The sequence below is a fragment of the Pseudomonas sp. NPDC089406 genome, from assembly GCF_044900265.1.
Classification (GTDB): Bacteria; Pseudomonadota; Gammaproteobacteria; order Pseudomonadales; family Pseudomonadaceae; genus Aquipseudomonas; species Aquipseudomonas fakonensis.
In genome coordinates this window covers 1-54,716 of the sequence record NZ_JBJDNC010000015.1, presented here as the reverse complement: position 1 = coordinate 54,716, position 54,716 = coordinate 1, and the positions used below count along the sequence as shown (strand labels likewise).

The following is a 54,716-nucleotide window of genomic DNA, read 5'->3' as shown; positions in this document are numbered from 1 at the left end:
GGAAACCCCCACCACCGGGCACATGCGCTACCGCGGCCAGCCCTACGGCCCCGCCAGCCGCACTGAGGCCGAAAGCCTCGGCGTGCGCATGGTGATGCAGGAACTCAACCTGCTACCCACCCTGACCGTGGCGGAAAACCTGTTCCTCGACAACCTGCCCGGGCGCCTGGGCTGGATCAACCAGAAGCGCCTGCGCCAGTTGGCCACCGCCGCCATGGCTCAGGTCGGCCTGGACGCCATCGACCCCGACACCCCGGTGGGCGAGCTGGGCATCGGCCATCAACAAATGGTCGAGATCGCCCGCAACCTGATCGGCGACTGCCACGTGCTGATCTTCGACGAACCCACCGCCATGCTCACCGCCCGCGAGGTGGAGCTGCTGTTCACCCAGATCGAGCGCCTGCGCCAGCGCGGCGTGGCCATCGTCTATATCTCTCACCGCCTCGAAGAGCTGCAGCGCGTAGCCCAGCGCATTGCCGTGCTGCGCGACGGCAAGCTGGTGTGCGCCGAGCCCATCCAGCGCTACAGCAGCAACGAGCTGGTCAACCTGATGGTCGGCCGCGAGCTGGGCGAGCACATCGACCTCGGCCGCCGGCAGATCGGCGCGCCGTTGCTCAAGGTCGACAAGCTCAACCGCGCAGGCAAAGTGCGCGACGTGTCGTTTGAAGTCCGGGCAGGGGAGATCTTCGGCATCTCCGGCCTGATCGGCGCCGGGCGTACCGAGCTGCTGCGCCTGATCTACGGCGCCGACCGCGCCGACAGCGGCACGGTCGCCCTCGGCCAGCCGCCGCAGGTGCGCAACATCGATTCGCCCAAGGCCGCGGTGAACGCCGGCATCGCCCTGATTACCGAAGACCGCAAGGGCGAAGGCCTGCTGCTGTCGCAGTCGATCAGCGCCAACATCGCCCTGGGCAACCTCGGCGCCGTGTCCCGCGCCGGCGTGCTCGACAGCACCAAGGAGCGCAGCCTGGCCGAACGCCAGATCAGCGCCATGCGCATCCGCAGCGCAAGCCCGGCCCAGGCCGTGGGCGAGTTGTCTGGTGGCAACCAGCAAAAAGTGGTGATCGGCCGCTGGCTGGAGCGCGACTGCCAGGTGCTGCTGTTCGACGAGCCCACCCGCGGCATCGACGTCGGCGCCAAGTTCGACATCTACGGCCTGCTGGCCGAACTCGCCCGCCAGGGCAAGGCCCTGGTGGTGGTGTCCAGCGACCTGCGCGAGCTGATGTTGATCTGCGACCGCATCGCCGTGCTCTCGGCCGGCCGCCTGATCGACACCTTCGAGCGCGACCATTGGAGCCAGGACCAGCTGCTCGCCGCCGCCTTTGCCGGTTACCAGAAACGTGATGCCCTGCTGCACGACGCAGCCCCCAGGATGGATGCATGAAAACCACACCCCTCGACACCCCGGGCAGCGCGCCCGCACGCCGCAGCGGCACTTACCTGGGCCTGGGCACCTACCTGGGCCTGGCCGGCGCCTTGCTGGCGATGATCGTGCTGTTCTCCATGCTCAGCAGTCATTTCCTCTCGTACGCCACCTTCAGCACCCTGGCCAACCAGATCCCCGACCTGATGGTGCTGGCGGTGGGCATGACCTTCATCCTGATCATCGGCGGCATCGACCTGTCGGTGGGCTCGGTGCTGGCCCTGGCCGCCTCCACCGTCAGCGTGGCGATTCTCGGCTGGGGCTGGAGCGTGCTGCCGGCGGCGCTGCTGGGCATGGCCATCGCTGCCCTGGCCGGGAGTATCACCGGCAGCATCACCGTGGCCTGGCGCATCCCTTCGTTCATCGTCTCGCTGGGCGTGCTGGAAATGGCCCGGGGCCTGGCCTACCAGTTCACCGACTCGCGCACCGCCTACATCGGCGATGCCTTCGCCTGGTTCTCCAACCCGGTCGCCTTTGGTATTTCGCCGGCCTTCATCATCGCCCTGGCAGTGATCGTGCTGGCCCAACTGGTGCTGACCCGCACCGTGTTCGGCCGCTACCTGATCGGCATCGGCACCAACGAAGAGGCCGTGCGCCTGGCCGGCATCGACCCGCGCCCTTACAAGATTCTGGTGTTCGCCCTGATGGGCCTGCTTGCCGGCCTGGCTGCGCTGTTCCAGATTTCCCGCCTCGAGGCCGCCGACCCCAACGCAGGCTCCGGCCTTGAGCTGCAGGTGATCGCCGCCGTGGTGATCGGCGGCACCAGCCTGATGGGCGGGCGCGGCTCGGTCATCAGCACTTTCTTTGGTGTGCTGATCATCTCGGTGCTGGCCGCAGGCCTTGCGCAGATCGGCGCCTCGGAGCCTACCAAACGCATCATCACCGGGGCGGTGATCGTCATCGCCGTGGTGCTCGACACTTACCGCAGCCGGCGCGCGAACCGGCGGAACTGAAACCATGGCAACCATCAAAGACGTCGCGGCACTGGCGGGTATTTCCTACACCACCGTGTCCCATGTACTGAACAAGACCCGCCCGGTCAGCGAGCACGTGCGCCTTAAAGTCGAGGCCGCCATCGCCGAGCTGGACTACGTGCCCAGCGCCGTGGCCCGCTCGCTGAAGGCGCGCAGCACCGCCACCATCGGCCTGCTGGTGCCCAACAGCGTCAACCCGTACTTCGCCGAGCTGGCCCGTGGCATCGAGGATGCCTGCGAGCGCAACGGTTACTGCGTGATCCTGTGCAACTCCGACGATGACCCGCAAAAGCAGCGCAGCTACCTGCGCGTGCTGCTGGAAAAACGCATCGACGGCCTGGTGGTGGCCTCGGTGGGCGAGGACCGTGACCTGCTCGACAGCCTGAGCTGCGTGCGCACCCCCATGGTCATCGTCGACCGCGCCCTGGAGGGCGTAGAGGCCGACCTGGTGCGCATCGACCACGAGCACGGCGCGTATCTCGCCACCCGCCACCTGCTGGAGCTGGGCCACCGCGACATCGCCACCATTGCCGGCCCGGTCGACACCGGCGTCAGCCAGTTGCGCCTGGCCGGGTTCCGCCGGGCCATGGCCGAGGCCGGGGTGAGCATCGCCGCCGGCCACGTGCTGCACAGCGACTTCACCAGCCCCGGCGGGCATGCCGCAGCGGCGCGCCTGCTGGACGGCCAGCGGCCCACGGCGATCTTCGCCGGCAACGACATGATCGGCTTTGGCGTGCTGCGCGCCGCTGCCGAACGCAACATCAACGTGCCCGGCGAGCTGTCGGTGATCGGCTTCGACGACATCGAGCTCAGCCGTTACGTGTACCCGGCGCTGACCACGGTCGGCCAGTCGATCCGCGAGCTCGGCGAAAACGCCGCCGCCTTGCTGTTGTCGCGCATCACTGCGCCGCGCAAGGGCGAGGCCGAGCAGCGCATCGTCGCCCCGCGCCTGGTGCTGCGCGAATCCACCGGGCCGCGCCCGGACCTGTTCAACGATTACCGTTAAGGAAATACCCCAATGGATGCCAAGGTGGTCGTGGTCGGCAGCCTCAACATGGACCTGGTGGCACGCGCCCAGCGCCTGCCCCGCGGCGGCGAAACCCTCGCCGGCGACAGCTTCTTCACCGTGCCTGGCGGCAAGGGTGCCAACCAGGCTGTGGCCGTGGCCCGCCTGGGTGCCAGCGTGGCGATGGTCGGCAACGTCGGCGACGACGCCTACGGCCAGCAGTTGCGCCAGGCGCTGGAAGTGGAGGGCGTCGATTGCCAGGGTGTGGGCGAGTGCCCGGGGGTTTCCAGCGGCGTGGCGCTGATCGTGGTGGACGCCGCCAGCCAGAACGCCATCGTCATCATCCCCGGTGGCAACGGCCTGCTGACTCCCGAGTCGGTGCAGCGCTTTGACGCGTTGCTAAAGGATTGCGATGTAATCATCTGCCAGCTCGAAGTGCCCATCGAGACCGTGGCCTGGACGCTGGCTCGCGGCCGCGCGCTGGGCAAGACGGTAATCCTCAACCCGGCGCCCGCTACCGGCCCGCTGCCGGCCGAGTGGTACCCGCATATCGACTACCTGATCCCCAACGAAAGCGAGGCCGAGGCCCTGACCGGCCTGCCGGTGACCGACCAGGCCAGCGCGCAGGCCGCTGCCGAGCGCCTGCGCGCGCTGGGGGCGGGCAAGGTGATCGTCACCCTCGGCGCCCAAGGCGCCTTGTACGTAGACGGGCAGGGCGCCCGGCACTTTCCGGCCACACCCGTGCAGCCGCTGGACACCACCGCAGCCGGTGACACCTTTGTCGGCGGTTTTGCCGCGCACCTGGCCAATGGCTTTTCGATTACCGACGCAATCGTTTTCGGGCAGCGTGCGGCGGCGATTTCCGTCACCCGCGCCGGCGCCCAGCCGTCGATCCCTTACCTGGCGGAGCTGGCCCCATGAAGAAGACCCCGTTGTTGAACGTAGCCCTGTCGCGAACCATCGCCGGGCTTGGCCATGGCGACATCCTGGTGATCGGCGACGCTGGCCTGCCGGTGCCGCCCGGGGTAGAGCTGATCGACCTGGCGCTGACCCCCGGCATTCCGGACTTTGCCAGCGTGCTGCGGGTGGTGCTGAGCGAGATGCAGGTCGAGCGCCATGTGCTGGGCGAGGAGATGTTCCAGGCTGCGCCGCCTGGCCTTGCAGAAGTGGAGCGCCTGCACGGCGCCGGTGAGCTGGGTGTGCGCGAGCAGCTGAACCATGAAGCGTTCAAGGCCCTTAGCCGCAAGGCCCGCGCCGTGGTGCGCACCGGCGAATGCCAGCCCTACAGCAATATCGCGCTGGTGGCGGGGGTTACCTTTTAGTTTAAGCAGGTGCCGCGCCCCCCCTGTAGGAGCGGCCTTGTGTCGCGAAAGGGCTGCGCAGCGGCCCCAGGATCTTCGCATCACGCAAAATCGCCGGGGCTGCTACGCAGCCCTTTCGCGACGCGAGGCCGCTCCTACAGAGACGGCAGCTGAATCAATCAACAGGCAAAGGAGAGCCCGATGTTCAAACACCTGCTACAAGGAGCCGTACTCATGTCCGCACTGGCCACCACCACCCTCATGGCCGCCCCGCGCGACCTGATCATCGACACCGACCCCGGCGCCGACGACGTGGTCGCGCTGCTGCTGGCCATGGCCTCGCCTGAAGAACTCAAGATCCGCGCCATCACCACCGTCGCCGGCAACGTGCGCCTGGACAAGACCTCGCGCAACGCCCGCCTGGCCCGCGAGTGGGGCCGCCGCGAAGACATCCCCGTGTACGCCGGGGCCGGCCGCCCACTGGTGCGCACCCCCATCTATGCCGCCGACGTGCACGGCGAAGAAGGCCTCACCGGTGTACTCGTGCACGAACCCAAGGCGCCATTGGCCAAGGGCAATGCCGTGCAGTACCTGGTCGACACCCTGGGCGCAGCCGAACCCCACAGCATCACCATCGCCATGCTCGGCCCGCAGACCAACCTGGCCCTGGCGCTGGCCCAGCAGCCGGACATCGTCAAGGGCATCAAGGAAGTGGTGGTAATGGGCGGCGCCCACTTCAACGGCGGCAACATCACCCCGGCTGCCGAGTTCAACCTGTACGCCGACCCCCATGCCGCCGAAGTGGTGCTGGCCAGCGGCGTCAAGCTCACCTACCTGCCGCTGGACGTCACCCACAAGCTGCTCACCAGCGACGCGCGCCTCAAGCAACTGGCCGCGGTCAACAACCACGCCAGCCAACTGGTGGTGGACATTCTCAAGGCCTACATCCAGTACGACATGAAGCTGTACGGCACACCCGGCGGCCCGGTGCACGATGCCAGCGTGATCGCCTACCTGCTCAAGCCCGAGATGTTCAGTGGCCGTGATATCCACCTGGCCGTCGACAGCCGCGAAGGCCCGACCTTCGGCCAGACCATCGCCGACTGGTACGGCGTGCTCAAGCAGCCGGCCAACGTGCACTGGGTGGAGGAGGGCGACGCCCAGGGCCTGTTCGACCTGCTCAGCGCCCGCCTGGCTCGATTGCCATAGCTTCGTGCGGTGCAAAGCGCTCGAACACCTGGTCGATAAAGCTGCGTGCCGCTTCGCTGCCGCGGTCGCGCACCAGCAGGTCGATGGCAATCAGCAATAGCTCCTCGGGCGTGCCCGGGCTGTAGGCGCTCTGGCCTTCGGCCCATTTGACCTTGATATCGGCATCGATGCTGTGACTGCTCATGAAGGGCTCTCGCGGGGGCCTTGAGTGAAGGGTCGAATACCGGGTCCTGGCATCCGAAGGGGGCATTGCGCGCCCCATTGAATGCAGTAAACCACGGCTTTGTGTCAACGGCCCTGCGACTTAAGCATAAGCGATGCCCTGGGTGTAACCTTCGGTTTGGTGCAAAATCCGGTCACGATTGCGTTTCGCGTCTGGCGCTTGGTTCAGGCAGAATCCGGCGTTTTGCAACAAACAGTTAGGGCAATTGTCGCATGTGCAATGCCCACATCGATTTTCAGGAGGATTCATGTTCCGTACCCGCGCTTCCCTGGCGACCCTGCTGCTGGCCACCGTCCTGGCGGGCTGCAGCACCGATGGCACGTCCACCGGCAACGCCGCCCCGGCGGCCCCTGCCAACAACGACGGCCGCTGCGAAGCCAGTGGTGCCGACTTCACCATCGGCAAGCAGGCCACCCCTGAGCTGCTGGAGCAGGCGCGCAAGGCCAGTGGCTCGCAGTTGGGCCGCATCCTCAAGCCGACCGACGTGATCACCCTGGAATACCGCTCCGAGCGGTTGAACCTGAACGTGGACGACCACGGCGTGGTCAGCCGCGTGAATTGCGGTTAACGGCGTGTAGGAGCGGCCTTGTGTCGCGAAAGGGTTGCGTAGCAGCCCCGGGATTTCAGCGTTGACGCAAAGATCGCTGGGGCTGCTACGCAGCCCTTTCGCGACACAAGGCCGCTCCTACAGGTGATCGAGGCGGTGCCAATCGCCCAATAAAAAACCCGCCACAAGTGGCGGGTTTTTTTACTGCGGTATCCGAATTACTCCGGACGAACCTGTGCAGCCTGCATGCCCTTCTGGCCGCGCTCGGCAACGAAGGTAACAGCTTGGCCTTCTTTCAGGCTCTTGAAGCCGTCGGATTCGATGGCCTTGAAGTGTACGAACAGGTCGTCGCCGCCGCCTGCTGGGGTGATGAAGCCGTAGCCTTTTTCATCATTGAACCATTTGACGGTGCCGTTTTGGCGATTGGACATGAGGTGAATCTCCAGAAACATGATTTTTTTTCGAGGTGCAATGTTGCCGAGGCTACAGGAGCACGGGCGACATCATAGTCCATTTCTGCGCATGTAGCGCCTTTTACCTTCGCAGGATGTTGATCCAGCGCAAATGATGCGTGGTTTGGCCGGAAAACCCTGCTTACTTCGGCTTGCAGGCGGCCTGTACGACCGTCTGGGCCCTTTGCATCAGCTTGGCGTCAACGCCATCCTTGCTGTCGAGGTCCATGATCTCCTTATCGGTGAAGTTCTTCTTGATGGCCTGGGCGCCGCAATCGCAGTGCTTTTTCGCCGTCGCCGCGTCCACGCCCTGGCCACCGGCCACCTGCGTGCACTGGGTCATGTAGGCCGCTTCCTTGCCGGGCGGGAAATTGCCTGCGTTGGCGGCCAGGGGCAGCAGCAGGGCGCTTACGGCACACGCGGCCAGAAGGGACTGAAGTCGCATAACCAGACACTCCTTGGGTTAAGGTCTCGTCAAGAGTAGGTTGCTTCAGAAGGTCTGATAGGAAATTTTCCGCACAAGTTCACCGCCAAAGCGTAATTTCCAAATATTTCTGCCTGGCACGGAACCCGCGTGCTAGCATGCTCCGCTTGCAGCTGGCCACTTTCAGCCTGCAACTTTTACCTTCCAGTCACTCTGGTTCGTCCCTGACAGGCCGAAAGGTCTCTGCCACTGTGAGGCAGGCTTTCTTCAACGAAAGGCAGGCCGGATCTTGTACTGGCTCATCCCAACCCACGTGACCTTTGGTAGGGGTCACCACTAGGAGAGGAGGCGCCATGCCCATTATTACTCTTCCCGATGGCAGTCAACGTACGTTCGACCAGCCGGTATCCGTAGCCGAAGTCGCCGCCTCGATTGGCGCGGGCCTCGCCAAGGCCACCCTGGCCGGCAAGGTCGACGGCAAGCTCGTCGACGCCTGCGACAAGATCGACCACGACGCCACCCTGCAGATCATCACCCCCAAAGATGCAGAGGGACTGGAGATCATCCGTCACTCGTGCGCCCACCTGATCGGCCACGCAGTGAAGCAGCTGTACCCGACCGCCCGCATGGTCATCGGCCCGGTGATCGACGAAGGCTTTTATTACGACATCGCCTACGAGCGTCCCTTCACCCCGGACGACCTCGCGGCCATCGAAAAGCGCATGCAGCAGCTGATCGATACCGACTACGACGTCGTCAAGAAGATGACCCCGCGTGCCGAAGTCATCGACGTGTTCACCCAGCGTGGCGAAGACTACAAGCTGCGCCTGGTCGAGGACATGCCCGATGAGCAGGCCATGGGCCTGTACTATCACGAAGAATACGTCGACATGTGCCGTGGCCCGCACGTGCCGAACACCCGCTTCCTCAAGGCGTTCAAGCTGACCAAGCTGTCCGGCGCCTACTGGCGCGGCGACGCCAAGAACGAGCAGCTGCAACGCGTGTACGGCACCGCCTGGGCCGACAAGAAGCAGCTGGCGGCGTACATCCAGCGCATCGAAGAAGCCGAAAAACGCGACCACCGCAAGATCGGCAAGCAGCTCGACCTCTTCCACCTGCAGGAAGAAGCCCCTGGCATGGTGTTCTGGCACGCCAACGGCTGGACCGTGTACCAGGTGCTCGAGCAGTACATGCGTAAAGTGCAGCGCGAGAACGGCTACCAGGAAATCAAGACCCCGCAAGTGGTCGACCGTATTCTGTGGGAGCGTTCCGGCCACTGGACCAACTACGCCGAGAACATGTTCACCACCGCCTCGGAAAGCCGCGACTACGCGGTAAAACCGATGAACTGCCCGTGCCACGTGCAGGTGTTCAACCAGGGCCTGAAGTCGTACCGCGACCTGCCGCTGCGCCTGGCCGAGTTCGGTGCCTGCCACCGTAACGAGCCGTCCGGCGCCCTGCACGGCATCATGCGCGTGCGTGGCTTCGTGCAGGACGACGCGCACATCTTCTGCACCGAAGATCAGGTGAAGAAAGAAGCCGCCGACTTCATCAAGCTCACTCTCGACGTGTACAAGGACTTCGGTTTCACCGACGTCGCCATGAAGCTTTCGACCCGCCCGGCCAAGCGCGTGGGCTCCGAAGAGCTGTGGGACCGCGCCGAAGGCGCCCTGGCCGACGCCTTGAACGACTCGGGCCTGGAGTGGGAATACCAGCCAGGCGAGGGTGCTTTCTATGGCCCGAAAATCGAGTTCACCCTGCGCGACTGCCTCGGCCGTAACTGGCAGTGCGGTACCCTGCAGTACGACCCGAACCTGCCAGAACGCCTGGATGCCAGCTATATCGCCGAAGATAACAGCCGAGTTCGCCCGGTCATGCTGCACCGCGCCATCCTCGGTTCGTTCGAACGCTTCATCGGCATGCTCATCGAGCACTACGCTGGCGTGTTCCCGGCCTGGCTGGCACCGACCCAAGCCGTGGTCATGAACATCACCGACAAACAGGCCGATTTCGCCCTCGAGGTGGAAAAAGCACTGAACGGTAGCGGATTCCGTGCCAAGTCGGACTTGAGAAATGAGAAGATCGGCTTTAAAATCCGCGAGCATACTTTGCTCAAGGTCCCATACCTGCTGGTTATAGGGGACCGCGAAGTCGAAACGCAAACCGTCGCTGTGCGTACTCGCGAAGGCGCAGACCTGGGCTCCATGCCCGTCGCCCAGTTCGCTGAGCTCCTGACACAAGCGGTTTCCCGGCGTGGTCGCCAAGAATCGGAGTAATGACTATTAAGCGTGAAATGAGAAACGATAAGCGTGCTGTACCGAAGGCCCCGATCAACGAGAATATCTCGGCCCGCGAGGTTCGGTTAATTGGCGCAGACGGCGAGCAGGTTGGCATCGTCTCGATTGATGAAGCGCTGCGTATCGCTGATGAAGCGAAGCTGGACCTGGTGGAAATCTCTGCAGACGCGGTACCGCCGGTCTGCAAGGTCATGGACTACGGCAAGCACCTCTTCGAAAAGAAGAAGCAGGCCAACGAAGCCAAGAAAAACCAGAAGCAGATCCAGATCAAAGAAATCAAGTTTCGTCCAGGGACGGAAGATGGAGATTACCAGGTAAAACTACGCAACCTGGTACGTTTCCTTAGTGATGGGGACAAGGCCAAGATCTCTCTGAGATTCCGCGGCCGTGAGATGGCCCACCAGGAGCTGGGCATGGAGCTGTTGAAGCGGGTCGAAGCTGACCTCGCCGAATACGGCACCGTTGAGCAGCATCCGAAGATGGAAGGACGCCAGCTTATGATGGTCATCGCCCCCAAAAAGAAGAAGTAATCTCCCGGGCACGGCAGGCCTGATGATTATTGTGTAATTTATATCGAATGCGGAGTTCCAACATGCCAAAAATGAAAACCAAGAGCGGTGCTGCGAAGCGCTTCCTGAAGACCGCTTCCGGCTTCAAGCACAAGCACGCTTTCAAGAGCCACATCCTGACCAAAATGTCGACCAAGCGTAAGCGTCAACTGCGCGGTGCCAGCCTGCTGCACCCGTCTGACGTGGCAAAAGTCGAGCGCATGCTGCGCGTACGTTAATTCTGGTTTAGATAGAGGAAGTTACTCATGGCTCGTGTTAAGCGTGGCGTCATCGCTCGTAAGCGTCACAAGAAAATTCTGAAACTGGCTAAAGGCTACTACGGTGCACGCTCGCGCGTATTCCGCGTTGCCAAGCAGGCTGTCATCAAGGCAGGTCAATATGCCTACCGTGACCGTCGTCAGAAAAAACGTCAGTTCCGCGCACTGTGGATCGCTCGTATCAACGCCGGTGCCCGCACCAACGGCCTGTCCTACAGCCGTCTGATTGCTGGCCTGAAAAAAGCGTCGATCGAAATCGACCGCAAGGTTCTGGCTGACCTGGCAGTGAACGAAAAAGCGGCGTTTGCTGCGATTGTCGAGAAAGCTAAAGCCGTTCTGGCTTAAGTACCCACGACAATCACTCGGCGGTTTCGGCCGCCGGGTGTAAAACGTCATCGATAGGGGAAGAGCCTTCAAAAGCTCTTCCCCTATTTCGTATCTGGAGTCTGTACATGGAAAACCTGGACGCGCTGGTTGCCCAAGCCCTCGAGGCCGTGGAACGCGCTGAAGACATCACTACCCTGGAACAGATCCGGGTCCAATTTCTCGGCAAGAAAGGCGAGCTGACCCAGGTGATGAAGACCCTGGGCAACCTGCCAGCCGACGAGCGCCCCAAGGTCGGTGCGCTGATCAACGACGCCAAAGAGCGTGTCACCGACGTGCTCAACGCACGCAAGGCTGCCTTCGAAGAGGCCGAGCTCAACGCTCGCCTGGCCGCCGAATGCATCGACGTGACCCTGCCAGGCCGTGGCCAGACCACCGGCGGGCTGCACCCGATCACCCGTACCCTCGAGCGCATCGAGCAGTTCTTCACCCACATCGGCTACGGCATCGCCGAAGGCCCTGAGGTCGAAGACGACTACCACAACTTCGAAGCGCTCAACATCCCCGGCCACCACCCGGCCCGGGCGATGCACGACACCTTCTACTTCAATGCCAACATGCTGCTGCGCACCCATACCTCGCCGGTACAGGTACGCACCATGGAATCGACCCAGCCGCCGATTCGCATTGTCTGCCCGGGCCGCGTGTACCGCTGCGACTCGGATATCACCCACTCGCCGATGTTCCACCAGGTCGAAGGCCTGCTGATCGACCGCGGCATCAACTTCGCCGACCTCAAGGGCACCATCGAAGAGTTCCTGCGGGTGTTCTTCGAAAAAGAACTGGCTGTGCGCTTCCGCCCGTCGTTCTTCCCCTTCACCGAGCCAAGCGCCGAAGTCGACATCCAGTGCGTGATGTGTTCCGGCAAGGGCTGCCGCGTGTGCAAGCAAACCGGCTGGCTGGAAGTGATGGGCTGCGGCATGGTCCACCCGAACGTGCTGCGCATGTCCGGCATCGACCCCGAAGAGTACCAGGGCTTCGCCTTCGGCATGGGCGCCGAGCGCCTGGCCATGCTGCGCTATGGCGTCAACGATTTGCGTCTGTTCTTCGATAACGACCTGCGGTTCCTGGCGCAATTCCGCTAGGCCCAATCGACGCACTTTCTAGGAGAACAGCATGAAATTCAGTGAACAGTGGCTGCGCGGTTGGGTAAACCCGCAAGTCTCGCGTGACGAACTGGTCGCCCGCCTGTCCATGGCCGGCCTTGAAGTCGACAGCGTTACCCCCGCTGCCGGCCAGTTCAGCGGCATCGTGGTGGGCGAAATCCTCTCCACCGAACAGCACCCGGACGCCGACAAGCTGCGCGTGTGCCAGGTCAGCAACGGCGCAGAAACCTTCCAGGTAGTCTGCGGCGCGCCCAACGCACGCCCCGGCATCAAGATCCCGTTCGCCATGATCGGCGCCGAGCTGCCGGGCGACTTCAAAATCAAGAAGGCCAAGCTGCGCGGCGTCGAGTCGTTCGGCATGCTGTGCTCGGCCGCCGAGCTGCAAATCAGCGAAGAGAACGACGGCCTGCTGGAACTGGCCGCCGACGCCCCGGTGGGCGAAGACATTCGCCAGTACCTGAACCTCGACGACGCCAGCATCGAGATCGGCCTGACCCCCAACCGTGGCGACTGCCTGTCCCTGGCCGGCCTGGCCCGTGATGTCAGCGCGCTGTACGACGTGCCGGTCACCCGCCCGGTGGTGCCAGCCGTACCAGCAGCCCACGACGAAGTGCGCCCGGTCGAAGTCAGCGCCCCGGCTGCCTGCCCGCGTTACCTGGGCCGCGTCATCCGCAACGTCGACCTGAGCAAGCCGACCCCGCTGTGGATGGTCGAGCGCCTGCGCCGCAGCGACGTGCGCAGCATCGACGCTGCCGTCGACATCACCAACTACGTGATGCTCGAGCTCGGCCAGCCGATGCACGCCTTTGACCTGGCAGAAATCAACGGCGGCATCCGCGTACGCATGGCCGAGGAGGGCGAGAAGATCGTCCTGCTGGACGGCCAGGAAGTCGCCCTGCGCGCCGACACCCTGGTGATCGCCGACCACACCCGGGCCCTGGCCATTGCCGGCGTGATGGGTGGCGAGCACAGCGGCGTCAACACCGCAAAAACCCGCGACCTGTTCCTCGAAAGCGCCTTCTTCGAGCCGATTTCGGTTGCCGGCAAGGCCCGTTCCTACGGCCTGCACACCGATGCCTCGCACCGCTACGAGCGCGGCGTCGACTCGCAACTGGCCCGTGAAGCCATGGAGCGCGCCACCGCCCTGGTGCTGGAAATCGTCGGCGGCGAAGCCGGCCCGATCGTCGAAAGCGTAAGCCAGCAGCACCTGCCGAACATCGCGCCGATCACCCTGCGTGACGAGCGCATCACCCAGATGCTCGGCATGCAGATGGAATCCGCCCAAGTCGAGCAACTGCTCAACGCCCTGGAGCTGAAAGCCAGCGCCAACGGGGCAGGGCAGTGGACTGTCACAGTGCCAAGCCACCGCTTCGACATCAGCCTGGAAGTCGACCTGATCGAAGAGCTGGCCCGCCTGTACGGCTATAACAACCTGCCGGTTCGCTACCCGCAGGCCCGCCTGGCCCCGCAAGCCCGCCCCGAAACCCGTGGCGAGCTGCCCAACCTGCGCCGCCTGCTGGTGGCCCGCGGTTACCAGGAAGCCATCACCTACAGCTTCATCGACCCGAAACTGTTCGAGCTGTTCAGTCCCGGCGTCGAGCCGCTGCTGCTGGCCAACCCGATCTCCAGCGACATGGCCGCCATGCGCGCCTCGCTGTGGCCGGGCCTGGTCAAAGCCCTGCAGCACAACCTCAACCGCCAGCAAGACCGCGTGCGCCTGTTCGAAAGCGGCCTGCGCTTCGTCGGCCAGCTCGGTGACCTGAAGCAGCAGCCGATGATCGCCGGCGTCGTCACCGGCAGCCGCCAGCCAGAAGGCTGGGCCAACGGCCGCGACGGCATCGATTTCTTCGACGTCAAAGCCGACGTGGAGGCCCTGCTGGGCTACTCTGGTGCCCTCAGCGACTTCAGCTTCGTCGCCGGCAACCACCCAGCCCTGCACCCCGGCCAAACCGCGCGCATCGAGCGCGACGGCAAGGAAGTCGGCTACCTCGGCGCCATCCACCCCGAGCTTGCCAAGACCCTCGGCCTGGAACGCCCGGTGTTCGTCTTCGAGCTGGTGCTCGGCGATGTAGTCGAAGGCCGCCTGCCCAAGTTCAGCGAACTGTCCAAGTTCCCCGAAACCCGTCGTGACCTGGCGTTGATCGCAGGCCGTGATGTAGCGGCAAGTTCGGTGCTTGAAGTAATTCGTGACAATGCAGGCGAATGGCTCACAGACCTCAGGCTGTTTGACGTCTACCAGGGTAAAGGTATTGATCCTGATAGAAAAAGCCTGGCCGTCGGCTTGACCTGGCAACATCCATCGCGCACTCTTAACGACGATGAGGTGAATGAAACCCTGCAAACTATTCTCACCTCGCTCGAACAAAGGTTGAACACCACGTTAAGGAAATAACGGTATGGGTGCTCTGACGAAAGCTGAGATGGCCGAAAGGCTGTACGAGGAGCTGGGGCTCAACAAGCGAGAGGCCAAGGAGCTGGTCGAGCTGTTTTTCGAAGAAATTCGGCACGCGCTTGAAGACAACGAGCAGGTCAAGTTGTCCGGTTTCGGCAACTTTGACCTTCGCGACAAACGCCAGCGGCCGGGCCGCAACCCCAAAACCGGGGAAGAGATCCCGATCACCGCACGCCGCGTCGTCACCTTTCGTCCAGGGCAGAAGCTGAAAGCCCGGGTAGAGGCCTATGCTGGAACCAAGCCATAACGACGAGCTGCCCCCCATCCCGGGCAAACGCTACTTCACCATTGGTGAAGTCAGCGAGCTCTGTGCGGTAAAACCGCACGTGCTGCGCTACTGGGAGCAGGAATTCCCGCAGCTCAACCCAGTGAAGCGCCGCGGCAACCGGCGGTATTACCAGCGCCAAGACGTGCTGATGATCCGCCAGATCCGCGCTTTGCTGTACGACCAGGGCTTCACCATCGGCGGGGCGCGCTTGCGGCTCAGCAGTGATGAGGTCAAGGACGAATCCAGCCAGTACAAGCAGCTGATTCGGCAGATGATTGTCGAGTTGGAGGATGTGCTGGTGGTGTTGAAGAAGTGAGCTGAAGCCGACGAGTGGAAATTTTTGAAAAAAAGCTTCCATTAATCAAAAGGTTAGGGTACATTTCTTCTCGTTCTCGGCAGTATTGAGAACCGCCTTGTCGGGGCGTAGCGCAGCCCGGTAGCGCACTTGCATGGGGTGCAAGGGGTCGAGTGTTCGAATCACTCCGTCCCGACCATTATTGAAACGAAAAAGCCCAGTCGGTAACGACTGGGCTTTTTTGTGCGTGTGTGAAAGCAATGGGGTTGGGGGAGTGTTGAGGTCCTATTTTTGTTTGTCATTTCCGCTCATTAAATGATAGTGATTGTCATTTGCTTTTTTTGTGAGTGGTTTCGATAAGTGACTACGTTGTTGATTCAAAGTGCCATCATCTGTTATTTATAGTGGAGATGGATTTTTTGCTAGCCTGGGCGGTTCCGATGAGGGTCGATTATAAATCGTAGTCGGTACTTACCAGAAAGTTTCGTTGGTTATGCAAAGATCTGAGCTCAAAATTTTAATCAGACCTAGTCACAGTGGAGGTGGAGGATGGGATTTTATGCGCGGCTGCGTGAACAGCGAAGTGATGACGAGCATTTGCAGAAGTGCATTGAGAGTGTAGTGGACCAGCTGGATGAGGCTGATGATCCTGATAAGCCAGGAATGCTGTTGGGAAAGATACAGTCGGGGAAAACACGTGCTTTTTTGGGAGTAGTAGCTCGTGCATTCGACCGAGATTATGATGTAGCAATAATCTTGACTAAGGGTACTAGGACGCTAGCGAGTCAAACCGTAAAGCGGATTGGTAGAGATTTCAAGCGTTTTATCGATGATGATGAAATTGTACTTTTCGATATTATGTCGGCACCTCTTCCATTAACCAAATCTGAGTTAAGAAGAAAAATAATAATTGTAGCAAAAAAGCAAGTGCAAAACCTGTCTCGCGTACAGAAGCTTTTCGATGAATGCCATCCTGAATTAAAGGGGCGGCGTGTTCTTTTAGTCGATGATGAAGCTGATATGGCTAGTGTTAGATTTGCCAAAAAGAAAGGTGAGTCAGACTTCGATCAAGGCGCAATTGCCAACCAGATGGATGAGCTTCGTGGAAGTATTGAGCGGATTTCTTTTTTGCAGGTGACTGCTACTCCCTATGCGCTGTACCTCCAGCCTGAAAATTATGAGCAAACGAGCCAGTCAAAAGAGGTATTTTATCCAAAGAAACCCAGCTTTACCGAGCTCCTTCCAATTCATGATGCGTATGTGGGTGGTGATGCCTACTTTGGTGGTCATGGCGCTGATGATCCGCGTCACTATCTTTATGTAGAGGTTGATGATCGAGAGCACAACGCACTCCGCTCACCTGATGGTCGCGCGATTCGAGAAGACAGGCTCTGGTCCAGCGATAATGTTAAGGTGCTTCGCCGAAGCTTGATTGGCTTTTTGCTGTCTGTTGCGATTCGCCGCCACCAGCAAAGCATTCAAGAGCAGCCCCAGCAAAAGTATGCAATGATAATTCACAATGATACACAGCGCGCAGCACATGCGTGGCAGTGGGGAACAGTGCAGAAGCTGCTGACTGCATTTGAGGTTGCCGTTCAAGAAAATGACTCTCGTCTAAGGCTAGTTTTCAATGAGGCATATGCGGATCTTAGTAGATCGGTGACTGCCGATCGTGGTCATTTACTATCCGAAGAAGAGGCATTTTCTGCAGTATGTGCCTTTATAGATGATGGTGAGCTGCATGTGCAGAGAGTCAACTCCGATGTACAATTGGAGCCGTTGTTGGATCCGGAGACTGCGGAGTTAAAGCTGAGAACTAAAGCCAATTTGTTTATTGGTGGCAGCATTCTTGATCGTGGTATTACAATTCCAAATTTACTTGCTTTCTACTATGGTAGAAATCCTAAGCGAATGCAGGCGGATACTGTGCTTCAGCATTCTAGAATGTATGGAGCTAGGCCTGCAGCAGATCTTTCCGTAACCAGATTCTATACGTCGAGAGATGTTTATTCTCGATTGGTGCAAGTGCATAGTTTAGAAACTGCTCTTCGGGAGGCGTTTGAAAGTGGGGCGCATGATGGCGGTGTAGTTTTTATCCAGAGTGATGCTAGTGGTGGGATAATACCTTGCGCCCCATCCAAAATTTCTCTAAGTGATGTGGTTGCAGTAAAGCCTAACGATGTTCTTTTGCCAACAGGGTTCGATACGATAGCGGGCGGCAAGCTTAAAAAAGTTAATATAGAGATTGAAAAGTTAATTCCGGAAAACTGTGTCGACAAGAAGGTGTTTGTAGAAATTCAACTTGAGCAGGCACTTGTACTTATTGATAGGCTGTCTGAAGGGTTAGTGGCCCATGCGCATCCGGGTTTTGACTGGCACGCGATGAAAGGGCTTTTAAGCTATTATGCTAATAAGTCTGAAGGTAAGGTGCTGGTTTTGGCCGAGCAAGGTCGGCGGCTTTCAAAAGATGCATCCGGAGATAGATCTGGTATTTCAATTTTGGGTACCGCCGAACTGCGGAACATTGTTCGTGGGCCTGCAAGGGATGCGCCTGCGCTAGTTCTTCTTAAACAGGATGGTGGTGAGGATCTAGGTTGGAAAGCAGGACCTTTTTGGTGGCCAATGCTTGCGAGTCCATCTCAGGTAAGTTCTTGTGTGTTTGCTACAAAAGTAGCTGTCTAAGTAAGTGTGGAGGGCCGGTTTAGCCTTGACAAGGTGAGGCCGGCCAGCAAGCTTAACTTTGAGCTGTTCGTATATTGTAAAGGCTTCTGGCTACAGACTTAGCGATGACCTCTGCGAGCAAAACAGGGACTGCGTTTCCAAGCTGGCGCATAGTTTGACTCCAGGCGCCGCAAAACTCGTATTCGTCCGGGAATGTTTGCAGTCTAGCTGCTTCTCTAACGGTGAAATACCGGATGCTACCATCATCTTTTATGAACATATTCTCACCGCCAGGTACTCCGTGATGCCCGGCTTTTAAAGTTTTGGCTGGTTCATCTAACAAACTACCGGTGTGGCCTATGTATGAGCGTGCGCCGGGAGTAAATATATGATTTGGAATTGAGCTTTTTTTCTGTGTCTCGGGGTCAGGTAGGTTTTTTAGGGCATCCCGCGTGGTATTCCATCGCGCTAAATTATTAGTTGAGTATTCTTTTTTTAATAGTTCAATTTTTTTTGCTAGCTGCTGCGGGGGCGTGGGGATTATTTTTTTACTTATCTCGTGCTCGTCCCAATAGGATTTATTGATCCATTTTGAGATTATTAATGAGTTTTCGGAGTGGGTGGGTTTAGGAAATGCCCATTGCGCTCCAAGATCAGAACGAAATCCTACAAAGAATACACGTTGTCTTTTCTGAGGTACGCCGAAGTCTGCTGCATTCAATACGTCAAAGAAAACGTTGTAAGTTGAGGCGCCCTTGTTGGCTGAATGGTACTTCTCTAGTCGCTCTTTATGGCTGGCCCAGTCTTCATTTTTCTGGGGTGCAAATTCTGGGTGTTGTAGCTGTAGGTATATATATGTAAAGTACTCTGAAAAGCTTTGTCGTGTTAAGCCTTTAACATTTTCAAAAATAAAGGCGTCGGGCATAATTTCACGCACTGCCCTAATAGCTTCAGGGAACATGTTACGTTCGTCGTGCTGCGCTTTATGCTTTCCTCCTTGGGAGAAAGGTTGGCAGGGCGGTCCGCCTGATATCACATTGATTGAGTTCCCGAAGGCGCTGAAGTCGAAAACTCGTGCATCTACTTCATGAACGGGCCACCCCTCAACGGCATGTGTGTGATGACGCTGATTTTCTCGAAACGTTTCGCATGCGTCATGGTTCCATTCAACCACTGCTGCATGCTGAAATCCAGCGTTCGCCATGCCGATTGCTAGCCCGCCGGCCCCTGCGAAAAGCTCAATGCTGCGCATTACGAATTTTCCGATAAAAATATTGACTTTAGAACCATTTTGTAGCAGTAGATATGCAGTCGGTTCACTGTCTATTTTAAGTCATTATGGTTACCGATGGCCACTAGGTGTCTCCCCGGCAAGCATGCTCTGTAGCGTGGAAATAATAGTAGGGTATACTTTATATGGGTAGTAAGCTTTTGGCGTATCTTGTTTTGATGGCTTTAGGTCTGTATGTAAATTATTAAGGCTTTGGGTTTTAGTCTGATCGTTGTGTCGTGCTGTAGATGTAGGAGATGTAGGGTGGGGTAGATGTTGAAGTCTTCGTACGGCAGGTGCTCGGCGCCGGGTGTTCACGGTTAATTGTAAGAGCTTATAGTAGTAGGTGCTCAGTGAGTTGGAAAGTCTTGGTCGTTATTGGTTTGCTGGGCTAGAATGGTTTTGGTCTGGCTCTGAACTGATTCTCAGGCTCTCTGGCGGATAGTTAACGCGTTTTTGTAGCGTTATACTTGAACTCTAGTGCGAGGAGGTTTGGGTGGTTGAATTTATGCTTAGGCAGAAATATCTTTCGCCCCTCTATGGGGCTGTATTCGCTGAGTCTCAACTCTTCAGAGATCTCAATGTGTAAATCGTAGGGTCTTATTTTTATCAGTCCTAGGTCAAATAAAGTGTGTATGTCAGCCCTTAACAAGATTCCATTGGGTGTCACATTTGTCTTGTCGCCTAGGTAGGGATGAATATGCGCGGCTTCTAGTATGTGCATTATCGTGCAGCCCGTCACGGCGCAGCGTCCCTGGTAAGCATTTAATAATTGCTTTCTAAATTCAGGCTGGCCGCGTCTTTGAACGATTGATGCCTCTATGCGCGATCGCGCATCGCTGAGATCATTGGGGTTGAACTCTCTTCGGGAATTCAGTTGTTGCTCAAGCTCGGCTAAAGCAATGCCTCGATGAGTGAATGGGTTTCGCGTCAGGGTAAACGACGTAGGGAGACTTCCAAAGTGGCTTTGATAGTCGAAAGTGCCTTCATAGCGGAAGCCAGCGTGGGGGTGTTCATATTTCCTTCTTCGATAAAAAAGGAGTAGCTCCAAACCCAGCTGACGATGATCTAATATTAAGTTGTCTGTTCGCCCTAGTCGCTGGCCTTGCATGTGGAGTGTGTTATCTGACAAGCTATCTGTATATTGTGTTCTATCGGATGTTTTGTGTTCCGTTATAAAGAGCCATACGGAATCAAATCCTTTTGGATGAAATATACCATTTTTAAGGGTTGCATCTTTGATGTCAAAAAGGGTGCTGAGGTCATTTCTCGTGTAAACCATGCCTGGTTTGAGCTGGTTGGATGCTAGGATCCCACGTTGCCCTAGGATTGTGGTCGGTGAGGGAGGAGTTTTCACAGTTGGCTTCCATGCGAATGGCGCAGGCGAAAGGTTGATGTCACCTTTCGCCGCTGTTCAGTATTCCACGCACCTTACTTTGTTCGGAAAAAATCCGAAAGGGTGTAGGACATTTCCTTGCATGCTGTAGCCTTCAGCTAAGCGCAAGGGCTTCGTCGGTGATTAAGGGGCCTATTAAAGAGTGAAGGTGCTTCCAGCTCGCCAAAAGCAAGCTTTTTAGCTAAAAAATGAGTCATCTGAATCCGATTTTCCCTCTTCTCTGTAGTCCATTTCCGAAACATACTCCTACGGCCCTACAGGCATTGCACCTGTCCCATCAGCCATCTAGTCTCGCCAAGTCGCCGCAAAATCGACGACACGGTTTTGACAGACCGTCCCCTGATATCCGGACACGCGCAACGCTCAATGGCGGCTGTGCGTGGGGCACTTCGGTGCGCCGAGTTCCGATATCCTCGGTCTGTCAACCCACGCACCGCTGCCACCCATTTGTTTGACAGCAGAGATGTGGTAGCTCCAATCAGATATCGGAGCTTTATCATGCTAAAGATCGTCCCCGACCCACCCCACCCAAACCCCTACGCCGCCCACACCCTCGAAGACCTCCTGGTCCAGATATCCGAATACCTCGTCTGCGCCCTGACCGTCAGCCAGCAGACCGTCCTGCTCCACACCAAACCCCCGGCCCAGGTCCTGACCCTCGCCGCCATGCACGAAATCGACAACGCCCGCACCTTGGTGGAATTGGCGCTGAGCCGCGTGCAGTCCCGGCATTGACCTGGCGAACCTGAGTTCGCCCTGGATGTTCATCGATCAGGCCCCGCGCCGTTCGCGGGGCCGCAGGAGACGTATCATGGATAAGGAATTGCAAACCCCGCGCAGCCGGCAACTCACCACCTGCGGCATCGGCCATTTTGGCGAGGGTGGCGATATTGGCATGGAAGAGCCGTTGTTCCGCGTGGTCGCCGGGCATTCGCTGGACCACGCAGTAGAGCAGGCGACCGTGGTGATGTGCGCGGTGCACAAGCTCACCGACATGGCGATGATGGAGACTGACCAGCTGCCGACCTTGCTGACGGCGATGCACTACCTCAGCGGCATGGCCAAGGCGTTGGCCCAGGATGTGAACCATGGGCTGACGGTGCGCATGCCGGGGGAATAGCGGTTGAACAAGCCGCCCGGGCGCTGTCGCCTGGGCGGCTTTGTTATTGGGGGAGGGCGCCCATGCAGTGATTGATGCTGGGTCATTGGCCCAAAGCGCTTTTGCGTTTCGCTGGTATGTAGGAGTACTCCCCGGCAACCGCTATCTTCCCCCTGGCAACGCCGCGCGCTGCACCGCCGGCGCCTGTCCCAGCCCTTTTGCACAATAGGCCCGCCATGGATGCGACCATCGAACTGAAGATCAAGAACGCCCTGCACGACCTGTTCGCGGCCGTCGGGCAACTGCAGGCGGCCTACCCGGGCAAGCCGTTCACCCTGGACGGCAGGCTGGTCGGCGATATCGGCGAGGTGGTGGCCAGCCTGGCCTACCGGCTGACCCTCAACGAGGGCCTGACCAAGCACCACGATGCAGTCTGCGAAGCCGGACGCAATGTGCAGATCAAGACCACCTTCGGCACCACCCTGACGTTTCCCGTGCACCACGTGCCGGACTATTACCTCGGCATCCGCATGAACCGGGACGGCACCTTCGAAGAGGTCTACAACGGGCCGGGCTACCTGATCCAGCAGCAACTGGCCGGGCGCAAGCCCACGCGCACGCGGCTGCATGGGGGCTTGATGGCCATGCTCAGGCGGCTCAATGGCACCGTGGCTGAGCAGGGCCGGATACCTCGGCGGTGATTGGGTAGGTTGCTTGAGCGGGCTTGTAACCCGCTGCGTCATAGTGCCGGCGCGGTACTACGGCAGCGGGGATACAGCTGGGTTCGCTGACGTTATTGGGGTTGTGGGCAGCTTACTGCCGCAGCTTTCAGGGCTTTCTCGTGGTCAACGTACTCTGTAGCGACATAAGGAACAGCAGCAGCGCTGAAATAATTATATTGACCAGCGTTCAGTTGGCTGACGTCGACTGCCCAGTCGCGTCCTGAATAATTCTTTATCAAATAATAAGAGTGGAATTGTATTTCGCTGTCTTCACCTTGGGAGGAGAATCGGTATTTCAGTTTTTCGTAGTCATCCGGGCCAAAGTCTTTGACAAGCTGAATTGCCACTGCTTTATCGGCGTCGTTGAGCGAGTATGCCGTGATTAGCTTGAGCGGCCTTTTCGCTTTTTTAAGCGCTGCTATTGGTGGTGGTAAAGGGGCGCGGCTGACCAGTCTGCCATATTCACAGTCGAACACCCATTTCCCCGTTTTTACATATTGCCCGGCATAGATTACACCGCTCATGCCCGTGTCTAGCTTGAAGGGTGTGGTGTAGTAGCTTATCCAATGATTTGCGACTGTTAGAAGTACTGCGAGAGCAGCGCCTGTAAATAATAGTCGTCGATTATTGCGGAGTAATTTCATGGCACCTTCCTGGCGTTGCGCCCGCGCGAGGCTTGCGACGTTGAACCCGTTGGTCAGGTACACGTCGCAGGAGAAGCCCCGTTGCCGCAGGGGAGTGTGGCCTTGGACGGCAAGATTTTCGAAACTTCGACTTCATTGTGGGGAAGGGCAACTCACCAGTGCAGCGCTCAAGGCTTTGGCATGATCAACGTATTCTGCAGGATTGTAAGGGCGAGCATCAGCTCTGAAACTATCGCTATTGCTCCATGAGAATTGAAGGATCTCTATGGCCCAGTCCCGCTCGGCATGATGTTTTATCAAGTAATAACTATGGACCCAAACAACGCTGCTGTCATCTTGCATGGAGAAGCGATATTGTAATTTTTCATAGTCGTCATGGGTGAGGGTGTTGATCAATTGAGCCGCTATGGCCTTTTCGCTGCCGCTTAAGGGATTGATGTTAGACGGTGCAATGGAGTATTGATTTTTTTCGAACGCTGCCATGGGCGGTGCCAAGGGGATTCGGCTGATGAGCCTGCCATTGTTACAGTCAAACACCCATTTTCCAGTTTTGACATACTGCCCAGCATACGTTGTGCCAGTCATACCGTTGTCAATTTTGAATGGTGTGATGTAGTAGCTGAGCCAACGATATCCGAACACGGAAATCACGGTGAGTGCAACGCCCAGGCATGCCAGCAATCGTTTATTTTGGAACAAATTCAAGGTGCCCTCCAGGTGTTGCCTGCGCGCGGCTCAGGCCTTTGAGCTCGTGCGCCAGGTAGGCGGCGCGGGGGATGCCCCGCTGCCGCAGAGGAACGTAGCCGCAGGCCGCAGGCTTTTCGAAGCTGCGCTTTCATTGTGGGGCAGGGCAGCTCACCACTGCCGCGCTCAGGGCTTTGGGGTGGTCAACGTATTGTGCAGCATCGTAGGGGATAGCTTCAGCAAGGAAGGAATCACTCTTGCTCCATGAGAACTGCTTTATTTCTATCACCCAGTCCCGCCCAGCATGATGCTTGATCAAATAATAATTATGTTGCCAAACAACGCTGTCGTCGTTTTGCGCGGAAAACCGATAGCGCAAGTTTTCGTAGTCGTCTGGGTGGAGGGTGTTGATCAGTTGAGTGGCTACTGCTCTATCGACGCTATTTAATGAATGTATCATTAGCGATTCAATCGGAGGCTTGATTTTCCTGAGGGCTGCCAGCGGTGGCGGTAAGGGGGTTCGGCTGATGAGCCTGCCATTGTTGCAGTCGAATACCCATTTGCTTGTTTTTACATATTGCCCGGCATAGATTACACCGCTCATGCCGGTGTCTAGCTTGAAGGGTGTGGTGTAGTAGCTTATCCAATGATTTGCGACTGTTAGAAGTACTGCGAGAGCAGCGCCTGTAAATAACAGTCGTCGATTATTGCGGAGTAATTTCATGGCACCTTCCTGGCGTTGCGCCCGCGTGAGGCTTGCGACGTTGAACCGGTTGGTCAGGTACACGTCGTAGGGGATGCCCCGTTGCCGCAGGGGAGTGTGGTCTCAGACGGCAAAATTTCCGAAGCTTCGACTTCATTGCGGGGAAGGGCAACTCACCAGTGCAGCGTTCAAGGCTTTGGCATGATCAACGTATTCTGCAGGATTATAGGGGCGAGCATCAGCTCTGAAATCATCCCTATTGCGCCATGAGAATTGAAGCATCTCTATGACCCAGTCCCGCTCGGCATGATGTTTTACCAAGTAATAACTGTGGAGCCAAACAACGCTGTTGCCGTTTTGCATAGAGAAGCGGTAGTGCAATTTTTCAAAGTCGTCATGGGTGAGGGTGCTGATCAGTTGAGCCGCTATTGCCTTTTCGCTGTTGTTTAAGGGGGTAATGTTAAACGGTTCAATGGAGTATTGATTTTTTTCGAGAGCGGCTATGGGCGGTGCCAATGGGACTCGGCTTATGAGCCTGCCATTGTTACAGTCAAACACCCATTTGCCAGTTTTGACATACTGCCCGGCATACGTTGTGCCAGTCATACCGTTGTCAATTTTGAATGGTGTGATGTAGTAGCTGAGCCAACGATATCCGAACACGGAAATCACGGTGAGTGCAACGCCCAGGCATGCCAGCAATCGTTTATTTCGCAACAAATTCAAGGTGCCCTCCCGGCGCTCCGAGCACGCTGGGGAAGCCGGTGGTGATCACCGCGCCACAACCGCACACATCCCCCACGCGCGCAGCGCCAAGGGCATTGATCTGGGTATCGGGGGAGGCCGAGGCAATCGGCGAGGCGCCGTGGCCGGGGATGGGACACACATGGGTGTCACCGAGTCGAGCGGTTGCAAGCATACCAATCCTTGGTAGATATCAAACAAAGCGCGGCATGGTAGCCGCTTGTGCTGCAGAGGGGTACCGGGGTTTGCCCGGGGATAGCTAAGGGGCAGCCCCTACGCGCTCACTGTAACCGGCTTGCCGGCGATAGGGCCCGATCAGCTAATTTGCGTCATCGCACCAATCGCCATCGCGGGGCAAGCCCGCTCCCACAGGGATCGCATGAGCCTCAGGCATTTGCTGTCCCTGTAGGAGCCGGCTTGCCGGCGATGAGGCCGGTTCAGGCAGCGCAAGACAGTTGCTCTCACAGGCGTTAAATCGCCAACTGCCAATGCCCTACCGCCAACACCCCACCCATCGCAGCACCATGCAACACAATCGGCACCAGCATCCCGCGGCTGTTCACCCGCGCAATCCCGATAATCACGCCAATCGCCATCAGCAACACCATCGCCCAAGCACTCTCGTACGGCAGCGGCAAGCTCATGTACAGCGCCGCACTGGCACCGATCGCGGCCCACTTCGACCAGCCGCCGTCCTGCCACCCCAGCACGCCCATGAAGTAATGGCGCAGCAGCAGTTCTTCGGTAATGGCGGTGAACAGCACCAGCTGCAGCACCAGGCGTTGCACCTGCCCGGGGGCCAGGCCGTCGAACAGCTGGGCCAGGTACGGCTCTGGGACCATGCCCTGGTCGCGCATCACCGCATAGCCGATACCCAGGGTCAGCGCCAGGCGCAGCAGGCCGTTGGCCAGCGGGCCGAGCACGCGCTCGCCGACGAACGCCTTGAAGATGCCGCCGCGCACATGCTGCCAGGCAAACAGCACCAGCAGCCCGCAGGCGGAGTAGGGCATGCCGGCCTGGATCATCGCCCAGGTCACCTCGCCGGGCCGGGGCAGCGCGCCGCCCTGGTAGCCGGCGGCCATGCCGCCGGCAAAGCACAAAGCCACGGCCAGCAGCAGCAGGGCCAGGCTCGCCAGGAACGACGGGCGGGCCGGGGTATCGCGGAAGGTCGGGAAGGGGGTGGCGCGCACGGTGCTGTCCTGGGCTGTGGGTGTGGCGCGCATCATGCCGTAGTGGCGTTAAGGCATCAATTGGTGGGTGGTGGTTGCGGCAACCATTGTTGCAGTGTGTCGTGCAGGCCGGCGAACAGGGCGCTGATCGTCGACTTCGGCGAGGCCAGCGTCTGCACCACCGCCTCGGGGGCGTCGGTAGCCTGTACCCGCACGCCAAATTCGGTGCTGTGGTCGTCGAGCTGGCGGGCAAAGGCGATGTAGCCGTTCTCCAGCGGGTGCACCCACTCGCCGGGCTGCACGCCGGGGTAGTGCGGGGCCTGGTGGAAATCGCTGCGCAGGGCGATCACCTGGGTCACGGCCTTGAATGCATGGCGTGTGTCGAACTCCTTTTCATCACACGTTGGGTGGGCGGCCCGCGCTCAGCGTTTGCGCAGCGCGGCGGCCACCGCCACGGTAATCACCACCGCCAGCACCACGGCCAGGGTAAAGGTGGCGGCAATGCCCAGGCGCTCCAGCAACCCGGCCACCACCAGGTAAAACGCAATCACCCCCACCGCGCCGATGGCATTGCCGCGCACCATGGCGGCCATGCCGGCGCGCCCGCCCTGCACGTGGGCGAACACCACCAGCGGCCAGGCGATCACCGGGATCGGCGCGAGCATGCCGCTGGCGGCCGGGCCCAGCCAGCTGGCCAGGCTGGTGATGACCATTAGCAGTGCAGTGGCGGATGCCATGCGCAGGGGGATCTCCCACAGACGCTGGCGCGGGCGGGCCAGGGTGTCGGGCTTGGGTTCGCGGCCGGTGGCGCGAATCAGCACGGCAATCAGCAGCAGGGCGACGCCGATCGACAGCGCCAGGGTGCCCCAGTGGGTGAAGGTGTAGGCGGCCGCGGCGTAGAACAGCAGCGCCAGCGGGGCGGCCATGGCGATGCCCAGCCGGCGGGTGCTGAACAGGTAGAAGGCATAGGTGGCCTGCACCGCAGCCAGGCCGCCGAGGGCGCCGGGCACGGCGTGCAGGGCAAAGCTGGTGCCTTGTTCCAGGCACAGGAAGGTCATCACCAGCGCCGAGGTGATCGGCAGGCCGGACAACAATCCGCCGAGCAGGCCGCCCCAGCGGCGCGAGGCCAGGGACACGGCCCACATCAGCAGGGGGGTGATGCACAGCTTGAGGTAGAAGAGGGTCATTGCCGGGGTGTCCGGGTGGTGGCAGGCGGGGGGAGTATCCGGGGTTTTGGGGGTGTTTGGGTATGGGTGGCGTGTATGAAGTGCCGCGTTAGAGCCTATGGCGCCATCGCGGGGCAAGCCCGCTCCCACGGGTGAATGTGAGGGCAGACGGCGAATTTGGCTACAAGGAATTCAGAAATGTCATACGTGTGAATGCCCGGAATCGAGGCGCGAAATCGCCGAAAATCACAACCTTTCAAACGCGAGGGGGTGATCTGATGAGTTTCAGGAAAACAGCCATGGCGATGAGGTTCATGTTGGTATTGACGGTTTTGCTGGCCGGTTGCAGCGGCCTGCCGGATCTCTATCAATACAACCATGAGCAGCGGTTCCAATGTGACATGGACCCGAACCGACAGATGTGCGCCAGCCCGCAGGATATTCGCAGGCATGTCGACCAGTAGAAACAGGGCAGGTGGGGCGATGGCACCGGCGTTGTCGGTGATCGCCGGCAAGCCGGCTCCTACAGGATTGCGCAGAGCTGTAGGAGCGGCCTTGTGTCGCGATGGGGCGCGTAGCGGCCCCAGGATCTTGGCATCCTGCAAAATCGCCGGGGCTGCTTCGCAGCCCTTTCGCGACACAAGGCCGCTCCTACAACGGGTCCATAGGCTGCAACTCCCGCTCAAACGGCAAGTCCGGCCCCACCCGTGAGCAGGTCACTGCCGCGGCGCGAATCGCATAGCTCAGCATCGCATCGATGGTATGCCGATCCAGCCCGGCCACCCCCGCCGGGCTGTCTGCCCCAAGGCGCACCAGGCAAGCCAGCACCGCCGCCTGGAAGGTATCCCCCGCGCCGACCGTATCGCGCACCGGCAACGACGCATCCGCCGGCCGCTGCCACGACCCGTGCGCGCAATGCACGCTGGCCCCATCCGCCCCATGGGTGACGAACACCAACCGGCACCGCTCGTTCAACCAGCCCCGCGCCACATCTCCGGCATCGCGCCCGGGGTACAGCAACGCCAGGTCTTCCTCGCTGGCCTTGATCAGGTGCGCATGCCCGGCAAACGCCTCCACCTGCCGGCGCCACAGCGCCACATCCGGCTGCGGGTTCAGGCGCACGTTCGGGTCCAGGCTGATCAGCCGTCGCTCCCGCTCGCGCTGCACCAACGCCAGCAAGGCCTCGGCCACAGGCGTGACCACCAAGGTGTAGGAGCCGACATGCAGCCCGCGCACGCTGTCATCCAGCACGGGCAAATGTTCCAAGCGCACCTGTCGGTCGGCACAGCCGTCCCCGCGAAACTGGTACTGCGCCGAGCCATTCGCATCCAGCCCGACCATGGCCAGCGTGGTCGGTGCATCGCTGGTCACCACATGGCGGCAGTCCACCTGTTCTTCCTCCAGCACCCGCCGCAAGCGAGCGCCGAGGTAGTCACTGGACAGCCCGCCGAACAACGCCGCCTCCACCCCGAGCCGGCGCAAACCGACCGCCACGTTGAACGGCGACCCGCCGGCTATCGCGGTAAACCCCAGCTCGCCGCTGCGGCTGCTGGTGGCCTGGCTGAACACATCGAACAGGGCCTCGCCACACACCAGGTACATGCTGTTCCCCTCTTTAAAAGTTGCGCCCGGCGCTCAGTGCGCGGGCAAGTGGTCACGATAGCGCTGGTAGGCAAGCGCGTAGGCGGCTTGGCGCGCCGGGTGGGGCAGGGTGCGGGTGCTTTCGTCCAGCGCTACGCAGCGCTGGCATAGCACATCAAGGCTGTCGCCCCGGCCGAACTGGCGGCCCAGGCTCCACGCCGCCTGTATCGCCGCCCCCAGTGCCGCGGCCTCGGTCTGCTGCGGGCACACCAGCGGCACACCGAGCAAATCGGCCAGCACCTGGCGCCACAACGGGCTTTTCGCCGCGCCGCCCACCAGGCGTATTTCGCTGCCTTGCAGCCCGCTCGCGCGCAGCAGGTCGAGGCCGTAGCGCAGGCTGAAGCAGGTGCCTTCCAGCACCGCCCGGCACAGGTTGGCACGGGTCAGGTTGGCGCTGGTCATGCCGTGCAGGCTGGCGCTGGCAGCGGGCAGCGCCGGCACCCGTTCACCGTCGAAGAACGGCAGCATCAGCAAGCCGTCAGCGCCGATCGGCGCCTGGGCGGCGAGGGCGGTGAACTGCTCCAGGTCCAGTTCCAGCAGGTCGCGCACCAGGGCGCAGGCACTGGTGAGGTTCATGGTGCAAATCAGCGGCAGCCAGCCACCGCTGGAGGCACAGAAGGTCGCCACCTCGCCCTGGGCGCTCACCTGGGGTTGCTCGGCATAGGCGGCCAGGGTGCCGGAGGTGCCCAGGCTCAGGGTGATCATGCCGGGGGCGATATTGCCAGTGCCAATGGCGCCGAGCATGTTGTCGCCGCCACCACTGGCCACCCACGCCTGCGGGTTCAAGCCCAGTGCGGCGGCAGCCTCCTGGCGCAAACTGCCGATGCATGCGCCGGGCTCCACCAGCTCGGGCAGCGCCGCGACCAGGCGCTCGCCGGGTTCGATGCGCTGCAGCACATCGGCCGCCCAGGTGCGCCGGCGCACGTCGTAGTAGCCGGTGCCGGAGGCATCGCCGGGCTCGCTGCAGGCGCGGCCGGTGAGCCAGTAATTGAGGTAGTCGTGGGGCAGCAGAATGTGCGCCAGGCGGGCGAACAGGTCGGGGTGCTGGCGCTGGGTCCACAGCAACTTCGACAGGGTGTAGCCCGGCGCGATCACCAGCCCCAGGCGTTCCAGCGAACCCTGCGCACCGCCGAGGGCCGCGAGCAGCTCGTTGTTTTCGGCCACGGTCTCGGTGTCGCACCACAGCTTGGCCGGGCGCAGCACCTGGCCCTGGGCGTCGAGCAGCACCAGCCCGTGCTGCTGGCCGGACACCGCCAACCCGCGGATCGCCTGGCCGCAGACGCCGGCCGAGCGCAGTGCCTCGGCCACCGCTACCTGCAGCGCCGCCAACCAGTCCGCCGGGTCCTGCTCGCGCCGGCCATCGCGCCCTTGCGGCGGCGCGTGGGCGGCGCTGCCCAGGCCCAGCACCTGGCCGCTGCCAGCGTCCAGCACCAGGGCCTTGGTGCCCTGGGTGCCGCAGTCGATACCAACAAACAGTCCGTCCATTGCTGCGGGCTCCGGGTCAGTCGCCGAGCATACGGCGCAGGGTTTCGCTCACGCCGTGTTCGCGCAGGCTGTCGTACTGCTGCTCGAAGGCGCTGACAAAGGCCCGGCTCGCCGGGATCAGTGTGCCGAAAATCGCCTCGTCGCCCAGCACCCGGGCGGCCAGGCCATCGCGCTGCACCACCCGCGCCTGGCAGTCGGCGGCGCGTGGGTCGGGGATGGCGTACTTGCTGCCATTTTCATCCACACCGCGCAGGTACAGGGCCCAGGCCGCCACCACCAGCGCCACCCGTTCCAGCGGCTGGCCGTCGGCGATCAGGCGGTTGGCGGTGGGCACGATGAACTTGGGGAACTTCGACGAGCCGTCCGAGCACACCCGCTCCAGCTGGTCGGCGATGGCGCGGTTGGCAAAGCGCTCGCTCAGGCTGTCCTTGTAGCGGGCCAGGTCGATGCCCGGCACCGGGGCCAGTTGCGGGGTGACGTCCAAATCCATGAACGCGCGCATGTAGCGGTGCAGCAGCGGGTCGGCCAGGGTTTCGTGGACGAAGCGGTAGCCCTGCAAAAAGCCCAGGTAGGTCAGCGCCAGGTGGCTGCCGTTAAGCAGCTTGATTTTCATCGCCTCGTAGGGCGTGACGTCGTCGGTAAACTGCACGCCCACCTTCTCCCAGGCCGGGCGCCCGGCGACGAACTTGTCTTCCACCACCCACTGCAAAAACGGCTCGCACACCACCGGCCAGGCATCGTCGATGCCGTGGCGCTCAAGCAGTTGCTGGCGGTGCGCCGCGCTGGTCATCGGGGTGATGCGGTCGACCATGGCATTGGGGAAGCTGACGTTACTGTCGACCCAGCGGGCAAGCTGCGGGTCCAGCAGTTGGGCGAAGGCCAGCAGCGCCTTGCGCGCCACCGCGCCGTTGTGCGGCAGGTTATCGCAGGACATCACCGTGAACGGCCCGCTGCCGGCCTCACGGCGCCGGCGCAGGGCTTCGCACAAATAGCCGAACACGCTGCGCGGGGTGCGCGGGTTGGCCAGGTCGTGCTGGATCAGCGGCAGGTCGGCGCGAAACTCGCCGCTGCTGTCATCGATGCAGTAACCGCCTTCGGTGATGGTCAGCGAGACGATACGGATGCCGGGCTCGGCCAGTTTCTGCAGCAGCGCCTCGGCGCCGTCCTCGGCCAGCAGCATGCCGTTGAGCGCGCCGACCACCCGCACTTCGGTGCCGGGCCCGTCGCCCAGCTCGTACAGGGTGTACAGGTAGCCTTGCCCGGCCAGGGCATCGCGCATGGCGCGGTCCTCGCTGCGCAGGCCGGCGCCGCAGATGGCCCAGTCCAGGCCCTCGCCGCAGTTCATCAGGGCGTCGGTGTAGGCGGCCTGGTGAGCGCGGTGAAAACCACCAACGCCAATGTGCACGATGCCCTGGCGCAGTTGCGCCGGGTCGTAGGTGGGGCGGGCGATGCCGGCCGGCAGTTGCCCGAGGGTGTGCGGGTTCAGTTTCATCCTGGGGTCCTTAGGCTACGTGCTGCAGTCGTTTGTCGAGGGCCTGGCCGTTGCTGTCGAACAGGTGGCAGTGCAGGGGGTCGAAGCCCAGTTGCAAGCCTTCGCCAAAGCCCGGGGCGAAGTCGCCGCGTACCCGCACGGTGAGCATCTCTCCACTTGCGGCGCGCACGTGGCAGTAAGTGTCGCTGCCCAGCCGCTCGCTCACGTCGGCGGTCACCTGCAGCGGGCCCTGGCCGATCTCCAGGTGTTCGGGGCGGATACCCAGGGTCACCTGGCTGCCGGTGGCCAGTTCGCCTGCGCACAGCGGCAAGGCGATGCGCGCGCCGCACTCCAGGGCCACCTCGCACTGGCTGCCCTGGTTGCGGCTCAGGTGCCCGCGCAGCAGGGCCATTTTCGGCGTACCCAGAAAGCCCGCCACAAACAGGTTGGCCGGGTGGTGGTAAAGCTCCAGCGGCGAGCCCACCTGCTCGATGCGCCCGCCGTTGAGCACCACCACCTTGTCGGCCAGGGTCATCGCTTCGACCTGGTCGTGGGTCACGTAGATCATGGTCGCGGCCAGCTCCTGGTGCAGGCGCGCCAGCTCCAGGCGCATCTGCACGCGCAGGGCGGCGTCGAGGTTGGACAGCGGCTCGTCGAACAGGAAGATTTTCGGGTTGCGCACGATCGCCCGGCCAATCGCCACCCGCTGGCGCTGGCCACCAGACAACTGGCGCGGCTTGCGTTCCAGCAGCGGTTGCAGCTCAAGAATGCGCGCGGCGTTGTCCACCTTGCTGGCTACTTCCTGCCTGGCCACGCCGGCCAGGTCCAGGGCAAACGACAGGTTCTTGCGCACGGTCATGTGCGGGTACAGGGCGTAGGTCTGGAACACCATGGCCAGGTCGCGCTTGGCCGGGGCGGTGTCGGTGATGTCGGCGCCGTCCAGGGTGATCTGGCCGCTGCTCACCTCTTCAAGCCCGGCGATCAGCCGCAAGAGGGTGGACTTGCCGCAGCCCGAGGGGCCGACGAACACCACGAGCTCACGGTCGCGTACGTCCAGGTCGATACCCTTGATGATGGCGTGGCCATCGAAGCCTTTGTGCAGGTTGCGGATTTTCAGGTCAGCCATGTTGGGTGTCCTTTTTTGGGGCAGGAGGTTGCTGCGCGAATGCCGGGACCGCTGTGCGGTCCTTTCGCGACACAAGGCCGCTTCCCACAGGGAATCGCGCACGTCTTCAGTTGTTGAGCAAGGCAGTTGTTTCCGCCCATCTGTGGGAGCGGCCTTGTGTCGCGATTGGGCTGCGCAGCAGCCCCCGCTATCGCACAAATGCCCCCGTTCATTTCACCGCCCCGAACGACAGCCCACGCACCAGCTGCTTCTGGCTGACCCAGCCAAAAATCAGTATCGGCGCGCAGGCCAGGGTCGACACGGCCGAGAGCTTGGCCCAGAACAGCCCTTCGGGGCTCGAGTAAGAGGCCACCAACGCCGTCAACGGCGCCGCAGCCGACGAGGTCAAGTTCAGCGACCAGAACGCCTCGTTCCAGCACAGAATCAACGACAGCAACAAGGTCGAGGCCAGCCCGCCACGGGCAATCGGCAGCAGCACCCGCACGATCTCCTGCCAGGTGCCAGCCCCGTCCAGCCGCGCAGCTTCCAGGATGTCCACCGGGATGTCCTTGAAGTAGGTGTACACCATCCACACCACGATCGGCAGGTTCACCAGGGTGTACACGATGATCAGCGCCAGGCGCGAATCCAGCAGGCCGAACTGCTTGGCCAGCAGGTAGATCGGCATCAACACCCCCACCGGCGGCAGCATCTTGGTCGACAGCATCCACAGCAGCGTGCGCTTGGTGTGGCGGCTTTCGAAAAACGCCATGGAATACGCCGCCGGCACCGCGATCAGCAGGCACAGCAAGGTTGCCGAGAACGAGATGAACACCGAGTTCCAGGCATAGGCGAAGTAGTCGCTGCGCTCGTTGATGTGCAGGTAGTTTTCCAGGGTTGGCACAAAGATGAACTGCGGCGGCGTGGCAAAGGCGTCCAGCTCGGTCTTGAAGCTGGTCAGCAGCATCCACAGGATCGGGAAGAACATCACCAGGGCGATGCCCCAGCACAACAGGCCCAGCAGCGTGTTGTGCAGCCGGCGGGTTTGCTTGAGTGTCGGCATGGCGGGCTCCTCAGCTGCGCTCGGTCAGGTTCTTGCCGATCATGCGCACCAGCACGATGGCGGCGATGTTGGCGATCAGCACGGCAATCAGCCCGCCCGCCGAGGCCATGCCCACGTCGAACTGCAGCAGTGCCTGGTTGTAGATCAGGTAGGCCAGGTTGGTGGACTCGAAACCCGGGCCGCCGCTGGTGGTGGTGAAAATCTCGGCGAACACCGACAGCAAGAAGATGGTCTCGATCATCACCACCACGGCAATCGGCCTGGCCAGGTGTGGCAGGGTCAGGTGCCAGAAGATCGCCAGGGGCCCGGCGCCATCCAGCCGCGCGGCTTCTTTTTGTTCCTGGTCCAGCGACTGCATGGCGGTCATCAGAATCAGGATGGCGAACGGCAGCCATTGCCACGACACGATCAGGATGATCGACAGCAGCGGGTGGTGCGCCAGCCAGTCCACCGGTTGCGCGCCGAACAGCCGCCACAGCGCGGCGAGGATGCCCGACACCGGGTGCAATATCAGGTTCTTCCACAGCAGCGCGCTGACCGTGGGCATGATGAAAAACGGCGAAATCAGCAGCACCCGCACCACGCCCCGGCCCCAGAACTCGCCGGCCTCGAGCAACGCGGCAATCAGCACCCCCAGCACCACGCTGATGGCCAGCACGCTGCCCACCAGCACCAATGTGTTGAGTGCACCGGGCATGAACCCCGGGTCGGTGACGAAGAAGCTGAAGTTCTCCAGCCCGACGAATTCGTTCTCGCCGGGGTACAGCAGGTTGTAGCGGATCAGCGAGAAATACAGGGTCATGCCCAGGGGCACGATCATCCACAACAGCAGCAGCGCCACCGAAGGGCTGACCAGAAACCAGCCAGGGCCGACGCGGCGTTTGCCGGGGCGTGCGCGGGCCTGGCTCGGGGTGTCGAGGGCCGTAGTGTTCATGGCGACTCCGATGTGATCAGTGCGGCGAAATGCGCCACGCCGGGTCAGGGCGTGGCGGGGTTTGGCTGCGGGCTACTTGGGGTAGCCGGCGCGCTTCATCTCGCGGGCGGTGGACTGCTGCGCGGCGGCCAGCGCCTGCTCCACGTCCATCTGCCCGGTGAGGGCGGCGGCGAACAGCTTGCCCACCTGGGTGCCGATGGCCTGGAACTCGGGGATGGTCACCAGCTGGATGCCCACATAGGGCACGGGCTTGAGGGTGGGGTGCTTGGGGTCCACGCGCTTGAGCGACTCAAGCGTCACCTTGGCAAACGGCGCGGCGGCCAGGTAGGCGTCGCTGTAGGTGGAGGCGCGGGTGCCCGGCGGCACGTTGGCCACGCCTTCTTTTTCGGCCACCAACTTGCCGTAGGCCTCGGAGGTGGCCCAGGTGCTGAAGGCTTTGGCGGCGTCCTTGTGCTTGGCGCTGGTGGGGATCGCCAGCGCCCAGGAGTACAGCCACGAAGCGCCCTTGTCGGTGACTTCCTTGGGCGCGAAGGTGAAGCCCACCTGGTCGGCCACCTTGCTCTGGCTCTTGTCGGTGACGAACGAGCCGGCCACGCTGGCATCCACCCACATCGCGCACTTGCCGCTGTTGAACAGCGCCAGGTTTTCGTTGAAGCCGTTGCTCGAGGCGCCGGGCGGGCCGTACTGGGTCATGGTGGCGACATAGAAGTCCAGGGCCTTGCGCCACTCGCTGGTGTCGAACTGCGGCTGCCATTTTTCATCGAACCAGCGCGCGCCGAAGGCGTTGGCCAGGGTGCCGATCAGCGCCATGTTCTCGCCCCAGCCGGCCTTGCCGCGCAGGCATATACCGTACTGGCCCTGGTCGGGGTGGTTGAGCTTGGCGGCGTATTCGGCCAGTTGGGTCCAGGTCGGCTGCTCGGGCATGCTCAGCCCGGCCTTGGCGAACAGGTCCTTGCGGTAATAGGTGATCGAGGCTTCGGCGTAGAAGGGCAGGGCGTACAGGGTGCCATTGGCAGAAAGGCCTTCGCGCACCGAGGGGAATACGTCGTCGAGGTTGTAGTCGACGGGCAGTTCGGTCATCGGCGCCAGCCAGCCCTTGGCGCCCCACAGCGCGGCTTCGTACATGCCGATGGTCAGCACGTCGAACTGCCCGCCCTGGGTGGCGATGTCGGTGGTCAGGCGCTGGCGCAGCACGTTTTCTTCCAGTACCACCCACTTCAGGCTGATGTCCGGGTGCTGCTGTTCGAACACCTTGGCCAGGCGCTGCATGCGGATCATGTCGTTGTTGTTGACCGTGGCGATGGTCAGGGTTTCGGCGGCCTGGGCGCTCAGCGCCAGGCCCAGGCAAGTGGCGGCCACACAGGCCTTGATCGAGTCGTTCATCATGAACTCCCTTACCGGGCCGGGGGTGACGGCACGGAAGACATTATTGTTTTTGTGTCGCTCGCTACCGATTACAACCTTGTAGGACGCAGCCCACAAAGCCTTGCCTGCACATAGGCTGATACTTTTTTGCAGCGACGCGATCTCTGTGGGAGCGGGCTTGCCCGCGATACCGGCGCAGCCGGTGCCATCCATCGCGGGGCAAGCCCGCTCCCACGCCATCACCCCAATTCCGGCGATTCAACAGAAACCCGCTGCCTCAAACCCGGTTCTGCTCGGTCAACCGCTGCGTCACCAGGCTGCGGTAATTCGAAGGCGTCATTCCCTTCAACTGCTGAAACCGCCGGTTGAAGTTGGACAAGTTGCTGAACCCCGATTCAAAGCACACCTCGGTCACCGGCAGCTCACCCTTGGCCAGCAGCTCGCACGACTTGCTCACCCGCAGCCGGTTGACGAACTCGACAAAGCCGCGCCCGGCGGCCTGCTTGAAAAATCGCGAAAAGTACGTGGTGGTCATGCCCAGGTGCTCGGCCACTTCGTGCTGGGTGAGGTCTTGGGCGTAGTGCTGGAAGATGTAGTCCACCGCCCGGTTGATGCGCTCGACGTTGAGCTCGTCGGCCAGTTGCGAGGAGGTGACGGTGGACAGCAGCTGGTAATCCTCGCAGGCGGCCAGCTGTTCCATCAGGATAAAAAAGTATCCCAGCCGAGTCATGCCGCGGCTGTCGGCGATGCGCTGCAGCAGCTGGCGGCTGTCGCGGATCAGCGCCGGGTCGCGAAACTCGATGCCATAGCGCGCCCGGGCCAGCAGCGGGGCCAGTTGGTGCAGTTCGGAGAACACCTGGCTGCCGTCCTCGAGCACCTCGTCGGTGAAGTTGACCAGCATGTCGCGCTTGCCCACCACCTCGTTCGGCGCCAGCTGGCTGATCCAGTTGTGCGGCAGGTTCGGCCCGGTCAGAAACAACGTGTCGGGGGCGAAGTTGCCGATGTAGTCACCGATGAACACCTTGCCGGCACTGGCGACGATCAGGTGCAGCTCGTACTCCTTGTGAAAGTGCCAGCGCACCAGCGGGCTGGGGAAGCCGTGCTGGCGGTAGATCAGCGAATGGCCTTCATGGTCGTCCATCAACTCGTAGGACGGGTCGGTGGCTGTGCGCGTTCTGGGCATGGCGGCGGCGGGCTCCAAATGACCAGCCGTCATCCTAGCCCAAGCGGCAAGGCTGTGCTGATTCAGGTATCAAGGCCATGCGCTCCCTGTAGGAGCGGCCTTGTGTCGCGATGGGGCGCGAAGCGGCCCCAGAATCTCGGATTCATGCAAGATCGTCGGGGCCGCTTTGCGGCCCATCGCGACACTAGGCCGCTCCTACAAGGGACAGCTGCGCTTACCAAGCCCACCCAACCAGCCCAATCTTGAAGGACGTTTCCCACACAAACGTAGTCCATTTCCCAAAGGCCCCATTTCCCCGCCAGCCCCGTTGTAACCACCGTCGCAACAGTTTTAGTCTCGCCCTGCTCGCCGCCCCCGGCGCCCAAACCATCCGGCCAACTGGCAAAAAAGGGGCTGCACAGGGACCGTGCGGTCAGGCCTCGAGGCTTGGGTTGGCAAAGGGCGGCGAGCTCCAACTTCTCTCAACCGGCCAGGCCAGCCTTGGCCGGTAGCGCACACAACTCACAGGGGGTAGGCCATGGGCAATGACGATCAGTCGAAGGGCGAAGGCGGGCAGGGCATCGTGAGCCTGGTGCAATACGCCGGCAAGCGCGGCCCCCGCGATTGGGTACAGGCCATACCCGGCCTGCCCATCAAGGAGGTGCTGGAAGAAACCTCGATCATGCTGGGCTGCATCAGCACACTCACCCGCCAGGCGCTGCAAAAGCCCAGCGAAGCCAAGACTCTGATGCGCGCCACCTACTACCTCAGCGGCATGGCCAAGGCGATGATCCAGGGGCAATTGCCTGTGGTGCAGGGCAAAGACGAGCGCTGAACTGCTGCTGCAACACCCTTTAAACCGCCTTCGGGTTACCGAAGGCGGTTTTTTTATGCCCGAGTTTTAGTGCTGGGCATGTTCGGCGGCCATTGTCTGTCGTACTTGGTTACTTTTGATGTGCGTATTTTCGGAAGTGTCCGACATACAAGCTTTGTTCAAAGCATTAAGTTGCGAACTTTCTGACAGGGAGTTCGTAGCATGGCTTATCACGGATACATGACCCTCAAAGGCAATCGCCAAGGCCTTATTTCTCCAGTGAAGATTCCATCGGCAACAAGTGCCAGCTCAATCATCGGGACGAAATTGTGGTGCTGTCGTTCAACCACAACGTTGCAAACCCCACCAATGGATTACGCGGTGTTCACCAACCCGTGATGATCACCAAGCCCATCGACAAGTCCACCCCCTTGCTGGCCCAGGCCGTGGATGGCCGCGAAGTGATCGACTGCGATATCCACCTGTACCGCACTCACTCGGCCGGCCACCGGGAAAAGTACTTCACGGTCAAGCTTGGCGGCGCCTTGATCGTGTCGCAGGAGCTGGATGTGCCCCATGCTGTACCGCTAACTGACCAGGATGCGGAAGAGCGCCTGTTCATCAGCTATCGCACCATCAGCTGGATCCACCATGCCGCCAGCACCAGCGGCCATGCGTCCTGGGGGGAGCAGCCATGAAGGCATACGGCGACCGGCTGGACGAGGCGTACTGGGAGGTCAATGCAGCGGCCGCCCGGCTTATCAGCTATGGCTGCGGGCTGAGTGCCAGGCATTTGAAGGATCGGCGGTTGCGGATGCAGTTCAATCGTGAACTGGCTTATTACGCGCGGCGGGTTCTGGATGATGTGTCGGAGCGTAAGTTAAGTGCTGGTGATGCATTGATCGAACTACGGAACGAGCGAGATCGCTTATATGCACAGTCGAAACGCATTCTTTATCAGTCTTTTGGGGTGATTGGAGGTGTGGGCCAAATGGTAACCGGTGCGGGGATCTGTTATGGATCATTGGGTTGGGCATGTGGGCTCGCAGGGGCGCCGTTGATGGCGCACGGCGGGAACAATATATATGAGAACGTTCGTGGGTTGTACGAAGGGCGGAGTGATGTGAGTGGCCCGGTCAAAAAAGTTTATCAAGGCGCTGCCAAGGCGGTCGGGTATACCGAACGAGAAGGTACAGCAGCCTACTTGGCGAGCGATATAACCATGTCAGTAGGTGCCTTGTTTCGGAACGTGCCTAAGGTCGGGGCTTGGAAGCTTTTCAAATATAACAAGATGGATAAGGAGATTGCGGTTAGGCAGATGAGCAATTTTTCGCTCTATGTCGAAATGGGCGTGAATTGGATAAGTGCTCAGCAGCTTGTGGAAACGTTGGATGATGAGTCTCGTTGAGTTTGTGTTGTTTGTTGTGGGTGATGTTGCTGTTACGTTGTTTTTGAGAAGGTTTTTTTTCTTCAAAGGCTGCGGTGGGTTCCGAGCCTTTCTCTTGAAAATCTTTACGATTGTGATGGTGGTGGTTTATGTTACCATCATCGGGGGAGGGGGCGTGATTTCTGTGGCGTTAAATAATGGGGGTGGTTATGTCCAGGAGTTGGTCGTTGTGCATGGGGGCTCATTTGTAATGGTCTTGTTTCACGCTTGGATAGCAGCTTATCGATGAATAAAGCGTGATTCAGGAGCTATGGGCATAACCTCAAGTTGCTATGCGGGTCATTGTTTGTAAAGAGGCTGGTAAGTGAGTGCTTTGCTATTTTTGTTGTTTGCCCTTGCTGATCTCTTTGTCATGCTTTTCTTAAGGAAATACTTTTTCATGGATGGTGGAGGCGTAGTGCGGTATATGACTGCCTACGCTTTTGCCCTTGGGATGGGGTTGGTTTACATGGGGGTGATAAGAGGTAATGGGGTGATTTATGTTGATTTTGAGCGCAGTGATTCCGTTTATTTGGATTTGTTTCTTGTTCATGGTGTTGCGGTTGTGATGATTTACTTGCATGCATGGGCAACGCCTTCGCGATGGAAATAGCTTACAGTTTCGTCATTTTGAGGTGGCTTTTCGCGGGCGCTAAATCATGCCGCTGTGGAAACTTTCCTTCCTTAACTAGATGCGTGAGTCTTAAATGCGAATCATGATTTTGACAAGGAAATGGCCTTGCGGCAGATAGGCAAGCTGGGGGTAGCGGTAGAAATCACGACAAACGGCGCGAACGCTTATCAGTTTTATGACGAGTACAAAAAATGAGTTTCAATCAATTTATTTTGCTCGTGATGGTCGATGTGCCAGTAACGGTGCTGCTTCGACGTAAGTTATACACTCTGACGAGCGGCCTCCTGAGTAAGCTTGCGCTACATCTTTTCTCACTTCTGGCGGGCACCTTTTATGTGATTCTCCTGAAAGACGATGAGGTGTTTTATGTTGATGTCGGCCTTGATGGGGACTTTTACCGGAACCTATTGATTGTAAAAGCACTGATTTTTGCAATGGTGGTCTTTCATGCTTGGACCATCTCCGCACCGCACGGTTGCAGCGTCTTTCGCTGGCGCCGTAAGTAAAGTACTCGCTGAAACCCCACCTTCAACCACCACAAATAACCCCCCACGCTTGGCGTCACCCGCTTTCTCGTGCTCTGATGGCAGCATCCACTCCCGAGGAATGCGCGCATGACCGAAGCCCAGCACTTCCCCAAGCAGCCATCCCCCCTTGGCACGGTATTGCTCACCTCCTACGACCACTTCGCCCACGAAAACATCATCGCCCATGCCCAGGCCGCGCAGGCGTTACTGCACGGCGGGCAGATCGCAGCGTCCGTGGATGACGCCCGGCACCACCTGCACACCCTGACCCTGCTGCTCTCCGACGCCCCCGAAGAACCCCTGCTCAGCGCCAGCGCCGCCCAGAAGGGCTCGGTGCTGGGGCTGGTGGCGCTGGGTTACCTGATCACCCACAGCGGCTTTGCAGCAAAGGCCCGGGAGATCGTCGGCAACGGGCAGGGGGTGATGCTGCTGAACATCACCGGCGAGGGTGATGAATTGCTGGCGCACCCGCAGTTGTTCGAAACCTGGGAGTCCTACACCGCATACCTGCAGCCGCTGCTGGCCAGTGGCGAGGTGGCCTACGAGCGCATGTCCAGCTTCTCGTAATCGGCCCCGCAGCAGCTTCAGGCTGGCGCGCTACCTGTAGGAGCCGGCTTGCCGGCGATAGGGCCGGTACAGACCACACAAGGCCTTGAGGTGTGTCGCCGGTATAGGCCTCATCGCCGGCAAGCCAGCCCCTGCAGACGGTGCAAGCTCAACGCTGCGCAGACGGCGTCTGCAGGCGCTGGGTCTCTTCTTCCAGGTACCCGAGCAACGCCTCCACCTCAGTGGGCCCCAGGCGCATGTTCGGCATCGCCAGTTGGTTGTACTGCTCGTACAACAGCACCGCCAACGGGTCCTTTTCGGCCAGCATCTTGTCCGGCTCCTTCAGCCAGCGCACCAGCCATGCCGGGTCGCGCTGGCGGGTCACCCCCAGCAGGTCGGGGCCGATGCCGCGGGTGGCGCCGGGCACCGCATCGCCCAGGGTGTGGCACGACGAGCAGCGGGTGCGGTACAGCTGCTCGCCGGTGCTCGGCGGGCGGATCACCGGGGCTTCGGCCTGGGTGCTGGCGGTGGCCTGCTTCCAGTTGTGCAGGCTGTTGGCCAGGCGGTCGGCGAGGATGTACGGGCTCTCGAACGGCGAGGCTTTCATCCAGCGGCCGGTGGCCTGGTTGCCGATGATCAGGCTCAGGTTATGGTCGCGGCTGCGGCCGTTCTCCAGGCCGTCGATGTACAGGCCCAGGCTGCGGCGCAGGGTTTCGATATCGGCGGCTTCGCCGGTGAGCAGGGTCCAGCCCGGGGCGATACCGAACTTTTCGGCGTAGCGCTTGAGGGTGGCGGGGGTGTCGTTGTACGGGTCGATGCTGATCGAGTAGATGAAGATGTCCTGGCCCACGCGCTCGCCCAGCAGTTTTTGCACCTGGCGCAGGCGCGCGGTTTCCACCGGGCATGAGTCGCCACAGCCGGTGAAGATGAAGTTGATGGCGACCACCTTGTCCTTGATCAGGTCGTCGAAGAAATGCACCTGCTTGCCGTCCTGGGTCAGCAGCGGGATGTTGGGGAAGTAGTTGGCGCCCCAGGGGGTGTCGGGCTCCGGGCTGGCGCTGCTGGGCGGCAGGGCGCAGGGCAGGCTCAAAACCAGCAGCAGGGGCAGCAGCAGGCGCCAGGTGCGCAGCATGGTCGAATCCTCCATTGAACGTCAGGCCATCCCTTGTAGGAGCCGGCTTGCCGGCGATGGGGCCTAAACCGGCGACACACTTTCGAGCCTTGTGTCGCAGGTTTAGGCCCCATCGCCGGCAAGCCGGCTCCTACAAGGGCGTGCTGCAGGCTTTACTTCACCGTCACCGGCACAATCACCGCCTGCCCCAGTGCCGAACGCACGGTGGCCTTGGCCGGCAGCGCCGGGCCTGCGCCCACTGTGGTTACGGTCAGCTTCCAGCGGGCTGCGGTACCGCTCGCGCTCAGGGTCGCCAGGCCCAGGTCTATCGGCCCTGTGGTGGTGGTACTGCTCACCCGGATGCTGTTGCCGGCAGCCACCGTGGTGGTGCCCTCGATTTCCCAGGTCCAGCGGTTGGTGCTGCGCTTGGTCACCTTGGCGCTATTGACCTTGATCACATCCACCACTGGTGCCGGCGCTACCGCCACACTGACCGTGGCCGGGTTGGTCGACTCCAGGTTGCGGGCATCCCGGGCGGCGTAGGTGAAGCGCGCGGTGAACGCGGCGGCTACCGTGGCCGGCGGGGTGTAGGTGACCTGGGTACCGTTGCTGCTCACCGTGCCCTGGCCGGAGTCCGGCTGGGCCAGGCTGCTGACGGTCAGCGGCAGGTCGCCGTCCGGGTCGCTGTCGTTGGCCAGCACGCTGATCACGATCGGCTTGCCGGCGCTGGTGGCGGCGCTGTCGTTCACCGCCACGGGCGGGTTGTTGCCGGCATTGCCGGGGCCGGTGTTGTTGGTACGGAAGGTCGGCAGCGCGGCAGAGTTGACGTACTGCACGCCATCCCAGCCTGGCAGCGGCGTGGGCATCAGCTGGAACTGCCCGGGGTGCTCGATATCCCAGCGCAGCAGCATCGAGGTGTCTTCATGCTGGGTGTTGTGGCAGTGCTCCATGTAGGTGCCGGCGAACTCGCGGAAGCGAATGGCCATTTCCACCTCTTCCGAGGAGTCGGCATCCGGGCCGATGCGGTATACGTCCTTGCGCGCCCATTTTTCCCATTCCGGCGGCGCCTTGCCGTCGCGGCTCAGGACCACCCCTTCCTCGAAGTGCACATGCACCGGGTGGCTCCAGCCGTTGCCGCCGTTCTTGATCTTCCACACCTCCAGCGTGCCGTCGCCGCTGAAGCCGCCGGCGGTGGCCTCCTGGGCCAGCTGCGGGGCGGCGCTGATGCGCCGCGGGTCCATGCTGTAGCCAAAGCCGCCGTCGGTCTTGATGGTCCAGGGTTGCTCGTCGGTGCCGTCCGAGCGGCCGAAGATGAACTCGCGGTGGCGCGCATCCTTGAGTTTGGCCTTGTCGGCGACGCCGTCACGGTTGATGGTCAGCGGGATCATCGCAAGGCCTGCGGCCTTGCCAGGCTTGGCCGGCTCGTACAGCGCCGGGTCCATGCTCACGTCCTGGCCGCTGTAGGGCTGCACCACAAGCTGCAGGAACTTGCCCACCACCGGGTCGCCACCGTCCCATTCCGGGCCCTTGCTGGTCTGCTTGATCACCGGCTTGTAGGCGCCCGAGAGCACGTCGGCCAGCTTGATGGAGCCCGCCGGGCCCTTGCCGGTCTCGTGTTCCTCGATGTTGACGAAGTAGATCTTGTCGCCAACGCTGATGCCGTTTTTCGCGAAGTTGACGATGATGTCGTAGCGCTCGGCAATGCCCTGCAGCGGCAGGATGCCGTTGTTGTCCTGCAGGTCGCCGTTGCCGTTCAAGTCCATGCTGCCGTCGAACGGCACGGCGTGTTCCATGATGTTGCCGTCGTTGGCAATCATGTGGAACGGCACGCGGTTGTACGACACGTTGGAGCCGGCCGGCCCCTTGAACTCGCCGCCGTTGCCGGCCACTTCACGCACGATGGCGATCTTGTAGTAGCGCGACACCGAGCCGTTGAGAATGCGGAAGCGATAGCTGCGTGCACGCACCTTCAGGCGCGGCTGGTACTGCCAGTTCACCAAGGTCTGGTCACCCAGAAAACCGTTGGTGTTGAACGGGTTGAACCACAGCTGGCCATTGGCATCCCAGGCCTTGTCGGCCACCAGCAGGTTCACATCATAGTCGCGGTTGCCCCAGGGCATCGCCGAACCGCTAGGGAAGCGCAGGTTGACGCCGTCCTGCAGCGCCTCGTTGCCGCGGTCCAGGGCCGAGTAGTAGTTCATCATCACCGCGTTGCCCTTGTAGACGTTCTGCGCGGTGAAATCGAGCATGTGGTCGTGGAACCAGTGGGTGCTCATGGTTTCGCGCCAGTCGCCGCGTATCTTGATGCTGCCGTTTTCGCAGGTCTTCAGGCCCGGGCTTGCGTCATTGACGAACAGGGTTTCGCCGGGCGAGCAGGGGAAGGCTGCACGTGGGTCCTGGGCGTTGGTGTTGATGGTGTCGTAGCCGGCCAGCTGGATCGGCCAGCGGTAGTCGTAGTACTGGCCGGGGAAGAAGTACGCGTTGGCAAAGCCGTCGCTTTCGGCCGGCGAGTGGCCGTTGTGCTCGTGGGTGCTGATGGTGTGCAGGCCAAAGCCGTTGTTGGCCGACGGGTCGATGGGCAGCGCGTTGTAGTGGCGCATCAGCACCGGCTGGCCGTAGCGCACCATCAGCAGTTTGACCGGGAAGGTGCCGTCGAAGGTCCACAGCGACTTGTGGTTTTGCAGCGGCATTTTCGGGTGGAAGCGCGTGTCGATGCCCTTGGTGGTGCCCAGCGTGGTGGGGATGTCCGAGGTCTGGTAATACAGCCCGCCCGGGCCGAACTCACCCTTGGCATAGTTGTGCAGTTGCTTGCGGTCGCGCAGGCCTTGGTTGATGCGTGCGCCGGCCTGCGCGGTCTTGAACGCGGCCTGCGGGTAGAACTCGTTCCAGCGCTGGTGCGACCAGCCCTTTCCTGGTGGTCGGCCTTCGGCAGGCGAGCCTACCGAGTTGCGGTTCAGAAACAGCTCGATCTGCGCCTTCCACGGGTTGCGGTCGAGCACATTCGAGTACTGCGACGGGAACGGCGTCAGCCCCGGCTGCTTGAGAAACGCCTCCAGGGCGTTGCCGTCGGGGCTGCTGCGGGCCACGCTGTTGGGGTCCTGGGCCGGCATCGGGCCAAGGATGGGCGGCGGGAAGGTCAGCTCGCCCGGCGGGGTGGCGGGGTCGAGTTTTTCCGGGCCGAATTCTTCGAACAGCAGCAGTTGCTGGGTGAACGGCTCGGCGCCGAACAGCGGGCTGGGCTTGCCGTTGGTGGGGTACTGGCGCGAGGTCTGCTGCAGCGGCGGCAGCACGTTGTCGGTCTCCACCGTGGCGCGGGTGCCGTACACCCCGTTGCTCAGCTCCAGCGAGCCCTGGTTGGCCTCGGGCATGCTGCCCAGCGCATTGAGCGCCGCCGCCTGCCCGGCGGCATCGGCGGGTGGGTCGCTGAACGCCGAGGGGTCGGTGGGCGGCGGCTGGCTGACGTCATCGAGGGACCCGGCAATGGCACCGGCCAGCCCGAAGCTGAACAGCAGCGCGGTGACGGAGGACAACCTGAATACATGCCTGGATGATGCAGCTGGTTTCTTCATTGCCGTATGCCCCGTGTTGAGCAGCCTGGCATCTGTAGCCACCCAAAGGGGTGGCGATGTGCCCTGTTTCAGGTGTGGAGCAACGGTTGTGCCAACCGGCACATGGCGCGAAGGCACATGTTTCAAGGTGTTGCAGGGGTGTGAGCGGCGCCTGTTTCGGGCCCGGCCGCAAAGCTGGGGATAGACACCCACTCCTGGGTGGGGAATGCTGCCCCCACTTCAGCGCGCAAGGAGCCCCCATGGACCCGCTCTACCTCATCGCCCTCGGCGCCATCGTCGCAGGTTTCGTACAGGGGCTTTCCGGCTTTGCCTTCGGCATGGTGGCCATGTCGTTCTGGGCCTGGGGGCTGGAGCCACGGGTGGCAGCGGTGCTGACCGTGTTCGGCAGCCTCACCGGCCAGCTGATTGCCGTGTTCAGCGTGCGCCGGGGGTTCAGCTGGGGGCTGCTGTGGCCGTTCGTGCTGGGCGGGTTGGCGGGCATCCCGTTGGGGGTGTGGGTGCTGCCGTACCTGGACATGCTCTGGTTCAAGGCGGTGTTCGGCACCCTGCTGGTGGTGTGGTGCCCGCTGATGCTGCTGGCGCCGCGCCTGCCGCGGCTGCGCGGCGGGCGCCTGGCCGATGGCGCGGTGGGCATGGTTGGCGGGGTGCTGGGCGGCATCGGCGGCTTCACCGGCACCGTGCCGACGCTCTGGTGCACCTTGCGCGGCTTCGAGCGCGACACCCAACGCGCGGTGATCCAGAACTTCAACCTGTCGATGCTGGCGGTGACCATGCTCACTTACCTCGGCAGCGGGCTGGTGACGGTCTCGCTGTTGCCGATGTTCGCCGTGGTGGCCCTGGCGATGCTGCTGCCGACGCTGCTGGGCACGCGGGTGTACCTGGGCATCAGTGAGGCGGCGTTCCGGCGCATCGTGCTCAGCCTGCTGACCCTGTCAGGTATCGCAATGCTGGTGGTAGCTGTACCCGGCCTGCTGGCCCGGGGCTACAGCCCCCTGTAGGAGCCGGCTTGCCGGCGATAGGGTCCGTGCCAGCGACCAAGGGCCACAACTTGTGATTGCAGGCTCGGCCCCATCGCCGGCAAGCCGGTTCCTACAGGTCGGTGTGCAAGCAGCAGGTACAGGCTTGCCCTGGCCTGCGGTTGTTGGCACCCTTTGCCAGCCATTGCATACACAATTCAAGGAACCCCCAAGGTGAGCTGGGAAAAAGTCGGTAAATCCCTCGTAGGCCTGCTGGTCGTGGCGGCAACCGCTGCCGTGCTCTACGCCGTGCTGCGCGAGGACGACAACCTCGAGGCGCGGCTCACCTACGCCCACCTCACCTACCCGGGCCAGTTCAACGAACGCATCAGCCAGGCCAACGAACTGCTCAAGTACGAACGCCTGCATGCGCGCATCAGCGGCATCAGCGCCGGCGGGCTCGACCACGGCCAGGTCGACCGCCTGGTGGACCTGGCCCAGGCACCTTACCTGCAGCTGTTCGCCCGGCCCTTCGAAGCCGGCCTGGTGGACCACCGCACCGGCCTGCTGATCGAGCTCACCAACCACCGCCAGGTGCCGGTCAAGGCCGTGACCATCCGCCTGCCGGCCAAGGGCCTGGTGCAGGTGCGTGACGATGCCGGCAACGACACCCTGGTGCAGGCCTCCACCAGCAGCGTCGAGATCCCGGCCATCGAGCCTGCGGGCACCAGCAAGGTCTGGGTGTACTTCGACGCCGACTACTCGCAGATCCGCCAGGGCGGCATCGGTATCCGCTACGCCGACGGCGCGGCGCACATCCAGGTGTACCGCGAAGTGGTTGGCCTGCCCGCCTGGGTGGCGCGCTACAGCCGCGAGCTGATAGGCCTGCTGGCGGTGCTGGCGCTGGCCGTGCTCGCCCTGGGCTACCAGGCCACCACCCGCCGCCCCAACACTCGCCCCCTGTAGGAACCGGCTTGCCGGCGATGAGGCCTGGCCTGCAATAACAGGCTCAGGCCCCAACCTCGCAAATTCAGGCTCCGCCACCTACTTGTTATTGATGCACTGCGACTGCACCACATAACGCACTGTGCGCAAGGTGCCCTGGCGGTCTTCGAAGGTCATCAGCCGCGGCACCACCTCGCAACTGCGCGGGTCACCCGACTGGCGCACCAGCCGGGCGACATCCAGGGGCATGCCGTAGCGGTAGTCGACGGTCTGCGGCACGGGTTTGCCGCGCTCGGAGGCATAGGCCGCCACCGCCTGCTGGTGTTCGTCCAGCAACTGCTGCGAGCGTTGTTCGGTAAAACCGGTGGCCTGGGCCGAAAGGGACAGCGCCAGCAGGGCGGCGCTCAGGGTCAGGCGTAGCATGGCGATCTCCAAAGGTAATGGGTTCGCCAATCACGCTAGCGAGCAGTAGCCAACACAGGCATGACGCCGGCATTACGTTTACGCAAGGTCGCGTTCAAGCAGGGTCAACAGGCGCGGCATGCAGAACACTCATAGGGCGATTCTGGGCAGGGAAGGGCAGCGGAAAAAGCCGCTGGCCGTACAAGGGGATTTGTTCGGGAGGCAAGAACTGGATATTGAGAGCGCTTGAAAGGGTGCTTAATAATGACCAAAATATCGATCCAAATTGAGGATCTATCATGCAGAACATTTTCGCCGACGTCGCGGTCAGCGTTTCCGAATTAAAGAAGAATCCTACAGCCGTGATGGCCGGTGCGCAGGGCCAGCCGATCGCGGTGCTCAACCATAATCGCGTCATGGGGTACATGGTGCCCGCCGAACTCTACGAGGCGATGATGGAGCGGCTGGAAGACATCGAACTGGCCGAACTGGTGAAGTCCCGGGGGGGGGAGCAGGGCGTGCCGGTGGATCTGGATGACCTATAAGCTCGAATTTCTGCCCTCTGCCTTGAAAGAGTGGGAGAAGCTCGGCCACACCGTCCGTGAACAAGCGAAGAAAAAACTCAGGCAGCGCCTTGTAACGCCCAGGGTGCCGGCAGATGCCCTGCGCGAGTTGCCCGACCACTACAAGATCAAGCTCAAAGCCTCAGGCTACCGCCTGGTCTATCGCGTCGAAGATGACCGCGTGGTCGTGCTGGTACTGGCGGTGGGCAAGCGCGAGCGCGGCGCGGCCTATCGGTCAGCTAGCAAACGGTGACGGGGCAACGGCTGTGGCCCATCGCAGGGCTGTGTGCAAGCAACTTTAGCCGCGAACACCGGCAAAGCCGGTGCCATCCACCGTGTCGCCTGCTTCGCGGGCAAGCCCGCTCCCACAGGGGCGTGCAAAGCGCTGGCCCGGTGCTGTACATATGGGGGCGTCATTTTTGCCCGGGGCCCGGGCGGCATTGAGCTGGTATGCTCCTGCCCGACGCAGCGCAACGAGACCGCCATGGCCCGGCCGAAAAAACAGCAAGCCCCTGAGCACGACATCAAGGACCTCATCGTCGACGCCGCGCTGCGGGTGATTCAGCAGGAGGGCGCGATGTGCGCCACCTACCGGCGCATTGCCAGCGAGGCCAAGGTATCGCCGGGCACCATGACCTACCACTTCGACAGCATCGATGCGATCGTCGCCGCGGCCTTCGTCAAGATGACCCAGGGCATTGCCGGCCTGTACCTGCGCCAGTTGCAGGAGGCACGCGACATCGAGCATGCGCGGGAGCTGGTGGCCGACCTGATCTGCGGCGACTTGTGGAAGGCGTCGGGGCAGATGCTGCTGATCTTCGAGCTGTACACCTTCGTGTCGCGCAGGCCCGAATACCGCTACGTGATGGAAGACTGGATGGCGCTGTCGCGCCAGGCCTTGCTGATCCACTTCGACGAGCGCGCAGCGCGGGCGGTGGATGCCTTGATCGAAGGCTTCACCATCCACAATGCGCTGGGTGATGTGGTGGTGGGGCGGGAGGAGATTCTGCGGTTGGTCAGGGCCGTGTCCTGACAGGCCGGCGCCATCCCCTGTCGCACTGATTGGTGGGTTACTGATCGGCCAGCCGCCACCCCCTGTAGGAGCCGGCTTGCCGGCGATGAGGCCAGGCCTGCTGCTGAAGCGACTGGCCCTATCGCTGGCAAGCCAGCTCCTACACGGGCCGCGCAGGGCTGCTTTGTTGCGGCGCTTGCTGCAGCGCCGAGGCCACCACGAACGCCAGTGCCACTAGCGTCAATACCGGCAGCATCGCCAGGCGCAGGCCGTAATGCTCGCCAATGAACCCCAGCAACGGCGGCCCCACCAGAAACGCCAGGTACCCCGCAGTCGCCGCCAGGCGCACCCGCTGGTCGCTGTGCGCGCCGCTTTCGCCCGCCGCCGAGATCGCCAGCGGGAAGCCCAGCGACGCCCCGATGCCCCACAGCATCACGGCGGCTGCCGCCACCCACTGCACATCGCAGAACACCACCAAGGCCAGGCTCGCCGCCCCCACCAGCGCACTGGCGCGCAAGGTGAGCGTGCGGCCAAAGCGCTGCACCACCGGCGCCCCGGCAAAGCGCCCCAGGGTCATGCCGACGGTGAACACCAGGTAGATCAGCGTGCCGGTGGTCTCGGCGAAGCCATGGCCATCGATCATCAACAGCGGCAACCAGTCGTTCGCCGCGCCTTCGGCCAGGGCCATGGCCAGCACCACGAAGCCGATCAGCAACAGGCGCCGGTCGCTCAGCAGTGCTGCCCAGCTGAAGTCACCGTCCGCGCTCGCCGGTTGCCCATCTGTCGCGCGCTCGCTGGCACGCGGCGCTTGCGCGGCCAGCAGCACCACCGCCAGCGCAGACAACAGCGCGGCAGCGCCCAGGTGTAGGGCCAGCGGTATCGCCAGGGCCGTCATGGCCATGCCCGCCAGCGCCCCCACCAGGGTGCCGAGGCTGAAGAAACCATGCAGGGTGGTCATGATCGGCTGGTTGATCTCGCGCTCTACCGCCGCGCCCTCGATGTTCACCGCAATATCCGCAACGCCCATGCCCATGCCGTAGACGAACAGCCCGGCAAAGGCCAGCAGGGCGCTGTTCAGTTCACTGCCAGCGGCCAGCACCAGCAACCCGGCCGACAGCCCGAGCAGCCCCCAGCGCATGACCTGGTGGGCGCCAAACCGTCCGACCAGCTTGCCGGCGCCAAGAATGCCGCACATGGCACCGGCCGAAAAACCGAACAGGATCATCCCCATCTGCTCGGTGGAGGCCTGCAAGCCATCGCGCAGGGCCGGGGTGCGGGTGACCCAACTGGCCATGGTCAGCCCGGGCAGCAGGAACAACAGGTAGAGCGCATGGCGCGCCCAGCGGGTGGTGACAGCAGGTGGCATCGGAACGCTCGCAGATGGTTAGTCGTACGTGTGTACGAATAAATCGTACGGGCGTACGACGTGCGGGTCAATGCCAGCCCGCTGTATCAGGTGCGTTCAGTTGGGGAACAGGTCGTCGACCGGGGCCAGCTTGGCCAGCCTGGCCTGCAATTCGTCAATCTGCTGCTGGTGGCTGGCAATGCGTGCGCGGTGATGGTCGATTTGCGCCTGCAACTGGCGTGGGTCATCGCCGTCATCGGTGGGCGAAACAAGCTGGGCCAGTTTTTGCGACAGGGCGATCTTCTTGTCCGCCTCCTGCCGTGCGACCGGGTCCATATGATCGAGCAGGGCGTGCAGGTCATCGGCCGCGCTGATGGTGAGGAAGGCGTCCGCGGGCTGCAGGTACACCACCGACTTCTTGTTGCGGCGCAACAGTTCGATGACGTTGCTCAAGGTGCCGGGGCTCTTGCAGTCCCACACCATCAGGCCGAAATCGCAGTCCTCGGCCATGCGCAGGTCTTTGGCCGTGTACAGCGCGCGCCCTCTGGCGTTGGCCGGCGGCACCACGTTCACCTGTGGCCAGCCACCGATGTTGTGGCGCGGTGACTGGCCGCTGCAGTACAGGCTCACGGCGCTGTAGCCATGGCTGTTGAAGTAGCGCTGCACGGCGCTGTCGACACCGGAGGCGTCGCCAACCAGCACCTGCAGCTGCGAGCTGCGGATGTTGTCCAGCCGCGCCTCGACCTGCGGGCCGAGGCGCTTGAGGGTGATGGAGCCGGAGATGAACACCCGCTGCATTAGTGTCTCCGTGTCAGGGTGACGACCGAAATGCTGCGGATGCTAGCGCATTCGCGCAGGGGGGTACAGGCAGCCTGCAGCGAGGCGCCGGTGTCGAACAGGTCGTCGATCAGCAACACGTCGCAGGGGCCACGCAGGGTGTCGTTGACGCTGAAGCAACCGGCCAGCGCCTTGACCCGCGCCTGGTAGCCGTCGAGGTCCTTCATCATGCCGGTGCTCCAGGTCTTGACCAGTACCTGGTCGTGGTAGGCAATGCCCATCAGTTGCGCCACCCGGCGCGCCACTTCGTGTACGGGCTGGCGGTCCCGATGGCGGCTGGCCGGCATCGGCATCACCACATCGAAACGCCGTCCGGCCAGGGCGGCTACCACGGCCCGGGCGAGCATCTCGACCTGGCTGAAATCATCGCGGTACTTGAGCTGGAACACTGCCTCGCCGATGGCGGTGCGTACCGTGTCGAACTGCATGTAGCCCTGTTCGTTGTGGCCGATGGGGGTGCTGCTGATGGTGTGTTTGTCGAGGCTGATGCCGTAACCCCAGAGCAGGCAGGGCGGGAGTTGCTGGATGGTCATGAAACGCTTCCTTGTCTGTCAGACGATGATGGGCCGCCTGTAAGCGGAAGCCTCATCTTGCGTCGGAGCAGCGGCGTTGCAGAGTTCATGCTTTCCGTTTTCGCTGTAGGACGTTTCCTAGAAAGCGGGCGCAGTCAGTCGGTACCGGGCAGCACCGACCTTGCAATGCAGTCCTTGCAGTTGATCACCAACTCATCGGGCCGGGCCTGCACGTGCACCCGCAGCGAGCCACAGGCGGGGCAAGCGTACGCCACGCAGCCCGGCAGGGCCTGCAGGTAGTCGGCGAGCTGGCGCTCGGTGCCGTGGTCGTCATGCTTGAGCAGCAGCCCGTGGAGTGCATTGCACAGGCCCGAGCGCGGGCGCTTTACGCTGTTTCTGTTCCAGTGCTCATAGCGCAACAGGTTGTTCGGCAGGGTGTTCGAAGCCTGCGTTTTGCTGATGCCGGCCCTGCTGGCGTAGGTTACGGCGTTGTTCACCGCGGTTGTCACCAGGGCCCACAGTTGGCAGACGGGCCTGACCTTGACCTGCTCCCCGATCACTTCGCGGCTTTTCTTCCACGGATGCAGCGGCATGTCGTGCTTGTCGCAACGGGCTTGCAAAAAGCTGTAGACCTCCTCGATTGCCAACGCCTCGATGGCTTCGGCGAGCGCTTCGCGCCAGGCCGGCAGCGGGCCGCATGACAGTTCATCGTGTAGCGCGCGATAAACCTGCGTCGCCAGCTCACCCCACCCGCAACCAGATCGCCGAGGCGTCGTCGCTCATCTTGAACCGCGGGTAGCGCAGGCAGGCGGCGTCGTCCTGCTCGATGCCGCGCAGGGTGCGCGCCAGGTCGTCGAGCCCGTGCTCCAGCAAGCGTTCGATGAAGCTTGCCGGGGTGTAGGCCTGGTAGGTGTCGAACAGTGCGGCAAAGCCGTCGCTCATCAGCAGTACGTCATCGCCCCGGGCCACGGGCGCGCAGCTGTAGAGGGTGCCGGCGCGGGACTGTTGCGGGTCGACCCCCAGCACTGCGCGCGGTCGCTCGCGCGCAGCGCGACGGTCGGCCAGCACGGCCGGTGTGCGCACGCCATGGGCACCGGTGCCGGGGCCCAGGGCTGCGGCTTCGGCGCGTTCGGCCTCGCGGTCCGGTTCCGGGGTGAGGAAGGCGATGCCGCTGGCGCTGCGGTGCAGCACCACGCAGTCAGCCAGGTGCGCGCAGACCAGTTGCCCGCCTTCCAGGGCCACGGCGGCGAAGGCGGCGCGGGGCAGCTCCCACAGTGCCAGCGGTTCGCGCTGGCGGTCCTGCTGATAGTCGCGGGCGAGGTGCTCGAACACCTGTTCGCAGATGCCTTGCAGCGGGCCTGCCGCATTGGCGAAGGCGCGCTGGGCGGCGCTGGCCAGCCACGCGGCGCCGCCGCGTTCGCCGAGCAGGCCGGGTTCGCCCAGGTCGGTGGCACCGTCGATGACCCAGGCGTGGTTATTGGCGCAGCCGATGCGGTCGTCGTTGGGCACGGTGCGTTTGCCGGCCAGGCTCAGGGTCTGGATCAGGTCGAAATGCATGGGGCTCTCCGGGGGCTGGTTTTTTTCGGCATGAGGGGGCGACCTTGAAGGTTTAGGCTTCGGGCGTCAAACGGTTGGTTTTGATAGTTTTATGCGCATTCATTATTTGTAGTGACGCTTATTCACCTTTGCGCCCTTATGGCCATCCCTTTCAAGGTTTTTGCGTCAGGGCCACCAGGTGCCTGCCACAACCTTTGCAGCGCCTATCAGATCGAGCGCCGCCCGCGCGGCGCATCGCGACACAAGGCCGCTCCTACATCTGTTTCGGGCCAGTTATGCCTGTGAAAGT

60 protein-coding genes, 1 tRNA gene and 1 pseudogene (1 of these 62 running past the window's edge) are annotated in these 54,716 nt (G+C 61.7%); 32 read left to right on the top strand and 30 right to left on the bottom strand.

The genetic code is table 11. The annotated features are described in order from the left end of the window. The 6 genes from ACI2KK_RS12835 to ACI2KK_RS12810 form a co-directional block, all read left to right on the top strand. A protein-coding gene (locus ACI2KK_RS12835; protein WP_404669180.1) for a sugar ABC transporter ATP-binding protein crosses the window boundary here: on the top strand, positions 1-1,384 show its 3' portion. 164 nt of this gene lie to the left of the window's left edge; the window shows 1,384 of its 1,548 coding nt (coding positions 165-1,548); the start codon falls outside the window, past its left edge; it ends in the stop codon at positions 1,382-1,384. Continuing rightward, positions 1,381-2,376 (top strand): ABC transporter permease, encoded by a 996-nt coding sequence (locus tag ACI2KK_RS12830; protein ID WP_217885580.1) that lies wholly within the window; start codon positions 1,381-1,383, stop codon positions 2,374-2,376. Before ACI2KK_RS12835 ends, ACI2KK_RS12830 begins: the two co-directional genes overlap by 4 nt. 4 nt (positions 2,377-2,380) lie before the next feature. Further along, entirely contained in the window at positions 2,381-3,403 is a 1,023-nt protein-coding gene (locus ACI2KK_RS12825; RefSeq protein WP_404669179.1) for a LacI family DNA-binding transcriptional regulator, read from the top strand. A 12-nt stretch (positions 3,404-3,415) separates the two neighbouring features. Then, positions 3,416-4,324: a ribokinase gene (rbsK, locus tag ACI2KK_RS12820; RefSeq protein WP_404669178.1), complete on the top strand. Its 909-nt coding sequence runs from the start codon at positions 3,416-3,418 to the stop codon at positions 4,322-4,324. Next, positions 4,321-4,725 carry a D-ribose pyranase gene (rbsD, locus tag ACI2KK_RS12815; RefSeq protein ID WP_404669177.1) on the top strand — a complete coding sequence of 135 codons (405 nt, stop codon included), beginning with the start codon at positions 4,321-4,323 and terminating at the stop codon, positions 4,723-4,725. The genes rbsK and rbsD overlap by 4 nt, the downstream gene beginning before the upstream one ends. A 180-nt stretch (positions 4,726-4,905) precedes the next feature. Then, entirely contained in the window at positions 4,906-5,913 is a 1,008-nt protein-coding gene (locus tag ACI2KK_RS12810; protein WP_404669176.1) for a nucleoside hydrolase, read from the top strand. Here the strand turns inward: ACI2KK_RS12810 and ACI2KK_RS12805 are convergent. Further along, positions 5,885-6,097 carry a hypothetical protein gene (locus ACI2KK_RS12805; RefSeq protein ID WP_217839300.1) on the bottom strand — a complete coding sequence of 71 codons (213 nt, stop codon included), beginning with the start codon at positions 6,095-6,097 and terminating at the stop codon, positions 5,885-5,887. The two genes, ACI2KK_RS12810 and ACI2KK_RS12805, sit on opposite strands and share 29 nt — an antisense overlap. 286 nt (positions 6,098-6,383) lie before the next feature. Between ACI2KK_RS12805 and ACI2KK_RS12800 the strand changes: the two genes are divergently transcribed. Then, complete coding sequence (locus ACI2KK_RS12800) at positions 6,384-6,704, top strand: I78 family peptidase inhibitor (RefSeq protein ID WP_404669175.1); 321 nt, start codon at positions 6,384-6,386, stop codon at positions 6,702-6,704. Positions 6,705-6,901: 197 nt separating this feature from the next. On the opposite strand, the gene ACI2KK_RS12795 is transcribed toward ACI2KK_RS12800, so the two are convergent. Next, positions 6,902-7,114: a cold-shock protein gene (locus ACI2KK_RS12795; RefSeq protein WP_008100414.1), complete on the bottom strand. Its 213-nt coding sequence runs from the start codon at positions 7,112-7,114 to the stop codon at positions 6,902-6,904. A gap of 163 nt (positions 7,115-7,277) precedes the next feature. Further along, positions 7,278-7,580, bottom strand: coding sequence for a hypothetical protein (locus ACI2KK_RS12790; protein ID WP_217839298.1), 303 nt, complete (start codon positions 7,578-7,580; stop codon positions 7,278-7,280). Between the two features lie 332 nt (positions 7,581-7,912). Here ACI2KK_RS12790 and thrS point away from each other — a divergent pair, with 332 nt between their 5' ends. The 10 genes from thrS (at position 7,913) to ACI2KK_RS12740 (ending at position 17,869) form a co-directional block, all read left to right on the top strand. Beyond that, positions 7,913-9,835: a threonine--tRNA ligase gene (gene thrS / locus ACI2KK_RS12785; protein ID WP_404669174.1), complete on the top strand. Its 1,923-nt coding sequence runs from the start codon at positions 7,913-7,915 to the stop codon at positions 9,833-9,835. After that, positions 9,835-10,386, top strand: a complete 552-nt coding sequence (gene infC / locus ACI2KK_RS12780; RefSeq protein ID WP_217839296.1) for a translation initiation factor IF-3 — start codon at positions 9,835-9,837, stop codon at positions 10,384-10,386. The genes thrS and infC overlap by 1 nt, the downstream gene beginning before the upstream one ends. 62 nt (positions 10,387-10,448) lie before the next feature. Continuing rightward, positions 10,449-10,643 carry a 50S ribosomal protein L35 gene (gene rpmI, locus ACI2KK_RS12775; protein WP_003250667.1) on the top strand — a complete coding sequence of 65 codons (195 nt, stop codon included), beginning with the start codon at positions 10,449-10,451 and terminating at the stop codon, positions 10,641-10,643. 27 nt (positions 10,644-10,670) lie between these two features. Beyond that, entirely contained in the window at positions 10,671-11,027 is a 357-nt protein-coding gene (gene rplT, locus ACI2KK_RS12770; protein WP_003250671.1) for a 50S ribosomal protein L20, read from the top strand. A 107-nt stretch (positions 11,028-11,134) separates the two neighbouring features. Next, the gene (pheS, locus tag ACI2KK_RS12765) at positions 11,135-12,151 is read left to right on the top strand and encodes a phenylalanine--tRNA ligase subunit alpha (RefSeq protein ID WP_217839295.1); all 1,017 of its coding nucleotides are present in this window, start codon (positions 11,135-11,137) and stop codon (positions 12,149-12,151) included. A 31-nt stretch (positions 12,152-12,182) separates the two neighbouring features. Continuing rightward, a complete protein-coding gene (gene pheT, locus ACI2KK_RS12760) occupies positions 12,183-14,564 on the top strand; it encodes a phenylalanine--tRNA ligase subunit beta (protein ID WP_404669173.1) in 2,382 nt (793 codons plus the stop codon). Between the two features lie 4 nt (positions 14,565-14,568). Next, the gene (gene ihfA / locus ACI2KK_RS12755) at positions 14,569-14,871 is read left to right on the top strand and encodes an integration host factor subunit alpha (RefSeq protein ID WP_009394049.1); all 303 of its coding nucleotides are present in this window, start codon (positions 14,569-14,571) and stop codon (positions 14,869-14,871) included. Next, a complete protein-coding gene (locus tag ACI2KK_RS12750) occupies positions 14,852-15,208 on the top strand; it encodes a MerR family transcriptional regulator (protein WP_008100384.1) in 357 nt (118 codons plus the stop codon). The genes ihfA and ACI2KK_RS12750 overlap by 20 nt, the downstream gene beginning before the upstream one ends. Before the next feature lie 101 nt (positions 15,209-15,309). Then, positions 15,310-15,386, top strand: a tRNA-Pro gene (locus tag ACI2KK_RS12745). A 422-nt stretch (positions 15,387-15,808) separates the two neighbouring features. Then, positions 15,809-17,869 (top strand): Z1 domain-containing protein, encoded by a 2,061-nt coding sequence (locus tag ACI2KK_RS12740; RefSeq protein ID WP_404669172.1) that lies wholly within the window; start codon positions 15,809-15,811, stop codon positions 17,867-17,869. A 52-nt stretch (positions 17,870-17,921) separates the two neighbouring features. Here ACI2KK_RS12740 and ACI2KK_RS12735 read toward each other — a convergent pair whose 3' ends face one another. Beyond that, entirely contained in the window at positions 17,922-19,100 is a 1,179-nt protein-coding gene (locus ACI2KK_RS12735) for a DNA cytosine methyltransferase (RefSeq protein ID WP_404669171.1), read from the bottom strand. 463 nt (positions 19,101-19,563) lie between these two features. After that, on the bottom strand, positions 19,564-20,475 hold the full coding sequence (locus ACI2KK_RS12730) for an HNH endonuclease (RefSeq protein ID WP_404669170.1): 912 nt from the start codon (positions 20,473-20,475) through the stop codon (positions 19,564-19,566). Positions 20,476-21,012: 537 nt separating this feature from the next. Here ACI2KK_RS12730 and ACI2KK_RS12725 point away from each other — a divergent pair. From ACI2KK_RS12725 to ACI2KK_RS12715, 3 genes are all read left to right on the top strand, one after another. Further along, entirely contained in the window at positions 21,013-21,249 is a 237-nt protein-coding gene (locus ACI2KK_RS12725) for a hypothetical protein (protein ID WP_217839292.1), read from the top strand. A 76-nt stretch (positions 21,250-21,325) separates the two neighbouring features. Next, on the top strand, positions 21,326-21,634 hold the full coding sequence (locus ACI2KK_RS12720) for a DUF3077 domain-containing protein (RefSeq protein WP_217839291.1): 309 nt from the start codon (positions 21,326-21,328) through the stop codon (positions 21,632-21,634). A 215-nt stretch (positions 21,635-21,849) separates the two neighbouring features. Then, positions 21,850-22,314, top strand: a complete 465-nt coding sequence (locus ACI2KK_RS12715; RefSeq protein WP_404669169.1) for a DUF6998 domain-containing protein — start codon at positions 21,850-21,852, stop codon at positions 22,312-22,314. A 92-nt stretch (positions 22,315-22,406) separates the two neighbouring features. Here ACI2KK_RS12715 and ACI2KK_RS12710 read toward each other — a convergent pair whose 3' ends face one another. The 17 genes and pseudogenes from ACI2KK_RS12710 to ACI2KK_RS12630 form a co-directional block, all read right to left on the bottom strand. Continuing rightward, positions 22,407-22,979, bottom strand: coding sequence for a hypothetical protein (locus ACI2KK_RS12710; protein WP_404669168.1), 573 nt, complete (start codon positions 22,977-22,979; stop codon positions 22,407-22,409). Between the two features lie 132 nt (positions 22,980-23,111). After that, entirely contained in the window at positions 23,112-23,684 is a 573-nt protein-coding gene (locus tag ACI2KK_RS12705) for a hypothetical protein (protein ID WP_404669167.1), read from the bottom strand. 130 nt (positions 23,685-23,814) lie between these two features. Continuing rightward, positions 23,815-24,387, bottom strand: coding sequence for a hypothetical protein (locus ACI2KK_RS12700; RefSeq protein ID WP_404669166.1), 573 nt, complete (start codon positions 24,385-24,387; stop codon positions 23,815-23,817). A gap of 132 nt (positions 24,388-24,519) precedes the next feature. Beyond that, complete coding sequence (locus ACI2KK_RS12695; RefSeq protein WP_404669165.1) at positions 24,520-25,092, bottom strand: hypothetical protein; 573 nt, start codon at positions 25,090-25,092, stop codon at positions 24,520-24,522. Continuing rightward, a pseudogene (locus ACI2KK_RS12690) lies at positions 25,091-25,285 on the bottom strand (PAAR domain-containing protein); the annotation flags it as partial. The pseudogene ACI2KK_RS12690 and the gene ACI2KK_RS12695, both read right to left, overlap by 2 nt. Positions 25,286-25,580: 295 nt before the next feature. Then, the gene (locus ACI2KK_RS12685) at positions 25,581-26,300 is read right to left on the bottom strand and encodes a lysostaphin resistance A-like protein (RefSeq protein WP_404669164.1); all 720 of its coding nucleotides are present in this window, start codon (positions 26,298-26,300) and stop codon (positions 25,581-25,583) included. 56 nt (positions 26,301-26,356) lie between these two features. Further along, a complete protein-coding gene (locus ACI2KK_RS12680) occupies positions 26,357-26,638 on the bottom strand; it encodes a hypothetical protein (protein ID WP_404669163.1) in 282 nt (93 codons plus the stop codon). A gap of 63 nt (positions 26,639-26,701) precedes the next feature. After that, the gene (locus ACI2KK_RS12675; RefSeq protein ID WP_404669162.1) at positions 26,702-27,466 is read right to left on the bottom strand and encodes a hypothetical protein; all 765 of its coding nucleotides are present in this window, start codon (positions 27,464-27,466) and stop codon (positions 26,702-26,704) included. Between the two features lie 95 nt (positions 27,467-27,561). Continuing rightward, complete coding sequence (locus ACI2KK_RS12670) at positions 27,562-27,960, bottom strand: hypothetical protein (RefSeq protein ID WP_404669161.1); 399 nt, start codon at positions 27,958-27,960, stop codon at positions 27,562-27,564. Between the two features lie 136 nt (positions 27,961-28,096). Beyond that, positions 28,097-29,047 carry a carbohydrate kinase gene (locus ACI2KK_RS12665; protein ID WP_404669160.1) on the bottom strand — a complete coding sequence of 317 codons (951 nt, stop codon included), beginning with the start codon at positions 29,045-29,047 and terminating at the stop codon, positions 28,097-28,099. A gap of 33 nt (positions 29,048-29,080) precedes the next feature. Next, positions 29,081-30,571, bottom strand: coding sequence for a xylulokinase (gene xylB, locus ACI2KK_RS12660; protein ID WP_404669159.1), 1,491 nt, complete (start codon positions 30,569-30,571; stop codon positions 29,081-29,083). A gap of 16 nt (positions 30,572-30,587) precedes the next feature. Then, positions 30,588-32,063, bottom strand: a complete 1,476-nt coding sequence (locus ACI2KK_RS12655) for a mannitol dehydrogenase family protein (protein WP_404669158.1) — start codon at positions 32,061-32,063, stop codon at positions 30,588-30,590. A gap of 10 nt (positions 32,064-32,073) precedes the next feature. After that, positions 32,074-33,168 (bottom strand): ABC transporter ATP-binding protein, encoded by a 1,095-nt coding sequence (locus ACI2KK_RS12650; protein ID WP_404669157.1) that lies wholly within the window; start codon positions 33,166-33,168, stop codon positions 32,074-32,076. A 208-nt stretch (positions 33,169-33,376) separates the two neighbouring features. Then, a complete protein-coding gene (locus ACI2KK_RS12645) occupies positions 33,377-34,210 on the bottom strand; it encodes a carbohydrate ABC transporter permease (protein ID WP_217839280.1) in 834 nt (277 codons plus the stop codon). A gap of 10 nt (positions 34,211-34,220) precedes the next feature. After that, entirely contained in the window at positions 34,221-35,144 is a 924-nt protein-coding gene (locus tag ACI2KK_RS12640; RefSeq protein ID WP_404669156.1) for a carbohydrate ABC transporter permease, read from the bottom strand. 72 nt (positions 35,145-35,216) lie between these two features. Further along, positions 35,217-36,527 carry an ABC transporter substrate-binding protein gene (locus ACI2KK_RS12635; protein WP_404669155.1) on the bottom strand — a complete coding sequence of 437 codons (1,311 nt, stop codon included), beginning with the start codon at positions 36,525-36,527 and terminating at the stop codon, positions 35,217-35,219. 259 nt (positions 36,528-36,786) lie between these two features. Then, the gene (locus ACI2KK_RS12630) at positions 36,787-37,692 is read right to left on the bottom strand and encodes a helix-turn-helix domain-containing protein (RefSeq protein WP_369987073.1); all 906 of its coding nucleotides are present in this window, start codon (positions 37,690-37,692) and stop codon (positions 36,787-36,789) included. A 517-nt stretch (positions 37,693-38,209) separates the two neighbouring features. On the opposite strand from ACI2KK_RS12630, the gene ACI2KK_RS12625 reads away from it, so the two are divergent. The 7 genes from ACI2KK_RS12625 to ACI2KK_RS12595 all read left to right on the top strand — a co-directional run bounded on the left by ACI2KK_RS12625 (position 38,210) and on the right by ACI2KK_RS12595 (position 41,639). Next, complete coding sequence (locus ACI2KK_RS12625) at positions 38,210-38,506, top strand: DUF3077 domain-containing protein (protein WP_404669154.1); 297 nt, start codon at positions 38,210-38,212, stop codon at positions 38,504-38,506. A gap of 308 nt (positions 38,507-38,814) precedes the next feature. Then, a complete protein-coding gene (gene tssD / locus ACI2KK_RS12620) occupies positions 38,815-39,183 on the top strand; it encodes a type VI secretion system tube protein TssD (protein ID WP_404669153.1) in 369 nt (122 codons plus the stop codon). Further along, positions 39,180-39,893: a DUF4225 domain-containing protein gene (locus ACI2KK_RS12615; RefSeq protein WP_217839274.1), complete on the top strand. Its 714-nt coding sequence runs from the start codon at positions 39,180-39,182 to the stop codon at positions 39,891-39,893. The genes tssD and ACI2KK_RS12615 overlap by 4 nt, the downstream gene beginning before the upstream one ends. Further along, positions 39,877-40,161 (top strand): hypothetical protein, encoded by a 285-nt coding sequence (locus ACI2KK_RS12610; protein WP_404669152.1) that lies wholly within the window; start codon positions 39,877-39,879, stop codon positions 40,159-40,161. The genes ACI2KK_RS12615 and ACI2KK_RS12610 overlap by 17 nt, the downstream gene beginning before the upstream one ends. A 75-nt stretch (positions 40,162-40,236) precedes the next feature. Beyond that, the gene (locus ACI2KK_RS12605; protein WP_217839272.1) at positions 40,237-40,524 is read left to right on the top strand and encodes a hypothetical protein; all 288 of its coding nucleotides are present in this window, start codon (positions 40,237-40,239) and stop codon (positions 40,522-40,524) included. A gap of 212 nt (positions 40,525-40,736) precedes the next feature. Beyond that, positions 40,737-41,051 (top strand): hypothetical protein, encoded by a 315-nt coding sequence (locus ACI2KK_RS12600; protein WP_404669151.1) that lies wholly within the window; start codon positions 40,737-40,739, stop codon positions 41,049-41,051. A 108-nt stretch (positions 41,052-41,159) separates the two neighbouring features. Continuing rightward, complete coding sequence (locus ACI2KK_RS12595; protein ID WP_217839269.1) at positions 41,160-41,639, top strand: hypothetical protein; 480 nt, start codon at positions 41,160-41,162, stop codon at positions 41,637-41,639. 148 nt (positions 41,640-41,787) lie between these two features. On the opposite strand, the gene ACI2KK_RS12590 is transcribed toward ACI2KK_RS12595, so the two are convergent. Both ACI2KK_RS12590 and ACI2KK_RS12585 read right to left on the bottom strand, forming a co-directional pair. Then, positions 41,788-42,750, bottom strand: coding sequence for an SCO family protein (locus tag ACI2KK_RS12590; RefSeq protein WP_404669150.1), 963 nt, complete (start codon positions 42,748-42,750; stop codon positions 41,788-41,790). 152 nt (positions 42,751-42,902) lie between these two features. Then, a complete protein-coding gene (locus tag ACI2KK_RS12585; protein ID WP_404669149.1) occupies positions 42,903-46,298 on the bottom strand; it encodes an Ig-like domain-containing protein in 3,396 nt (1,131 codons plus the stop codon). 239 nt (positions 46,299-46,537) lie between these two features. Between ACI2KK_RS12585 and ACI2KK_RS12580 the strand changes: the two genes are divergently transcribed. Further along, positions 46,538-47,296 (top strand): sulfite exporter TauE/SafE family protein, encoded by a 759-nt coding sequence (locus tag ACI2KK_RS12580; RefSeq protein WP_404669148.1) that lies wholly within the window; start codon positions 46,538-46,540, stop codon positions 47,294-47,296. Between the two features lie 192 nt (positions 47,297-47,488). Next, entirely contained in the window at positions 47,489-48,220 is a 732-nt protein-coding gene (locus ACI2KK_RS12575) for a hypothetical protein (RefSeq protein WP_404669147.1), read from the top strand. 78 nt (positions 48,221-48,298) lie between these two features. On the opposite strand, the gene ACI2KK_RS12570 is transcribed toward ACI2KK_RS12575, so the two are convergent. Beyond that, on the bottom strand, positions 48,299-48,622 hold the full coding sequence (locus ACI2KK_RS12570; protein WP_404669146.1) for a DUF2790 domain-containing protein: 324 nt from the start codon (positions 48,620-48,622) through the stop codon (positions 48,299-48,301). A 278-nt stretch (positions 48,623-48,900) separates the two neighbouring features. Between ACI2KK_RS12570 and ACI2KK_RS12565 the strand changes: the two genes are divergently transcribed. The 3 genes from ACI2KK_RS12565 to ACI2KK_RS12555 all read left to right on the top strand — a co-directional run bounded on the left by ACI2KK_RS12565 (position 48,901) and on the right by ACI2KK_RS12555 (position 50,197). After that, positions 48,901-49,146, top strand: coding sequence for a type II toxin-antitoxin system prevent-host-death family antitoxin (locus ACI2KK_RS12565; RefSeq protein ID WP_404669145.1), 246 nt, complete (start codon positions 48,901-48,903; stop codon positions 49,144-49,146). After that, positions 49,136-49,417, top strand: a complete 282-nt coding sequence (locus ACI2KK_RS12560; RefSeq protein ID WP_404669144.1) for a type II toxin-antitoxin system RelE/ParE family toxin — start codon at positions 49,136-49,138, stop codon at positions 49,415-49,417. The genes ACI2KK_RS12565 and ACI2KK_RS12560 overlap by 11 nt, the downstream gene beginning before the upstream one ends. A gap of 231 nt (positions 49,418-49,648) precedes the next feature. Beyond that, positions 49,649-50,197: a TetR/AcrR family transcriptional regulator gene (locus tag ACI2KK_RS12555; RefSeq protein ID WP_217885553.1), complete on the top strand. Its 549-nt coding sequence runs from the start codon at positions 49,649-49,651 to the stop codon at positions 50,195-50,197. Positions 50,198-50,336: 139 nt separating this feature from the next. Here ACI2KK_RS12555 and ACI2KK_RS12550 read toward each other — a convergent pair whose 3' ends face one another. From ACI2KK_RS12550 to ACI2KK_RS12530, 5 genes are all read right to left on the bottom strand, one after another. Then, a complete protein-coding gene (locus ACI2KK_RS12550; protein ID WP_404669143.1) occupies positions 50,337-51,542 on the bottom strand; it encodes an MFS transporter in 1,206 nt (401 codons plus the stop codon). Between the two features lie 96 nt (positions 51,543-51,638). Then, positions 51,639-52,319, bottom strand: coding sequence for a hypothetical protein (locus tag ACI2KK_RS12545; RefSeq protein ID WP_404669142.1), 681 nt, complete (start codon positions 52,317-52,319; stop codon positions 51,639-51,641). Beyond that, positions 52,319-52,891 carry a ComF family protein gene (locus ACI2KK_RS12540; RefSeq protein WP_404669141.1) on the bottom strand — a complete coding sequence of 191 codons (573 nt, stop codon included), beginning with the start codon at positions 52,889-52,891 and terminating at the stop codon, positions 52,319-52,321. Before ACI2KK_RS12540 ends, ACI2KK_RS12545 begins: the two co-directional genes overlap by 1 nt. 134 nt (positions 52,892-53,025) lie before the next feature. After that, on the bottom strand, positions 53,026-53,490 hold the full coding sequence (locus tag ACI2KK_RS12535) for a hypothetical protein (RefSeq protein WP_404669140.1): 465 nt from the start codon (positions 53,488-53,490) through the stop codon (positions 53,026-53,028). 121 nt (positions 53,491-53,611) lie between these two features. Then, positions 53,612-54,427, bottom strand: a complete 816-nt coding sequence (locus tag ACI2KK_RS12530) for a protein phosphatase 2C domain-containing protein (RefSeq protein WP_404669139.1) — start codon at positions 54,425-54,427, stop codon at positions 53,612-53,614. Positions 54,428-54,716 lie beyond the last annotated feature (289 nt).

Excerpts from the sequence above, each read along its gene's own strand:
- ACI2KK_RS12830 (WP_217885580.1), top strand. The coding sequence starts at position 1,381 with ATGAAAACCACACCCCTCGACACCCCGGGCAGCGCGCCCGCACGCCGC.
- ACI2KK_RS12825 (WP_404669179.1), top strand. The coding sequence starts at position 2,381 with ATGGCAACCATCAAAGACGTCGCGGCACTGGCGGGTATTTCCTACACC.
- rbsK (WP_404669178.1), top strand. The coding sequence starts at position 3,416 with ATGGATGCCAAGGTGGTCGTGGTCGGCAGCCTCAACATGGACCTGGTG.
- rbsD (WP_404669177.1), top strand. The coding sequence starts at position 4,321 with ATGAAGAAGACCCCGTTGTTGAACGTAGCCCTGTCGCGAACCATCGCC.
- ACI2KK_RS12810 (WP_404669176.1), top strand. The coding sequence starts at position 4,906 with ATGTTCAAACACCTGCTACAAGGAGCCGTACTCATGTCCGCACTGGCC.
- ACI2KK_RS12805 (WP_217839300.1), bottom strand. The coding sequence starts at position 6,097 with ATGAGCAGTCACAGCATCGATGCCGATATCAAGGTCAAATGGGCCGAA.
- ACI2KK_RS12800 (WP_404669175.1), top strand. The coding sequence starts at position 6,384 with ATGTTCCGTACCCGCGCTTCCCTGGCGACCCTGCTGCTGGCCACCGTC.
- ACI2KK_RS12795 (WP_008100414.1), bottom strand. The coding sequence starts at position 7,114 with ATGTCCAATCGCCAAAACGGCACCGTCAAATGGTTCAATGATGAAAAA.
- ACI2KK_RS12790 (WP_217839298.1), bottom strand. The coding sequence starts at position 7,580 with ATGCGACTTCAGTCCCTTCTGGCCGCGTGTGCCGTAAGCGCCCTGCTG.
- thrS (WP_404669174.1), top strand. The coding sequence starts at position 7,913 with ATGCCCATTATTACTCTTCCCGATGGCAGTCAACGTACGTTCGACCAG.
- infC (WP_217839296.1), top strand. The coding sequence starts at position 9,835 with ATGACTATTAAGCGTGAAATGAGAAACGATAAGCGTGCTGTACCGAAG.
- rpmI (WP_003250667.1), top strand. The coding sequence starts at position 10,449 with ATGCCAAAAATGAAAACCAAGAGCGGTGCTGCGAAGCGCTTCCTGAAG.
- rplT (WP_003250671.1), top strand. The coding sequence starts at position 10,671 with ATGGCTCGTGTTAAGCGTGGCGTCATCGCTCGTAAGCGTCACAAGAAA.
- pheS (WP_217839295.1), top strand. The coding sequence starts at position 11,135 with ATGGAAAACCTGGACGCGCTGGTTGCCCAAGCCCTCGAGGCCGTGGAA.
- pheT (WP_404669173.1), top strand. The coding sequence starts at position 12,183 with ATGAAATTCAGTGAACAGTGGCTGCGCGGTTGGGTAAACCCGCAAGTC.
- ihfA (WP_009394049.1), top strand. The coding sequence starts at position 14,569 with ATGGGTGCTCTGACGAAAGCTGAGATGGCCGAAAGGCTGTACGAGGAG.
- ACI2KK_RS12750 (WP_008100384.1), top strand. The coding sequence starts at position 14,852 with ATGCTGGAACCAAGCCATAACGACGAGCTGCCCCCCATCCCGGGCAAA.
- ACI2KK_RS12735 (WP_404669171.1), bottom strand. The coding sequence starts at position 19,100 with ATGCGCAGCATTGAGCTTTTCGCAGGGGCCGGCGGGCTAGCAATCGGC.
- ACI2KK_RS12725 (WP_217839292.1), top strand. The coding sequence starts at position 21,013 with ATGCTAAAGATCGTCCCCGACCCACCCCACCCAAACCCCTACGCCGCC.
- ACI2KK_RS12720 (WP_217839291.1), top strand. The coding sequence starts at position 21,326 with ATGGATAAGGAATTGCAAACCCCGCGCAGCCGGCAACTCACCACCTGC.
- ACI2KK_RS12715 (WP_404669169.1), top strand. The coding sequence starts at position 21,850 with ATGGATGCGACCATCGAACTGAAGATCAAGAACGCCCTGCACGACCTG.
- ACI2KK_RS12710 (WP_404669168.1), bottom strand. The coding sequence starts at position 22,979 with ATGAAATTACTCCGCAATAATCGACGACTATTATTTACAGGCGCTGCT.
- ACI2KK_RS12700 (WP_404669166.1), bottom strand. The coding sequence starts at position 24,387 with ATGAAATTACTCCGCAATAATCGACGACTGTTATTTACAGGCGCTGCT.
- ACI2KK_RS12675 (WP_404669162.1), bottom strand. The coding sequence starts at position 27,466 with ATGACCCTCTTCTACCTCAAGCTGTGCATCACCCCCCTGCTGATGTGG.
- ACI2KK_RS12665 (WP_404669160.1), bottom strand. The coding sequence starts at position 29,047 with ATGTACCTGGTGTGTGGCGAGGCCCTGTTCGATGTGTTCAGCCAGGCC.
- xylB (WP_404669159.1), bottom strand. The coding sequence starts at position 30,571 with ATGGACGGACTGTTTGTTGGTATCGACTGCGGCACCCAGGGCACCAAG.
- ACI2KK_RS12655 (WP_404669158.1), bottom strand. The coding sequence starts at position 32,063 with ATGAAACTGAACCCGCACACCCTCGGGCAACTGCCGGCCGGCATCGCC.
- ACI2KK_RS12650 (WP_404669157.1), bottom strand. The coding sequence starts at position 33,168 with ATGGCTGACCTGAAAATCCGCAACCTGCACAAAGGCTTCGATGGCCAC.
- ACI2KK_RS12645 (WP_217839280.1), bottom strand. The coding sequence starts at position 34,210 with ATGCCGACACTCAAGCAAACCCGCCGGCTGCACAACACGCTGCTGGGC.
- ACI2KK_RS12640 (WP_404669156.1), bottom strand. The coding sequence starts at position 35,144 with ATGAACACTACGGCCCTCGACACCCCGAGCCAGGCCCGCGCACGCCCC.
- ACI2KK_RS12635 (WP_404669155.1), bottom strand. The coding sequence starts at position 36,527 with ATGAACGACTCGATCAAGGCCTGTGTGGCCGCCACTTGCCTGGGCCTG.
- ACI2KK_RS12630 (WP_369987073.1), bottom strand. The coding sequence starts at position 37,692 with ATGCCCAGAACGCGCACAGCCACCGACCCGTCCTACGAGTTGATGGAC.
- ACI2KK_RS12625 (WP_404669154.1), top strand. The coding sequence starts at position 38,210 with ATGGGCAATGACGATCAGTCGAAGGGCGAAGGCGGGCAGGGCATCGTG.
- ACI2KK_RS12615 (WP_217839274.1), top strand. The coding sequence starts at position 39,180 with ATGAAGGCATACGGCGACCGGCTGGACGAGGCGTACTGGGAGGTCAAT.
- ACI2KK_RS12610 (WP_404669152.1), top strand. The coding sequence starts at position 39,877 with ATGATGAGTCTCGTTGAGTTTGTGTTGTTTGTTGTGGGTGATGTTGCT.
- ACI2KK_RS12600 (WP_404669151.1), top strand. The coding sequence starts at position 40,737 with ATGAGTTTCAATCAATTTATTTTGCTCGTGATGGTCGATGTGCCAGTA.
- ACI2KK_RS12595 (WP_217839269.1), top strand. The coding sequence starts at position 41,160 with ATGACCGAAGCCCAGCACTTCCCCAAGCAGCCATCCCCCCTTGGCACG.
- ACI2KK_RS12590 (WP_404669150.1), bottom strand. The coding sequence starts at position 42,750 with ATGCTGCGCACCTGGCGCCTGCTGCTGCCCCTGCTGCTGGTTTTGAGC.
- ACI2KK_RS12585 (WP_404669149.1), bottom strand. The coding sequence starts at position 46,298 with ATGAAGAAACCAGCTGCATCATCCAGGCATGTATTCAGGTTGTCCTCC.
- ACI2KK_RS12580 (WP_404669148.1), top strand. The coding sequence starts at position 46,538 with ATGGACCCGCTCTACCTCATCGCCCTCGGCGCCATCGTCGCAGGTTTC.
- ACI2KK_RS12570 (WP_404669146.1), bottom strand. The coding sequence starts at position 48,622 with ATGCTACGCCTGACCCTGAGCGCCGCCCTGCTGGCGCTGTCCCTTTCG.
- ACI2KK_RS12565 (WP_404669145.1), top strand. The coding sequence starts at position 48,901 with ATGCAGAACATTTTCGCCGACGTCGCGGTCAGCGTTTCCGAATTAAAG.
- ACI2KK_RS12560 (WP_404669144.1), top strand. The coding sequence starts at position 49,136 with ATGACCTATAAGCTCGAATTTCTGCCCTCTGCCTTGAAAGAGTGGGAG.
- ACI2KK_RS12555 (WP_217885553.1), top strand. The coding sequence starts at position 49,649 with ATGGCCCGGCCGAAAAAACAGCAAGCCCCTGAGCACGACATCAAGGAC.
- ACI2KK_RS12550 (WP_404669143.1), bottom strand. The coding sequence starts at position 51,542 with ATGCCACCTGCTGTCACCACCCGCTGGGCGCGCCATGCGCTCTACCTG.
- ACI2KK_RS12545 (WP_404669142.1), bottom strand. The coding sequence starts at position 52,319 with ATGCAGCGGGTGTTCATCTCCGGCTCCATCACCCTCAAGCGCCTCGGC.
- ACI2KK_RS12540 (WP_404669141.1), bottom strand. The coding sequence starts at position 52,891 with ATGACCATCCAGCAACTCCCGCCCTGCCTGCTCTGGGGTTACGGCATC.
- ACI2KK_RS12530 (WP_404669139.1), bottom strand. The coding sequence starts at position 54,427 with ATGCATTTCGACCTGATCCAGACCCTGAGCCTGGCCGGCAAACGCACC.